Source organism: Streptomyces sp., assembly GCF_019510245.1.
Taxonomy (GTDB): Bacteria; Actinomycetota; Actinomycetes; order Streptomycetales; family Streptomycetaceae; genus Streptomyces.
In genome coordinates this window covers 1-57314 of sequence record NZ_JAEKKT010000118.1, presented here as the reverse complement: position 1 = coordinate 57314, position 57314 = coordinate 1, and the positions used below count along the sequence as shown (strand labels likewise).

General features: G+C 71.9%; 49 protein-coding genes and 1 pseudogene (1 of these 50 running past the window's edge). 23 read left to right on the top strand and 27 right to left on the bottom strand.

Annotated elements, in window-relative coordinates; all coding sequences use genetic code 11:
• The 3 genes and pseudogenes from JF597_RS09825 to glyA all read right to left on the bottom strand — a co-directional run.
• Positions 1 to 840, bottom strand: a pseudogene (locus tag JF597_RS09825) (sarcosine oxidase subunit delta family protein); it reaches 2327 nt to the left of the window's first position.
• An 18-nt stretch (positions 841 to 858) separates the two neighbouring features.
• A complete protein-coding gene (locus JF597_RS09820) occupies positions 859 to 2064 on the bottom strand; it encodes a sarcosine oxidase subunit beta family protein (RefSeq protein WP_293992000.1) in 1206 nt (401 codons plus the stop codon).
• Between the two features lie 65 nt (positions 2065 to 2129).
• On the bottom strand, positions 2130 to 3482 hold the full coding sequence (glyA, locus tag JF597_RS09815) for a serine hydroxymethyltransferase (RefSeq protein WP_293991878.1): 1353 nt from the start codon (positions 3480 to 3482) through the stop codon (positions 2130 to 2132).
• A gap of 186 nt (positions 3483 to 3668) precedes the next feature.
• Between glyA and JF597_RS09810 the strand changes: the two genes are divergently transcribed.
• From JF597_RS09810 to JF597_RS09800, 3 genes are all read left to right on the top strand, one after another.
• Positions 3669 to 4304: a GntR family transcriptional regulator gene (locus JF597_RS09810; RefSeq protein WP_293991997.1), complete on the top strand. Its 636-nt coding sequence runs from the start codon at positions 3669 to 3671 to the stop codon at positions 4302 to 4304.
• Between the two features lie 439 nt (positions 4305 to 4743).
• Positions 4744 to 8196 (top strand): DNA polymerase III subunit alpha, encoded by a 3453-nt coding sequence (gene dnaE, locus JF597_RS09805; protein WP_293991876.1) that lies wholly within the window; start codon positions 4744 to 4746, stop codon positions 8194 to 8196.
• Between the two features lie 14 nt (positions 8197 to 8210).
• On the top strand, positions 8211 to 9191 hold the full coding sequence (locus JF597_RS09800; protein ID WP_366916389.1) for an ImpB/MucB/SamB family protein: 981 nt from the start codon (positions 8211 to 8213) through the stop codon (positions 9189 to 9191).
• Between the two features lie 242 nt (positions 9192 to 9433).
• Here the strand turns inward: JF597_RS09800 and JF597_RS09795 are convergent, their stop codons facing one another.
• Complete coding sequence (locus JF597_RS09795) at positions 9434 to 9808, bottom strand: cupin domain-containing protein (RefSeq protein WP_293991873.1); 375 nt, start codon at positions 9806 to 9808, stop codon at positions 9434 to 9436.
• Between the two features lie 85 nt (positions 9809 to 9893).
• Here JF597_RS09795 and JF597_RS09790 point away from each other — a divergent pair, with 85 nt between their 5' ends.
• Together JF597_RS09790 and JF597_RS09785 are read left to right on the top strand one after the other, a co-directional pair.
• Positions 9894 to 10340, top strand: coding sequence for a MarR family winged helix-turn-helix transcriptional regulator (locus JF597_RS09790; protein ID WP_293991871.1), 447 nt, complete (start codon positions 9894 to 9896; stop codon positions 10338 to 10340).
• Positions 10341 to 10510: 170 nt separating this feature from the next.
• On the top strand, positions 10511 to 11371 hold the full coding sequence (locus tag JF597_RS09785; RefSeq protein WP_293991870.1) for an alpha/beta fold hydrolase: 861 nt from the start codon (positions 10511 to 10513) through the stop codon (positions 11369 to 11371).
• 463 nt (positions 11372 to 11834) lie between these two features.
• Here JF597_RS09785 and JF597_RS09780 read toward each other — a convergent pair whose 3' ends face one another.
• Positions 11835 to 12134 (bottom strand): hypothetical protein, encoded by a 300-nt coding sequence (locus JF597_RS09780; RefSeq protein ID WP_293991868.1) that lies wholly within the window; start codon positions 12132 to 12134, stop codon positions 11835 to 11837.
• Positions 12135 to 12343: 209 nt separating this feature from the next.
• Entirely contained in the window at positions 12344 to 13150 is an 807-nt protein-coding gene (locus tag JF597_RS09775; protein WP_293991866.1) for a helix-turn-helix transcriptional regulator, read from the bottom strand.
• 171 nt (positions 13151 to 13321) lie between these two features.
• Between JF597_RS09775 and vdcB the strand changes: the two genes are divergently transcribed.
• The 4 genes from vdcB to JF597_RS09755 all read left to right on the top strand — a co-directional run bounded on the left by vdcB (position 13322) and on the right by JF597_RS09755 (position 16843).
• Positions 13322 to 13915 carry a non-oxidative vanillic acid decarboxylases subunit B gene (vdcB, locus tag JF597_RS09770; RefSeq protein ID WP_293991863.1) on the top strand — a complete coding sequence of 198 codons (594 nt, stop codon included), beginning with the start codon at positions 13322 to 13324 and terminating at the stop codon, positions 13913 to 13915.
• A 28-nt stretch (positions 13916 to 13943) separates the two neighbouring features.
• Entirely contained in the window at positions 13944 to 15371 is a 1428-nt protein-coding gene (vdcC, locus tag JF597_RS09765; protein WP_293991860.1) for a non-oxidative vanillic acid decarboxylases subunit C, read from the top strand.
• Between the two features lie 34 nt (positions 15372 to 15405).
• A complete protein-coding gene (locus JF597_RS09760; protein WP_293991858.1) occupies positions 15406 to 15645 on the top strand; it encodes a non-oxidative hydroxyarylic acid decarboxylases subunit D in 240 nt (79 codons plus the stop codon).
• Positions 15646 to 16204: 559 nt separating this feature from the next.
• On the top strand, positions 16205 to 16843 hold the full coding sequence (locus tag JF597_RS09755) for a UbiX family flavin prenyltransferase (RefSeq protein WP_293991855.1): 639 nt from the start codon (positions 16205 to 16207) through the stop codon (positions 16841 to 16843).
• On the opposite strand, the gene JF597_RS09750 is transcribed toward JF597_RS09755, so the two are convergent.
• Positions 16819 to 17037, bottom strand: coding sequence for a helix-turn-helix domain-containing protein (locus tag JF597_RS09750; RefSeq protein WP_366916388.1), 219 nt, complete (start codon positions 17035 to 17037; stop codon positions 16819 to 16821). The genes JF597_RS09755 and JF597_RS09750 overlap by 25 nt on opposite strands.
• A gap of 218 nt (positions 17038 to 17255) precedes the next feature.
• On the opposite strand from JF597_RS09750, the gene JF597_RS09745 reads away from it, so the two are divergent.
• Positions 17256 to 17705 (top strand): GNAT family N-acetyltransferase, encoded by a 450-nt coding sequence (locus JF597_RS09745; protein WP_293991853.1) that lies wholly within the window; start codon positions 17256 to 17258, stop codon positions 17703 to 17705.
• Positions 17706 to 17723: 18 nt separating this feature from the next.
• Here the strand turns inward: JF597_RS09745 and JF597_RS09740 are convergent, their stop codons facing one another.
• Entirely contained in the window at positions 17724 to 17858 is a 135-nt protein-coding gene (locus tag JF597_RS09740; RefSeq protein WP_293991850.1) for a hypothetical protein, read from the bottom strand.
• Positions 17859 to 17998: 140 nt separating this feature from the next.
• Here JF597_RS09740 and JF597_RS09735 point away from each other — a divergent pair, with 140 nt between their 5' ends.
• Positions 17999 to 18643: a class I SAM-dependent methyltransferase gene (locus JF597_RS09735; protein WP_293991848.1), complete on the top strand. Its 645-nt coding sequence runs from the start codon at positions 17999 to 18001 to the stop codon at positions 18641 to 18643.
• 7 nt (positions 18644 to 18650) lie between these two features.
• Here the strand turns inward: JF597_RS09735 and JF597_RS09730 are convergent, their stop codons facing one another.
• Both JF597_RS09730 and JF597_RS09725 read right to left on the bottom strand, forming a co-directional pair.
• Positions 18651 to 19160: a DUF402 domain-containing protein gene (locus tag JF597_RS09730; protein WP_293991845.1), complete on the bottom strand. Its 510-nt coding sequence runs from the start codon at positions 19158 to 19160 to the stop codon at positions 18651 to 18653.
• The gene (locus tag JF597_RS09725) at positions 19141 to 20070 is read right to left on the bottom strand and encodes a GNAT family N-acetyltransferase (RefSeq protein WP_293991843.1); all 930 of its coding nucleotides are present in this window, start codon (positions 20068 to 20070) and stop codon (positions 19141 to 19143) included. Before JF597_RS09725 ends, JF597_RS09730 begins: the two co-directional genes overlap by 20 nt.
• A gap of 69 nt (positions 20071 to 20139) precedes the next feature.
• Here JF597_RS09725 and JF597_RS09720 point away from each other — a divergent pair, with 69 nt between their 5' ends.
• Positions 20140 to 20508, top strand: a complete 369-nt coding sequence (locus JF597_RS09720; protein ID WP_293991841.1) for a GntR family transcriptional regulator — start codon at positions 20140 to 20142, stop codon at positions 20506 to 20508.
• Positions 20509 to 20615: 107 nt separating this feature from the next.
• Here JF597_RS09720 and JF597_RS09715 read toward each other — a convergent pair whose 3' ends face one another.
• Together JF597_RS09715 and JF597_RS09710 are read right to left on the bottom strand one after the other, a co-directional pair.
• Positions 20616 to 21386: a DUF72 domain-containing protein gene (locus JF597_RS09715; protein WP_293991838.1), complete on the bottom strand. Its 771-nt coding sequence runs from the start codon at positions 21384 to 21386 to the stop codon at positions 20616 to 20618.
• A gap of 15 nt (positions 21387 to 21401) precedes the next feature.
• A complete protein-coding gene (locus tag JF597_RS09710) occupies positions 21402 to 22496 on the bottom strand; it encodes a DUF5925 domain-containing protein (RefSeq protein ID WP_293991836.1) in 1095 nt (364 codons plus the stop codon).
• 197 nt (positions 22497 to 22693) lie between these two features.
• Here JF597_RS09710 and JF597_RS09705 point away from each other — a divergent pair, with 197 nt between their 5' ends.
• A complete protein-coding gene (locus tag JF597_RS09705) occupies positions 22694 to 24118 on the top strand; it encodes a xylan 1,4-beta-xylosidase (protein WP_293991834.1) in 1425 nt (474 codons plus the stop codon).
• Between the two features lie 42 nt (positions 24119 to 24160).
• On the opposite strand, the gene JF597_RS09700 is transcribed toward JF597_RS09705, so the two are convergent.
• The 5 genes from JF597_RS09700 to JF597_RS09680 form a co-directional block, all read right to left on the bottom strand.
• Positions 24161 to 27967: a lipopolysaccharide biosynthesis protein gene (locus JF597_RS09700; protein WP_293991831.1), complete on the bottom strand. Its 3807-nt coding sequence runs from the start codon at positions 27965 to 27967 to the stop codon at positions 24161 to 24163.
• On the bottom strand, positions 27960 to 28760 hold the full coding sequence (locus JF597_RS09695; protein ID WP_293991828.1) for a polysaccharide deacetylase family protein: 801 nt from the start codon (positions 28758 to 28760) through the stop codon (positions 27960 to 27962). The genes JF597_RS09700 and JF597_RS09695 overlap by 8 nt, the downstream gene beginning before the upstream one ends.
• Entirely contained in the window at positions 28757 to 29776 is a 1020-nt protein-coding gene (locus JF597_RS09690) for a glycosyltransferase family 2 protein (RefSeq protein WP_293991825.1), read from the bottom strand. The genes JF597_RS09695 and JF597_RS09690 overlap by 4 nt, the downstream gene beginning before the upstream one ends.
• A complete protein-coding gene (locus tag JF597_RS09685; RefSeq protein ID WP_293991823.1) occupies positions 29773 to 30549 on the bottom strand; it encodes a glycosyltransferase family 2 protein in 777 nt (258 codons plus the stop codon). Before JF597_RS09685 ends, JF597_RS09690 begins: the two co-directional genes overlap by 4 nt.
• Before the next feature lie 469 nt (positions 30550 to 31018).
• Positions 31019 to 31462 (bottom strand): hypothetical protein, encoded by a 444-nt coding sequence (locus JF597_RS09680; RefSeq protein WP_293991821.1) that lies wholly within the window; start codon positions 31460 to 31462, stop codon positions 31019 to 31021.
• A 298-nt stretch (positions 31463 to 31760) separates the two neighbouring features.
• On the opposite strand from JF597_RS09680, the gene JF597_RS09675 reads away from it, so the two are divergent.
• Positions 31761 to 32564, top strand: coding sequence for an SGNH/GDSL hydrolase family protein (locus tag JF597_RS09675; protein ID WP_293991819.1), 804 nt, complete (start codon positions 31761 to 31763; stop codon positions 32562 to 32564).
• 10 nt (positions 32565 to 32574) lie between these two features.
• Here JF597_RS09675 and JF597_RS09670 read toward each other — a convergent pair whose 3' ends face one another.
• The 4 genes from JF597_RS09670 to JF597_RS09655 form a co-directional block, all read right to left on the bottom strand.
• Positions 32575 to 34167: a serine/threonine-protein kinase gene (locus JF597_RS09670; protein ID WP_293991818.1), complete on the bottom strand. Its 1593-nt coding sequence runs from the start codon at positions 34165 to 34167 to the stop codon at positions 32575 to 32577.
• Between the two features lie 46 nt (positions 34168 to 34213).
• A complete protein-coding gene (locus JF597_RS09665) occupies positions 34214 to 35920 on the bottom strand; it encodes a nickel transporter (protein WP_293991817.1) in 1707 nt (568 codons plus the stop codon).
• Positions 35917 to 37326 carry a tetratricopeptide repeat protein gene (locus JF597_RS09660; protein WP_293991816.1) on the bottom strand — a complete coding sequence of 470 codons (1410 nt, stop codon included), beginning with the start codon at positions 37324 to 37326 and terminating at the stop codon, positions 35917 to 35919. The genes JF597_RS09665 and JF597_RS09660 overlap by 4 nt, the downstream gene beginning before the upstream one ends.
• 176 nt (positions 37327 to 37502) lie before the next feature.
• Positions 37503 to 39026 carry a DUF4331 domain-containing protein gene (locus JF597_RS09655; protein ID WP_293991814.1) on the bottom strand — a complete coding sequence of 508 codons (1524 nt, stop codon included), beginning with the start codon at positions 39024 to 39026 and terminating at the stop codon, positions 37503 to 37505.
• A 206-nt stretch (positions 39027 to 39232) separates the two neighbouring features.
• Between JF597_RS09655 and JF597_RS09650 the strand changes: the two genes are divergently transcribed.
• The 3 genes from JF597_RS09650 (at position 39233) to JF597_RS09640 (ending at position 40982) form a co-directional block, all read left to right on the top strand.
• Entirely contained in the window at positions 39233 to 39775 is a 543-nt protein-coding gene (locus JF597_RS09650; protein WP_293991811.1) for a sigma-70 family RNA polymerase sigma factor, read from the top strand.
• Positions 39772 to 40575, top strand: a complete 804-nt coding sequence (locus tag JF597_RS09645; protein ID WP_293991809.1) for an anti-sigma factor — start codon at positions 39772 to 39774, stop codon at positions 40573 to 40575. The genes JF597_RS09650 and JF597_RS09645 overlap by 4 nt, the downstream gene beginning before the upstream one ends.
• A gap of 137 nt (positions 40576 to 40712) precedes the next feature.
• Entirely contained in the window at positions 40713 to 40982 is a 270-nt protein-coding gene (locus tag JF597_RS09640; RefSeq protein WP_293991807.1) for a hypothetical protein, read from the top strand.
• An 11-nt stretch (positions 40983 to 40993) separates the two neighbouring features.
• Here JF597_RS09640 and JF597_RS09635 read toward each other — a convergent pair whose 3' ends face one another.
• Genes JF597_RS09635 through JF597_RS09625 form a run of 3 tightly spaced genes read right to left on the bottom strand, consistent with a single transcriptional unit; the run spans position 40994 to position 43944 of the window.
• Entirely contained in the window at positions 40994 to 42202 is a 1209-nt protein-coding gene (locus tag JF597_RS09635; protein WP_293991805.1) for a CaiB/BaiF CoA-transferase family protein, read from the bottom strand.
• Positions 42203 to 42235: 33 nt separating this feature from the next.
• Complete coding sequence (locus JF597_RS09630; RefSeq protein ID WP_293991803.1) at positions 42236 to 43012, bottom strand: ABC transporter permease; 777 nt, start codon at positions 43010 to 43012, stop codon at positions 42236 to 42238.
• Positions 43009 to 43944 carry an ATP-binding cassette domain-containing protein gene (locus tag JF597_RS09625; protein ID WP_293991800.1) on the bottom strand — a complete coding sequence of 312 codons (936 nt, stop codon included), beginning with the start codon at positions 43942 to 43944 and terminating at the stop codon, positions 43009 to 43011. The genes JF597_RS09630 and JF597_RS09625 overlap by 4 nt, the downstream gene beginning before the upstream one ends.
• A 63-nt stretch (positions 43945 to 44007) precedes the next feature.
• Between JF597_RS09625 and JF597_RS09620 the strand changes: the two genes are divergently transcribed.
• Complete coding sequence (locus JF597_RS09620) at positions 44008 to 44736, top strand: TetR/AcrR family transcriptional regulator (RefSeq protein WP_293991798.1); 729 nt, start codon at positions 44008 to 44010, stop codon at positions 44734 to 44736.
• A gap of 79 nt (positions 44737 to 44815) precedes the next feature.
• Here the strand turns inward: JF597_RS09620 and JF597_RS09615 are convergent, their stop codons facing one another.
• Genes JF597_RS09615 through hmgA form a run of 3 tightly spaced genes read right to left on the bottom strand, consistent with a single transcriptional unit; the run spans position 44816 to position 48129 of the window.
• The gene (locus JF597_RS09615) at positions 44816 to 45970 is read right to left on the bottom strand and encodes a type ISP restriction/modification enzyme (RefSeq protein ID WP_293991796.1); all 1155 of its coding nucleotides are present in this window, start codon (positions 45968 to 45970) and stop codon (positions 44816 to 44818) included.
• Positions 45971 to 45982: 12 nt separating this feature from the next.
• Complete coding sequence (locus JF597_RS09610; protein WP_293991794.1) at positions 45983 to 46732, bottom strand: GntR family transcriptional regulator; 750 nt, start codon at positions 46730 to 46732, stop codon at positions 45983 to 45985.
• A gap of 26 nt (positions 46733 to 46758) precedes the next feature.
• A complete protein-coding gene (hmgA, locus tag JF597_RS09605; protein ID WP_293991792.1) occupies positions 46759 to 48129 on the bottom strand; it encodes a homogentisate 1,2-dioxygenase in 1371 nt (456 codons plus the stop codon).
• Between the two features lie 157 nt (positions 48130 to 48286).
• On the opposite strand from hmgA, the gene JF597_RS09600 reads away from it, so the two are divergent.
• The 5 genes from JF597_RS09600 to JF597_RS09580 form a co-directional block, all read left to right on the top strand.
• On the top strand, positions 48287 to 48835 hold the full coding sequence (locus tag JF597_RS09600) for a hypothetical protein (protein WP_293991789.1): 549 nt from the start codon (positions 48287 to 48289) through the stop codon (positions 48833 to 48835).
• Between the two features lie 64 nt (positions 48836 to 48899).
• Complete coding sequence (locus JF597_RS09595; protein WP_293991786.1) at positions 48900 to 49517, top strand: TetR/AcrR family transcriptional regulator; 618 nt, start codon at positions 48900 to 48902, stop codon at positions 49515 to 49517.
• 65 nt (positions 49518 to 49582) lie between these two features.
• The gene (locus tag JF597_RS09590; RefSeq protein WP_293991784.1) at positions 49583 to 50458 is read left to right on the top strand and encodes a hypothetical protein; all 876 of its coding nucleotides are present in this window, start codon (positions 49583 to 49585) and stop codon (positions 50456 to 50458) included.
• A gap of 24 nt (positions 50459 to 50482) precedes the next feature.
• Entirely contained in the window at positions 50483 to 55915 is a 5433-nt protein-coding gene (locus JF597_RS09585; RefSeq protein WP_293991782.1) for a caspase family protein, read from the top strand.
• 138 nt (positions 55916 to 56053) lie between these two features.
• Positions 56054 to 57314, top strand: a 1261-nt coding sequence (locus JF597_RS09580) for a molybdopterin-dependent oxidoreductase (protein WP_293991780.1), incomplete at its 3' end; no start/stop codon positions are given.

Genomic DNA, 57314 nt, shown 5'->3' with positions numbered 1-57314 from the left:
CGACGTCGTCGACCCACTGCGTCGCCGGCGCGCCGTCGAGGAGTTCCTGACTCCCGAGCAACGACCCGCCGGGCCGCGGGAGTTCGTCGACGAGCACCACCCGGGCGCCGGACCGGGCGGCGGCCAGCGTGGCGGCCAGGCCCGCCGGGCCCGCGCCGACCACGAGGACGTCGCAGTGGGCGTGCATGGTGTCGTAGCGGGCGGTGTCGGGCTCGCTGCTCAGCCTGCCCTGGCCGGACAGACCCCGGGCGACGAGACCGTCGTACAGCTCCACGGTGGTGGCCGTGAGCATGGGCTCGGGGAAGGGGGCCTCGATCTGGACGAGCGCGTTGGGTTCCTCGGCTCCGGCGGACAGGACGCCGCGCGGGCGGCCGTGCTTGATGCTGTCGGCCACGTGGTGCACGCCGTTGGCCAGCAGGGCGGAGGCGAGGGTGTCACCGGGATGGCCGGTGTAGGCGGTGCCGTCGAAGGTGAAGGAGAGGGCGGTGCCGCGGTCGACGTGACCGTGTCCCAGAGCGCGGAAAGGGGTGTTCATCGGCCGGCCTCCTGGCCCTTCGCGGTGCTCGTGGGGGAAGGGCGGTCGGCACCGACCTTGTAGACCGCGAGGAACTCGTGGGTGACGGTGTCGCGCACGGCGTTGAACCAGCGGCGGCAGCCGGCCGAGTGCACCCAGCGCTCGGCGAACGGGCCCTTGGGGTTGTCGCGGAAGAAGACGTATTGGGCCCACTGCTCGTCGTCGAGCGCGTAGGGGTCCTCGGGGTAGGCGACGTGCGCCTGGCCGCCGTAGTGGAACTCGACCTCCTCGCGCTCACCGCACCAGGGACAGGTGATGAGTTGCATCAGGATCTCCCAGAGGTCTCAGTGCGCGACGGCGGCGGCGCCGTGCTCGTCGACGAGGGCGCCGCTGGTGAAGCGGTCGAGGGTGAACGGCGCGTTGTAGGGGTGCGGTTCGCCGGTGGCGACGGTGTGCGCGAAGCACCAGCCGACGCCCGGGGTGGCCTTGAAACCGCCGGTGCCCCAGCCGCAGTTGAGGTAGAGGTCCGTGACGGGGGTCAGGCCGACGATGGGGGAGGCGTCCGGGGTGGTGTCGACGATGCCGGCCCAGGTGCGCAGCATGTGGGCGCGGGCGAAGACGGGGAACAGCTCCAGGGCGGCGGCCATCTGGCGCTCCAGGATGTGGAAGGCGCCGCGCTGCCCGTAGCCGTTGTAGCTGTCGATGCCGGCGCCCATGACCAGTTCGCCCTTGTGCGCCTGCGACACGTACACGTGGACGGCGTTCGACATCACCACGGTCGGGTGCACGGGCTCCAGCAGCTCGGACACCAGGGCCTGGAGGGGGTGGCTCTGCAGCGGCAGCCGCAGTCCGGCCATGGCGGCCAGTACGGAGGAGTGCCCGGCCGCCGCGAGCGCGACCTTGCCGGCGGCGATGGGGCCGCGCGTGGTCTGCACGCCGCGCACCCGGCCGTCGACGATGTCGAGGCCGGTGACCTCGCAGTCCTGGATCAGGTCGATGCCGTACGCGTCGGCCTTGCGGGCGAAGCCCCAGGCCACGTAGTCGTGCTTGGCGATGCCCGCGCGCGGCTGGTAGGTGGCGCCGAGCACCGGATAGCGCACGTCCGGCGAGATGTTCACGATGGGGCAGACCTTGGCGACCTCGTCCGGCTCCAGCCACTCGGCGTCGATGCCGTTGAGCTGGTTGGCGTAGACGCGGCGCCTGCTGTCGCGGACGTCCTGGAGGGTGTGGGCCAGGTTGAGCACGCCGCGCTGGCTGAAGAGGATCGGGTAGTCGAGGTCCTCCTCGAGGGTCTCCCAGAGCTTGAGGGAGTGCTCGTAGATGCCGGAGCTCTCGTCCCAGAGGTAGTTGGAGCGGATGATCGTGGTGTTGCGGGCCATGTTGCCGCCCGCGAGCCAGCCCTTCTCCAGCACGGCGACGTTGGTGATGCCGTGGTTCTTCGCCAGGTAGTAGGCGGTGGCGAGGCCGTGCCCGCCGCCGCCGACGACGACGACGTCGTACGACCGCTTGGGGTCGGGGTTGCGCCACAGGAAGTCGGGGTGGTCGGGCAGGTCGGCACCGGGCGCGGCGGGAGCGGTGTTCCCGGGCGTCGCGGGGGAGTCGGCGTGCGGGCGCGTCACTGAGCAGCCTCCTCGGCCACGAGTCGCGGGTCGACGGGGGATTCCGGGGAGCCGGGGTAGAGCGGGAAGCGGTCGGTCAGTGCCTGGACGCGCCGGCGCAGTTCTTCGGCGACCCGGTCGTCGAAGCCCGGCAGGAAGGCCGTGGCGACGATGTCGGCGACCTCGGTGAACTCCGCAGCGCCGAAGCCGCGGGCGGCCAGGGCGGGCGTGCCGATGCGGACACCGGAGCTGACCATCGGCGGGCGCGGGTCGAAGGGGACGGCGTTGCGGTTGACGGTGATGCCGACCCGGTGCAGCTGGTCCTCCGCCTGCCTGCCGTCGAGTTCGGAGTGGCGCAGGTCCACCAGGACCAGGTGCACGTCGGTGCCCCCGGTCAGCACGCTGACCCCGGCCGCCCTGGTGTCCTCGGCCAGCAGCCGCTCGGCCAGGATCGCCGCGCCTTCGAGGGTGCGGCGCTGCCGCTCCGCGAACTCCGGCTGGGCGGCCATCCTGAACGCCACGGCCTTCGCCGCGACGACGTGTTCGAGGGGGCCGCCCTGCTGGCCGGGGAAGACCGCCGAGTTGATCTTCTTGGCGAGTTCGGCGGTGGACAGGATCACCCCGCCGCGGGGACCGCCGAGCGTCTTGTGGGTGGTGGTGGTCACCACGTGCGCGTGCGGTACCGGGGAGGGGTGCAGGCCGGCCGCGACCAGGCCCGCGAAGTGCGCCATGTCGACCATCAGGTAGGCGCCGACCTCGTCCGCGATCCGGCGGAACTCCGCGAAGTCCAGGTGGCGGGGGTAGGCCGACCAGCCGGCCACGACCAGCTTCGGCCGGTGCTCGTGGGCGAGCTTGCGGACCTGGTCCATGTCGATGCGGTGGTCGTCCTCGCCGACCCGGTAGGCCGCCACCTTGTACAGGCGGCCGGAGAAGTTGAGCCGCATGCCGTGGGTGAGGTGGCCGCCGTGCGCCAGGTCCAGCCCGAGGATCGTGTCGCCGGGCTCCAGCAGGGCGGCCATGACGGCCGCGTTGGCCTGGGCGCCGGAGTGGGGCTGCACGTTGGCGGCCTCGGCGCCGAACAGCTCCTTGATGCGGTCGATCGCGATCTGCTCGATGGCGTCGACGTGCTCGCAGCCGCCGTAGTAGCGGCGCCCGGGGTAGCCCTCGGCGTACTTGTTGGTCAGGACCGAGCCCTGGGCCTGCATGACCGCGAGCGGTGAGCAGTTCTCGCTCGCGATCATCTCCAGCGTGCCGCGCTGCCGCGCCAGCTCGGCGTCGATCGCCGCGGCGATCTCGGGGTCGAAGTCGTCGAGCCGGGCGCTGAGAACCGCGGAACGGGCCGCTTGCTGGTCGGGTGCGTGGGCAGTCATGGGAACTCCCTGAAGACCTGGAGACCGACTGGAAGGCGACTGATATATCAACCTGCTGTTGCGATACGCTAAGAGGACGGATCGGGTCGCGTCAAGGGAGGGCTTCGCGTGACGTCGTCGACCTTCGCTGGTCAGGGCGCTGGCCAGGGCGGTGCTGAAAATGCCGCTCAGGGCGGTGCCGAAGGTATCGCTCAGGGCGGTGGAACGCTGGCCGACCAGGCCTACCGCGCCATCTCGGACCGTCTGGTGACCCTCCGGATCCGCCCCGGCGAGCCCGTCAACGACGAGCGGATCGCCACCGAACTCGGCTTCGGCCGCACCCCGGTCCGCGAGGCCCTCAAGCGCCTCGAACACGAGCGTCTGATCGTCGCCTACCCCCGGCGCGGGACCTTCGCCACCGAGGTCCAGATCGCCGACCTCGGGCACATCTCGGAGGTCCGCAGGCAGCTGGAGCCCCTCGCCGCGGGCCTGGCGGCGCAGCGGGCCGGGGAGGCCGACCGCGCCGCCCTCGACCGGCTGCTGGCCGGGCTCGCGGACGCGTCCGGCGCCGGTACGGACCTGATCCGCCTCGACATGACCCTGCACCGCGCCATCTACGCCGCGACCCGCAATCCCTACCTCGAAGACACGCTGATCCGGTACGACAACCTGGCCACCCGCATCTGGTGCCTGTTCCTCGACCGGCTGCCGGGCCTCGCGGGTCATGTCCACGAGCACGGGCCCCTGCTGCGCGCCGTCATCGAGGGCGACGCGGAGAAGGCCGTGGCTCTTGCCCGGGCGCACGTGGAAGGGTTCGAGGCGGCTGTCCGCGGCGTCATCTGAGCCGCGCGTCGCGTACGGCTGAGCTGCGACTGGCCGACCTGACCGGGCGCTGCGTGCGCACCCCGGTCACCGGAAGCTGCCGGAGGTGCCCCGGCGCCTCGACCGCGCGACACTCCTCACGTCGCTGAGGGTGCCGGGTTCGTCGCGTTCGTCGCACACCGTATTGCGTTCGTCGCACACCGTATTGCGCTGCCCGGTGCGGGCCGCTGAAGGGCGGCCGTTCGGGGCGTGTCGCGAGACGGCACCTCCCAACTCCTCTGTCCGGTCGGGGAGGTGACGGTGCGGCGCCTTTCGGTCGCCTCTCGTTTCGCCCAGAAATCATCCATGTGTTCGAACACGGGTCGCTGACCGGTGCTGATGGGGTTAGAGTAATCGAACGAGCGTACGATGAGCATATCGGGCGTATGGCCGAAAAGGGGTGGAGTGATGGAGGTGCGGCATGACGGGCTTCGCCCATCTGCACGTCGCGTCCGGTTACTCCGCCCGCTACGGCGCCTCTCACCCCGAGCAGCTCGTCGAGCGGGCGGCGGAACGGGGCATGTCCGCGCTCGCGCTCACCGACCGGGACACGGTCACCGGAACTGTTCGATTCACGCAGGCGTGTGCGAAAGCCGGGGTCCGGCCGCTCTTCGGCATCGACCTGGCGGTCCAGGCCCTTGCGCCCCCGCCGCCCGCCCAGCGCCGCCGCACCCCGGCGCGCGGCGGCGCGCACGTGGTCGAGCCGCCGCTGCGGTTCGTGCTGCTCGCCCAGGACCGGGAGGGCTGGGCCCGGCTGTGCCGGATCACGTCGGCCGCCCATGTCGGTGCCGTGTCCGGAACGCCGCCGGTGGTGCCGTGGGAGGCGCTGCGCGAGTACGGCGGCACCGGCCTGACCGTGCTGCTCGGGCCGCTCTCGGAACCGGTGCGGGCGCTGTCGGTGGGCCGGGAGGACGTCGCGATGAAGCTGCTGGCGCCCTGGCAGGAGATCTTCGGAAGGGATGTTCGATTGGAAGCCGTCGCGCAGAAACGTTCCGGCACTGGTCCTGGATCCCTGCGCCTGGCCGCCCGCACCCTCGCGCTGGCCGACCGCACCCGCACCACCGCCGTGCTCTCCAACGCCGTCCGCTACGCCGACCCCGGCCAGCACCGCCTCGCCGACGTCCTGGACGCCGCCCGACTGCTCAGGCCGATCGACCGCCGCCGCCTGGACAGCGGACAGCGCTGGCTCAGGGACGAGAAGGGGATGGGGGCCGTCGCCCGCATGATCGCCGAATGCGCCGGAACGGACGTCCGGCGGGCCCGCCGGCTGATGGCCGACACCGCGGACACCGCGACCGCGTGCACCGTGGACCCGGCGGCCGACCTCGGCCTCGGCACCCCGCACCTGCCCGAACCGGCGCTCTTCGGCGCCGAGCCCGGAGCCGGCGGCGCGGCCCGGCTGCTCCGCCTGCGCAGCGAGGCCGGTCTGGTCCGGCGCGGCCTCGACCGCGACCGGGAGGCGCTCGCCCGGCTGGACGAGGAACTCGCCGTCATCTCCCACTGGAACTACGACGCGTACTTCCTCGCCATCGGACAGGTCGTCGCCGACATCCGGGCCAAGGGCATCCGGGTCGCGGCCCGCGGCTCCGGCGCAGGTTCGCTGGTCTGCCACGCCCTGGACATCGCCACCGCCAACCCGCTCGACCACAGCCTGCTGTTCGAACGGTTCCTGAGCAGGCGCCGTGAGTCGCTGCCCGACATCGACATCGACGTGGAGTCCGCCCGCCGGCTGGAGTGCTACGACGTGATCTTCGAACGGTTCGGCAAGGAGCGGGTGGCGGTCACCGCGATGCCCGAGACCTACCGGGCGCGCAGGGCGCTCAGGGACACCGGCCTCGCCCTCGGCCTCCCGCCCGCCGACGTGGACCGGATCGCCAAGAGCTTCCCGCACCTGCGCGCCTGTGACATCACCGGCGCCCTCGCCGAACTGCCCGAACTGCGGCAGCTGGCCGCCGAGGCGCACCGGTACGGACCGCTGTGGGAGCTCGCCGAGGGCCTCGACTCCCTGGTCCACGGCATGGCCATGCACCCCTGCGGTGTGGTCATCAGCGACGCCACCCTCCTGGACCGGCTGCCGGTGCAGCCCACCCCGCAGGGCGACTACCCCATGGCCATGGCCGCGAAGGAGGAGATCGAGGCGCTGGGCAACATCAAACTCGACGTCCTGGGCGTGCGGATGCAGTCCGCGATGGCCCACGCCGTCACGGAGATCGAACGAACAACGGGTCACCGTATCGAGCTGGACGACCCGGAACAGGTGCCGCTCGACGACGTCTTCGCCTTCAAGCTCATCCAGGCCAGCCAGACCCTTGGCCTGTTCCAGCTGGAGTCGCCGGGCCAGCAGGACCTGCTGTCCCGGCTGCAGCCCCGCGACGTGCAGGACGTCATCGCCGACATCAGCCTCTTCCGTCCCGGCCCGGTCGCCGGCGGCATGCCCGAGCGGTACATCGCCGCCCGGCACGGCGGCACGCCCGACTACGCCCACCCGGACCTGGAGCCGGTGCTCGCCGACACCTACGGCGTGACCATCTGGCACGAGCAGATCATCGAGACGCTGCGGGTACTGACCGGCTGCGACCGGGCCTTCGGCGAGGTCACCCGGCGGGCGCTCGGCGACAAGGAGCAACTGCCCAGGATCAGGGACTGGTTCCACGAGCGGGCCCGTGCGCGCGGTTACAGCGCGGCCGTGCGGGAGGAGGTCTGGAAGACCGTCGAGGCCTTCGGCGCGTACGGCTTCTGCCGGGCCCACGCGGTCGCGTTCGCCGTACCGGCGCTGCAGAGCGCCTGGCTCAAGGCGCACTACCCGGCGTTCCTGCTGGCCGGTCTCCTCGAACACGACCCCGGGATGTGGCCCAAGCGGGTCCTGGTCTCCGACGCCCGCCGCCGCGGGGTTCCCGTCCTGCCGGTCGACGTCAACCACTCCCGGGTGAAGCACACCGTGGAGAAGACCGACGGGGACCGGTGGGGTGTGCGGCTCGCGCTGTCCGCGGTGCACGGCATCCGAGAGGACGAGTGTGCGCGGATCGAGGAGGGGCAGCCGTACGGATCACTGTCGGACTTCTGGCAGCGGGCCCACCCCAGCAGGCCGGTCGCCGAACGCCTCGCCGAGATCGGCGCCCTGAACTGTCTGCACGACGGCCGGCTCACCCGCCGTGACCTGCTGCTCCAGATCGCCGAGCTGCACCGGCAGTCCCGCACCCGTTCCGCGCACGAGGGGCAACTGCCCATCGATGCGGGCGCCGTCGGCGGGGCCGAGCCGAGCGGCCTGCCGGAGATGACCGGACGCGAGGCGCTGAGCGCCGAGCTGAACACCCTCGGCATCGACGTCTCCCGGCACCTGATGGAGCACCACCACCGGCTGCTGCGCGAGATCGGCGCGACCGACGCGGCGCATCTTGCCGGGCTGCGGGCCGGGCAGCAGGTCCTCGTCGCCGGTGTGCGGGCCTCGACGCAGACCCCGCCGATCGCGAGCGGCAGGCGGATCATCTTCGTCACCCTGGAGGACGGTTCCGGCCTGGTCGACCTGGCGTTCTTCGAGGACTCCCACCCGGCCTGCGCGCACACCGTGTTCCACAGCGGACTGCTCCTCGTCCGCGGCACGGTCCAGGTGCGCGGCACCCGCCGTACCGTCGTGGGCACCATGGCCTGGGACCTGGACGAGATCGCCGCGGCCCGCCGGGACAGCGGCCCCGAGGCCGCCCTCGCCCTCCTCGGCCGGAGCCGCCCGCACCCGACCCCCGCCCAGCCGCAGCGCACCCTGGCCAACGGCACCACCGGCGCCCGCCTCCACCCGTACGCCGACCTCCAGCCGGCCGGCACCCGCTCCGCCGACCTGAAGAAGTTCGGCCACCGCAGCCCCGGGAGTGCGGGATGAGCGGGATGAGCGGGATGAGCCCGCGCCGGCGGCAGATCGCCCACCTGCATCTGCACACCGTTCTGACGGAGGCTCAGTACGACGACATAATCGAACTGATGTCTGGTATTACGCCCCACGTGCAGACCGTCCCGCCCAACGCGGTGCAGCTGGACCTGACTTCGGCGCTCCGGTACTTCGACCTGTCTCCCTATGACATGGTCCAGACGGCGATGATCCGGCTGAAGCTCTTCTACGGCATCGACAGCAGCGCCGGGCTCGCGGGCAACCGCATGCTGGCGGCCATGGCTGCCGACGCGTCCGCGCCCGGGGACACCACCTGGGTCCCCGTCGAACGGGCCGCCGAATGGCTGTATCCACGCCCGGTCACCGCGCTGCCCGGGATCGGCCGCGCCACGGCCTCGACGCTCAGCAGATACGGCCTGCACACCATCGGCCAGATCACCGACCTGCCCGCAGCGACCCTGCAACGGCTCCTCGGAGCCGGCCAGGCGCGGCTGCTGGCCGAGCGTGCCCGCGGCCATGACCCCCGCCCGGTGGTCCTCGCGGAACCGGCGACCCATCTGACCGCCGATCTCGTGCTGGACCAGGACTGTCTCGATCCGGCGCAGCAGCACCGGGCGGTCCTGGGGCTCGCCGAACAGGTCGGCCTGCGCCTGCGCGGTGAGAGTCAGGTCGCCGGCCGGCTCACTCTCACGGTCCGGTACGCCGACCGCAGCTCCACCACACGTACGCGCACCCTGCCGGAACCCACCGACCACTCACCCGCCCTTGCCGCAGCAGCCCTTGGACTGCTGACCGCCCTCGGGCTGCAGCGGGCAAGAGTCCGTGCCTTCGCGATCCGCGCCGATGACCTGCTGCCCGCCGAGAGCGCCTACTGGCAGCTCTCCCTGGATCCGGGCGATGCCCGCGCCCGCGCGGCCGAAGCGGCCGCGGACCGTGCTCGCCGGCGCTTCGGGCCGGGGGCCGTACGCCCAGCCGCTCTGGCGGACTGACTGCTTGCGTCCGGGGTCAACGGCCGCTTGCGCCATGTCGAGATCCCGTCGTCCGCCCACCGGGGGACGACATGGAAGTGCAGGTGCGGGACGGACTGTTCCGATCCCTGTCCGCCGGCGTTCAGAGTGGTGACGAGGCGTCCAGGGCGGTGCGCATGGCTGCCGCCACCCTGTCACGGTCCGCCCGGAGCCGGCATCGGCCGTCGGGCCGGCGGGATGGTGCCGCTGCCGGTCCTGGTGCGTCAGTTGGCCCACGGCGGCACGATCCTGCTGCCGTCGGCCAGTTCGGCCTCCAGGCCGACGGACGTGGTGACCCAGGAGAGCGCGGTGTGGTCGGTCGGGTTCTCGACGGTGAGAGTGGCGCCGGGGTTGACGATGACGGTGTCGCCGGTCCGGACGCGGTCGGTGCGGCCGTCGACGGTGATCAGGAGCTCGCCGACGAGCAGGTGGAAGATCTCCTCCCGGTTGACGGTGTGGGCGGGCGCCCGGGTCCCGGCGGGTATCTCCCCTCGCCACGCGCACAGTTCCTTGCTGCCGGTGCGAGGGGTGGCGTAGGAGACGAAGCGGGCGCCGTGGATCTCGTGGGTGGTGGCCTCGGCGGAGCGGACGACGGGCATGGGTGCCTCCTGGTGAAGTGGTCAAGCAGCTTGTCTATATGGTCAAGCTGCTTGACCGATCCGTCAAGAGTGTTTCAATGCCCCCGTGCAGAACTCCGAGGCCATGGCCCTGTCCGCAGCCCTGCTCGCCACAGCCGGCGAGCTGACCCAGCGCATCAATGAAGGGGTCGTGGCCCGTGGTTTCGAAGGGGTCAGGCCCGCCCACGGCTTCGCCTTCGCGCGGCTCGCGCCGGACGGGGCCACCGTCACCGAACTCGCCGCGCATCTCGGCGTGACCAAGCAGGCGGCGAGCCAGCTTGTCGATGAAATCGTGCGCAAGGGGTATGCCGAGCGCCGGCCGCACCCCACGGACGCGCGGGCGCGGCTGATCGTGCTCACCGGGCGGGGGTGGGCGTGCACGCGGGCCGCGGAGGAGGCGGCCGCGGAGGCCGTGCGCGGCTGGGGGGACGTGCTGGGGGAGGAGGGAGTGCGCGTGTTGCGGGACTCCTTGGCTCGTATCGCCCCCTATGGTCCCCTCAGGCCCAGCTGGTGACATCCCGTCAGGCGAAGGGCTCGCGACCGGTTACTCGGAAGTTTTACCGACGCGTAACTTCACGCTTGCACTACTCGTCCGTAACTTGATGGATGAACAGCATCCTTCGTGATCCGGATCACAGGGCGTAAGGCCGTCGTACCTCCCTTGAGCCGCAAGGAGATCACCCGATGCTGCCCTGGAAACGAGTGTTCAGACCCCTGACCGCGCTGCTCCTCGCCGCCGCCGTCGCCACCGTTCCCGCCGCCACCGCCCACGCCTCCGGCGCCCCCAGCACCGGCTGGAACGACTATTCCTGCCGTCCCTCCGCCGCCCACCCCCGCCCCGTGATCCTGGTCCACGGCACCCTCGGCAACTCCGTCGACAACTGGCTCTCCCTCGCCCCGTACCTGGAGGACCGCGGCTACTGCGTCTTCTCCCTCGACTACGGCCAGCTGTCCGGCGTCCCCGTCTTCTACGGCCTCGGCCCCATCGACAAGTCGGCAGAGCAACTCTCCGCCTTCGTAGACAAAGTGCTCGCCGCGACCGGCGCCGCCAAGGCCGACCTCGTCGGCCACTCCCAGGGCGGCATGATGCCCCGCTACTACCTGAGGTTCCTCGGCGGCTCCGCCAAGGTGAACGCCCTCGTCGGCCTCGCCCCCGACAACCACGGCGCCACCCTCAGCGGCCTCACCAACCTGCTGCCGTACTTCCCCGGCGCCTCGGACCTGATCAACGCCACCACCCCCGGCCTCGCCGACCAGATCCCCGGCTCCGCCTTCCTCACCAAGCTCAACGCGGGCGGCGACACCGTCCCCGGAGTGCACTACACGGTCATCTCCACCAAGTACGACGAGGTGGCCACCCCCTGGCAGAGCCAGTACCTGAGCGGCTCCGACGTCCACAACGTCCTGCTCCAGGACCTCTGCTCGCTCGACCTCTCCGAGCACGTGGCGATCGGGCTCTTCGACCGGATCGCCTTCCATGAGGTGGCCAACGCGCTCGACCCCGCCCACGCCACCGCCACCACCTGTGCGTCGGCGTTCAGCTGAGCGGCAGCCCAACTGAACGCCGCCGGGGCCTGTCCGGCCTGAGCCGCCGGTCAGGCCCCGGAGCCTGAGGGATCGGCGTCAGGGCGGCCGATCAGAAAGCTAGCCCCAAGAAACCGTGGAATCGCCTGCTGGGAGCGGGCGACGGAGATCCTTATGGTCGCCTTAAGGGAGTGTTCGGACTGCGCTGAGGTAGCGAGACCCGGAAGCCCCGACTCGCCTGCGCCTGAGCGCTGCGACTGTCCGTGGCAGTCCGTGTTCGTTCGCAGCCGGACGCCTCCGTTGGCTCCCAGAATGGCTCCCGGGACTGTCGCTACGCACCTGGCCTCTGGCCGGCGGGCCCACTCCAGAGACCTGGGGGAGGAGTAGCCAATACCTTTCGATCTGGGGCGCAGCGGTGACGTCAACGCGTGCGGAGGATCGGGCGCTCGTCTTCGAAGACGCGGTTCCAAACAGCGTTGAGATCTCAGTCCTCAGCCGGCAGGTCATGTCGCGCTAGCCAGTTCGGATCGTCCACATCCTTGAGGGCCTGCTCCGACAGTCGGTCGAGCCCCGCTCCGCGTCCTCGGGCGAAGCATCCGCGAGCCTCGCACCGGGCGTGCTTCAAGGCGGCAGCCCGAGCGGCATCTTCGCTCTCGTACCGCGTCACGTTGTGCCGCTCGTACCCCTCTTGTGAATCGGCGGAGGTCTGCCCGGCCTCAAGGGCCCAGCAGCCTTCCCAGCCGTGGTACTTGTCACCGTGATCGCTCACCCAGAAGTACGCCACGCTGTGGAGTCTGACACTGGGAGAGGGGCGCATCAGAGCCTTCGCCCAGGTCTGTGACCTACTCGGCGACTAATAGGACTCCGTTGGGTCTGTCTTGATCTTGGTGTGGCCCGGCGGGGCAGGGGTTGGTGGCAGGTGGTGCAGGTGCCGGTCCAGCAGTTCAGCAGGCCCTTGAGGGCTCCGTGTGGACTTCTCCCTCGCGCTGTGCCTCACCTGAGGTCCGTGCCGCCCCGGAAGGCCCCCGGCGTCACGCCCGTGCGAAGCCGGAAGAATTTGGTGAAGTCGCTGGCGTCGACGAAGCCGAGGCGGTCGGCGACCTCCTTCGCCGCCAGGCCGCTGTGCCGCAGCAGCCGCTTGGCCTCCAACAGCACCCGATCGTCGACGTACTGCTTGGCCGTGCGGCCTGTCGCGGCGGACGCGGCCCGGGTCAGGGTGCGCGGACTGTAGCCGAGTGCCGCCGCGTAGTCCTCCACGCGCCGGGTCACCGCGTGGTCGCGCTCCACGGCCGCGTGGAAGCGGCGGAACACCTCGGACGAGGCGGCGGGCCGTGGTGCCGGGCCGCGGGCCTGCGCGAGACGCATCACCAGGACCGACAGCAGGGCGCGCAGCACCTCGGCGTGTGTCTGCAGCGGCAGCGCGGCCAGCTGTCCGTACTCGTACGTGAGATGGTCGAGGGCGCGGCGCACGGCCTCCGCGTCCGGGCCTTCGGGCGTGAGCGGCCGCTGCTCGTAGGGCGGATCCATGTGCGCCGCCGCCACGGTCGTGGGTGGCAAGAATCCGGCCTCGAACAGCACGATCACGCCGTCCGCCGCCCTCAGATCCGGGCCGAACCGCTGCACCTGCCCCGGTCGGATCCACAGCCACGATCCCGGCGGCAGTTCGTACGCGACGAAGTCCACCGCCATCGGCAGCGGCCGGTCGCGGGCGCCGATCAGCTGGTGGAAGGACGGGCGCAGCGGCGCGTACGGGTCGTTGCCGTGGCGGCGTGCCCGCTCGTACAGGGCGGCGAGCTCCATCACCTCGACCCCGGCCGGTGCGCCGACGGTCGGAGTGTAAGTCAGGTCCCTGACGTCCGCAGGCCGAGCCTGTCCGTTTTTCCCCATCGTGAGTCCCGAGCGTACCGCGCGCGCCGCCGCGTCGCCCCTTAGCGTGAAAGCACAGGTCAGCAACGTGTGAGGAGTGGTCCTGTGCGGTTGGTGGTGGGAATGACCGGGGCGACGGGCGCCCCGTTCGGTGTCCGGCTCCTGGAGAATCTGCGTGAGCTGCCGGACGTGGAGACGCATCTCGTGCTGTCCCGGTGGGCGCGCACGACGATCGAGCTGGAGACCGGCCTGTCGGTGGCGGAGGTGTCCGCGCTCGCGGACGTCACGCACCGCCCCGACGACCAGGGCGCCACCATCTCCTCCGGCTCCTTCCGCACTGACGGCATGGTGATCGTGCCGTGTTCGATGAAGACCCTCGCCGGCATCAGGACCGGCTACGCGGAGGGCTTGGTCGCGCGCGCCGCGGATGTCGTACTGAAGGAGCGGCGCAAGCTCGTCCTCGTCCCGCGGGAGACCCCGCTCAGCGAGATCCACCTGCAGAACATGCTCGAACTCGCCCGCATGGGCGTGCAGTTGGTGCCGCCCATGCCCGCCTTCTACAACCACCCGCGCACCGTCGACGACATCGTCGACCACGTGGTGGCCCGCATCCTCGACCAGTTCGAGCTGCCCGCGCCCGCCGCCAGGCGCTGGGCCGGAATGCGCGCGGCCCGCACCGCTTCCCGCGACGCCGCCTGAAATCCGACACCCCGTGAAGGAGTTCCCCATGGCATATGACGATCTGCGCAGCTTCCTGGACACCTTGGACAAGGAGGGGCAGCTGCTGCGCATCACCGACGAGGTGCTGCCCGAGCCGGATCTCGCGGCCGCCGCCAATGCGACGGGCCGCATCGGCGAGAACGCGCCCGCCCTCTACTTCGACAACGTCAAGGGCTTCACCGACGCCCGGATCGCGATGAACGTGCATGGTTCCTGGGCCAACCACGCGCTCGCGCTCGGGCTGCCGAGGAACACCCCGGTCAAGGAGCAGGTGGAGGAGTTCGCGCGTCGCTGGGACGCCTTCCCCGTCGCGCCCGAGCGCCGCGAGGACGCGCCCTGGCGCGAGAACACCCAGGAGGGCGACGCCGTCGACCTCTTTTCGGTGCTCCCCCTGTTCCGTCTCAACGACGGCGACGGCGGCTTCTACCTCGACAAGGCCGCCGTCGTCTCCCGCGACCCTGAGGATCCCGACCACTTCGGCAAGCAGAACGTCGGCACGTACCGCATCCAGGTGATCGGCACCAACCGGCTCGCCTTCCAGCCGGTCCCCATGCACGACGTCGCCCAGCACCTGCGCAAGGCCGAGGAGAAGGGCGAGGACCTGCCCATCGCCATCACCCTCGGCAACGACCCGGTGATGGCGATCGTCGCCGGGATGCCGATGGCCTACGACCAGAGCGAGTACGAGATGGCCGGCGCACTGCGCGGCGCGCCCGCCCCGATCGCCACCGCGCCGCTCACCGGCTTCGACGTGCCGTGGGGCAGTGAGGTCGTCATCGAAGGCGTCATCGAGTCGCGCAAGCGGCAGATCGAGGGCCCCTTCGGCGAGTTCACCGGCCACTACTCGGGCGGCCGCCGCATGCCCGTCATCCGCGTCGAGCGCGTCTCGTTCCGTACGAACCCGGTCTTCGAATCGCTCTACCTCGGCATGCCGTGGACCGAGTGCGACTACCTCGTCGGCCCCAACACGTGCGTGCCGCTGCTCAAGCAGCTGCGCGCCGAGTTCCCCGAGGTGCAGGCCGTCAACGCGATGTACACGCACGGTCTGATGGTGATCATCTCCACGGCCAAGCGGTACGGCGGCTTCGCCAAGGCCGTCGGCATGCGCGCCATGACCACCCCGCACGGACTCGGCTACGTGTCCCAGGTCGTCCTCGTCGACGAGGACGTGGACCCCTTCAACCTGCCGCAGGTCATGTGGGCGATGTCGGCCAAGGTCAACCCGAAGGACGACGTCGTCGTCATCCCCAACCTGTCCGTCGTGGAGCTGGCCCCGGCCGCCCAGCCCGCCGGCATCACCAGCAAGATGATCATCGATGCGACGACGCCGGTCTCGCCGGACGTCCGCGGCAACTTCTCCACGCCCGCCAAGGACCTGCCGGAGACCGCGGACTGGGCGGAACGACTGCAGCGCATGATCGCCGACCGTGCCTGAATGCCCTCCCCGATCCTCTGAAAGGACAACTCCCATGAGCAACCTGCCTGTTGAGTGCCCCCGCTGTGCCTTCGAGACGGTCGCCCGACTCGCCACCTCGCCCGTCCCCGGAGTGTGGGACGTGCTCCAGTGCGGCCGCTGCCTGTACACCTGGCGCACGATCGAGCCTGCCCGCCGTACGCGGCGCGACGCCTACCCCGAGAACTTCAAGCTGACGCCGGCCGACATCGCGAACGCGATCGAGGTGCCGGAGGTTCCGCCGCTTCTCAGGTAGCGCCGAGTGCTGCCGCACACCGCCAGGCGCGTCAACGGCTCGGTCCGCGTCACAACAGGCTGCACGCCCGAAACCTCAGGCAGACGAGCAGCCTCGGCTCGGCGGACGCCATCTGCGCCGCGGCCGGAGGACCAGCCACAAGCCTGCCAATGCTCTGAGCGGCGGCCTGGCCCGCGGCAACTGCCGCGGCGAGATGTCCGGCGTCCGTCCCTCGTGCCGGGTGGCGGCCGGAGGCCGGGTCGGTGAGGTTTCAGTCTTCTGGCGGGGAAGGACATGCGCAGCCAGCCCACTGGTCGGCTGCTTCGGATGCCGCAACCGGGCTTCTCCGAGCCCAGGGTCGGCTTGAACAGCCGGAACGTGTGCGCCAGATCAAACCTGCGCCCGCCGGTGGCGGCGGGGCAGCCCGGTCGGCAGGACAAGGTCCTCGTCGGCACACTCCGATCTCCCGATTGTTCTTTCCGACTGATTTCTCAATTTGTGATCACACAGAGTGCCTGTTGCCATGCTTCAAGCGGTCAGGGGTCGCCTGCCCGCGTCGCGCGATCGAAAGGAAGAGCGCATGACGGAGCGGCGCAACATCATCCTGGCCGTGACAGGTGCCGGGGGTACGCGGATGGCCCGGTTCGTGCTCGAGGCGCTGGTCAAGGACGAGCGGGTCGCGCAGGTGGACCTCATGATCTCTCAGGCCGGGCGTCAGTTGATCGCGCACGAGACCGGCCGGGACGCGTCGGGGCCGGCGGCTGACCTGGTGCTGGGCGCGCCGCCCACGGACAAGGTCGTCGCCTGGGATCCGGATGACCTGACCGGCGGGCCCACCTCCGGCAGCTACCCGTCCTGGGGCATGCTCGTGGTGCCCTGCGCGCTCGGGGTGGCAGGCCGTATCGCGAACGGCATGGCGAACACCCTGATCGAGCGGGCCGCCGACGTGATGCTCAAGGAACGGCGCCCCCTGGTGCTCTGCGTGCGCGAGACTCCGTTCAGCCTGATCCACCTGCGCAACCTCACCCAGGTGGCGGAAGCGGGCGGGACCGTGTACCCGATGATCCCGACCTACTACAACATCCCGCAGACGGTGGACCAGTTCTACGAGGAGTTCACCGCTCGGCTGTTGTCCTTCATCGGCCTGCCTCAGACCGACTACTACACCTACTCGGGTGTCGAGTCCCCCGCTCATCACGACCGGACGGGCCGTGGTTGACACACGGCAGCCGGAGGACGGCCGCCCGCCGGTCGGATCACCGGCCCGCGAGGTGCTCGCCGGTTTCGCGCGCGGACGCGAAAGGCGGAGGGGGTCTCGCCGGTGCACCGGCGGAAGAACTTCGTGAAGACGGTGGCGGAGGTGAATCCGAGCCGGTCGGCGACCTGCGCGGGGGCCAGGTCGGTATGGACCAGGAGGCGTTTGCCCTCACGTGATCACGGGCCGTCCGGCGCGTGACGCGGTGCTGATCGATCGAGTGGCGCGGTGTCGGCCGCCAGCGCCGTGACGCACTGGCACCGCAGCCCTCGTCCTCCCGCTCCCTATCGCACGCAGCTGGAAGACATCGCCCCGCCGTGGTGTCCGGCCTGGCTGGCGGAGTGACAGCATGCCTTCCGCCTATAGCGTTCACGCCATGGCGAACGATGAGATCCGGCCGGCCCGGCCCGCCGACGTACCGGCCGTGAAGGCCGTGACCGACATGGCGTACCACCACTACATCGCGCGGATCGGGGTGGTGCCGCAGCCCATGCAGGCGGACCACATGGCGAACGTGGCCGCGGGTCGGGTGTTCGTCGTCGGAGAGCCGGTCACCGGGCTCGTCGTCATCGAGGCCCACGACGGCCACCTGTTCCTCGACAGCATCGCCGTCCACCCCGACGCGCACGGCACGGGGGTGGGACGGCGGCTGCTGGAGTTCGTGGACGCACACGCGCGTGCGCTCGGCCTGCCCGAGGTCAGGCTGTATACGAATGCCCTGATGGAGGAGAACCAGAAGATCTACCCGAAGTACGGGTACGAAGTCGTCGAGCGGCGTGCGGACGGGCCCTACGACCGTGTCCACTACCGCAAACGGCTGGACTGAAGGCCACAGCGGCGTGCGTCAGCCGTCCGGCCACCAGGTGCGTGCGATGTCCTTGCGCACCTCGGGGCGCCCGGCGGGGCGCTCGTCGGACTCCTCGCGGATCCGGCGGCTGTCCGTCCTCTTCAGGGGCTTCTGCACGGTTGTGCGGCGCATGGCTGCCTCCTTCAGTGCCTACCGAGTTCCGCGTTGTCACGGAGGTAGACGCTTTTGGCGAGAGTTCCTCATCGATGCCGGTCTGTCAGTGGTCGCTGTCACACGGATCGAGTGTCAGTGGTAGGTGTCACTCTGGGGGCATGAGGAATGAAAGTGATCGGACGGTTGCGGCCGGTGTCGACTGGGATGCCGAGGCGGCTCGGTTCGACGAGGAGCCGGATCACGGGCTCGGCACGCCCGAGGTCCGGGCGGCCTGGGTGGCGCGGCTGCGGGCGTGGCTGCCCGAGCGCCCCGCCGACGTCCTCGACCTCGGCTGCGGCACCGGCAGCCTGGCCCTCCTCGCCGCCGAGCAGGGCCATCGCGTCACCGGGGTCGACAGCTCCCCGGCGATGCTGGAGCGGGCCCGCGCCAAGCTGGCCGGCCGTGACGCGGTGTTCCTGCCCGGCGACGCGGCGGCACCGCCGGTGGGCGAGCGGCTCTTCGACGTCCTTCTCGTACGGCATGTGCTGTGGGCGCTGCCCGACCCCGCGCGCGTGCTGCGGCACTGGCGGAGCCTGCTGCGGCCTGGGGGTACCTCCCACGCTTTCGGCAGTGGGGGAGGGCGGTTCGTGCTGGTGGAAGGGGTGTGGGGGACCGTGACCCCGGTCGGCATACCCGCCGGCCGGCTCACCGCCCTCCTCGCGCCGCTCGCCGCGGACGTGCGCGTGGAGCCACTGTCGGCGCAGTCGGTGCTGTGGGGCAAGGAGGTGGACGACGAGCGGTACGCGGTGGTGGCGACGGTGTGAGGGGGCTTCAGGACGGCAGGGCGAGCAGGGCGGCGAACTCCGGCTTGCGGGCCAGGCTCTCCAGCGTGTCCAGCGCGGCCTCGGCCGCCGCCGCGGCCTCCGGGTCCCGCTCCGCCAGCCCGCTCTCGGCGAACTCGTCCTCGTCCAGGCGCCGTACGTCCGTGCCGTCGGCGGAGCGCCACAGGTCCAGGTCGAGGTCCTCGACGACCAGTCGGCCGCCGCTGAGCGTCGCCGGGCGGGTGACGTCGCAGTACCAGCCCTTCAGCGTGCCGTCGGCGGCCCGGACCTCCTTCACCGCGTACCAGCGGTCCCGCCAGTAGAACTCGGTGAAGACATCGCCCTGTTCGAAGCGGACGAAGCCGAAGTCGCGGGGCGTGTCGCCGGCCCAGGGGGCGCGCACGGCGATCCGGATACCGTCGTCGTGCAGCAGCGCGGCGGGGTAACGGATCTTCGTACGGCCCGCCTTGACCAGCTCGACGTCCACCGTGCCGGCCGGCTCAGCCGAGTTCACGGACATACCTGACCTCCGTTGCGCAGATCTCGTACCCGAACCACTTGTTGATCGCCAGCATCGGGCCGTTGCCGCTGTCGTTGCCCGTGAACGCCTGGGTGAAGCCGGCCGCGCGGGCCCGGTGCAGCGAGTCGTTCTTGGCGAGCTTGGCCAGTCCCCGGCCGCGGAAGGCGCGGGCGGTGCCGGTCATGACGGTGCCGTACCGGGTGCCGCCGTCGGTACGGGCCGCGCTGAAGGCCGCGGGGCGGCCGTCGACCAGGACCACCGACGTCAGCTCGTGGCTGAGCAGCGGGTGCCGCCAGGTCTCGTCCAGCCAGGCCTCGTAGTCGGCGAACTCGATGTCGATGTCGCTCGGTTCGTCCCGCAGCGTCTCCGCGTCGAGGTCGAAGAGCGGGCGCGGGTCGTCGGCGAAGTCAGCGGCGGTGCGCAACTCCACGCCGGGTGGCGGAGTCCGCAGCGGGGGGAGTGAGCCGTGCGCGAGGTCGAGCCGGAGGAAGTGGGCCGAGCGGCTCGCGGTGTAGCCGCGGCGCTCGGCGAAGGCGCGGTTGGGCGGGGCGTCCAGCACCCAGGCGTACGAGGTGTTCGCGCCGGCCGCCGACAGGTGCGCCTCCGCCGTACGGACCAGGAGGGCGCCGGCGCCCCGGCCGGTGCGCTCCGGATGCACGTACACGTTGGCGAAGCCCTGGCCCGGCTCCGTGCTCTCGTGGGCGAGGCCGACCTGGGCGGTGCCGATCACCTCGCCGTCCTCCTCCGCGACCAGCTGGCGGAAGCGGGCGTCGGGGTGGGTGTGGGTGAGGTCGTGGACCAGTGACTCCGGGGTGTACAGCATGAAGGGGAGGGCGAGCTGCCGGACCCGGGCGAAGCCCTCGGCGTCGGACCGGACGTCGGGGCGCAGGTCGCGCACGATCACTGTCATGGGGCGCACGCTATGCGGGACGTGTGCCGGATGCCTCTCATTTTCCGGCGGGTACGGGAGAATCGGGCCGTGACCTTGAAGATCCACATCGATGACAGCGCGCCGCCGTACGAGCAGGTGCGGGCGCAGATCTCCGAGCAGGCGCGGGGCGGGGTGCTGCCGGTGGGGTACCGGCTGCCGACGGTGCGGGGGCTGGCCGGGTCGCTGGGCCTGGCGGTGAACACCGTGGCCAAGGCGTACCGGGCCCTGGAGACCGACGGGGTGATCGAGACGCGGGGGCGCAACGGCACGTTCGTCGCGGCGGCAGGGTCCGCGGCGGAACGCGAGGCGTCGCTGGCCGCCCAGGCCTACGCCGAGCGGGTCCGGCGACTCGGGCTGGCCGAGGAGGAGGCGCTGTCCGCGGTGCGGGATGCCCTGCGGGCGGCTTATGGGGGGTAGGGGACTTCGGGTTCGGCTGAGCAGGCTCGGCACCGCCGGATTCCACCGTCGTGGCTGAACGCCGTTGCGGCCGGATAGGGAAAGCCCTCCTGCCTGCCGCAACGGCGTCAGCCGCTCGTGCTCAGCTCCGGCGTTCTGGTCACCGTCAGCCCCGCCCGTTCCGCCGCCCTCCCGAACGCCACCGCGTCCCGCACCGCCGCTCCGCCCGGGTCGTTGTTGAAGTACGTGTAGATGTCGGCCTTCCCGGGGTACGCCGTGGCGATGCGGTCGACCCACGTCTCCAGGGAACGGCGGCCGTAGCGGGGCCAGGGCCGGGCCCGGCCCTGGTGGAAGCGGACGTAGGCCCAGTCGGTGGTGCGCCAGAGCGGGGTCATGGGGCGGGCCTGGATGTCGGCCCAGCACAGGGCCGCGCCCCGGGACTCCAGGACCTCCCGGGTCTCCCGCGTCCACCAGGAGTCGTGACGGGGTTCCACCGCCACCCTCGTACCGCGCGGGAAGCCCGACAGACAGGCGTCCAGCAGGGGCGGGTCCGCCTTGAGCGTCGGCGGGAGCTGGAGGAGGACCGGGCCCAGCCGGTCGCCGAGGCCCGCCGCGTGGGTCATCAGGCGGTCCACCGGCTCCTCGGGGTCCTTGAGGCGTTTGATGTGCGTGAGGTAGCGGCTCGCCTTGACCGCGATCACGAAGTCCGGCGGGACCCGGTCCCGCCAGGACTCGAAGTTCTCGCGGGTCGGGAGGCGGTAGAACGCGTTGTTCAGCTCGACCGTCGTGAAGTGCCGCGCGTACTCCTCCAGCCACGAGCGCATGGGCACGTCGGCCGGGTACAGGACGTTCCGCCAGTCCTTGTACTGCCAGCCCGAGGTTCCGATGAACAGGGGCACACCCCCATCAAAGCACTACAGGTACAGCCCCGCGTCCGCGCCCTCCCGCGCCCCCGGCACCGACGTCGGCGCCGTACCGCGGCGCAGTGCGTAGAGTTCCGCCAGCGTCGCCCCGTCGCGGCCCACACCCTCCTCCGCGCCGAGCCAGTTCACCGCCTCGCGGTGGGTCAGCGGGCCCACCTCGATCCGGGCCAGGCAGCGGCCGGGGCGGACGACCGCGGGGTGCAGCCGCTCCAGGTCCTCGTTGGTGGTGACGCCGACCAGGACGTTGCGGCCCTGGCCGAGCAGGCCGTCGGTGAGGTTCAGCAGCCGGGACAGCGCCTGCCCGGCCGTGTGCTTGGCCTCGCCGCGGATCAGTTCGTCGCAGTCCTCCAGCAGCAGGAGCCGCCACCGGCCCTTGCCGGCGCCGTCCTCCTCGCCGATCGCGATGTCCATCAGATAGCCGACGTCGGAGAAGAGCCGCTCCGGGTCGAGGACGCAGTCCACCTGGCACCAGTCCCGCCAGGACCGGGCGAGGGTGCGCAGCGCGGAGGTCTTGCCGGTGCCGGGCGGTCCGTGCAGGAGGAGCAGCCGGCCCGCGATGTTCTCGGGCGTCGTCTTCATCAGGTGGTCCATCGCGTCCGCGACCGGTGCCGTGTAGTTGGCGCGGACCTCGTCCCAGGTGCCCGCGGAGATCTGCCGGGTGGTGCGGTGCGGGCCGCGGCGCGGGGAGACGTACCAGAAGCCCATGGTCACGTTCTCCGGCTGCGGTTCCGGCTCGTCGGCCGCGCCGTCCGTGGCCTCGTTGAGCACCTCGGCGGCCAGCTCGGCGGTGGTGGCGGTGACGGTGACGTCGGCGCCCCGGTTCCAGCGGGAGACGAGGAGGGTCCAGCCGTCGCCCTCCGCGAGGGTCGCGCTGCGGTCGTCGTCGCGGGCCACCCGCAGCACCCGCGCCTCCTTCGGCAGCAGGGTCGCCCCGGAGCGCACCCGGTCGATGTTGGCCGCGTGCGAGTAAGGCTGCTCGCCCGTCGCGAAGCGGCCGAGGAACAGCGCGTCGACGACGTCGGACGGGGAGTCGGAGTCGTCGACGTTGAGCCGGATCGGCAGCGTCTCGTGCGGCTTGGCAGACATGCCGCCATGATCCGTCACCAAGCCCCGCAGCGCACCCGTTTTCCGCAGTGGGAGGGGAGTGTCGGGTGCGCACCGAGCTTCCGGAGTACCCCGAGGACGCCGCGCACGCAGCCCCGGGTGCTCGCGCCCCTGTTGCACGGCTGTCGATCCCCGATACCTGCCCCCGGGGTCGACTCCCGCCGTTAAAGTTGTCCTTGATGGGACGTCATGGGTGGAATTCGGGGGCTCGGCGGTGGCGGCTCACCGCCCTGCTCGGGGTGGGTGTGGCCGCGCTCGCCCTGATCGTGACACTGGTCAACACGCTTCCCGGGGGCGGCGCCGACACCGCGGGCACGACCCGCGACGGCGACAAGGTGCACGGCACCCCCGCCACCCCGCCGGGCGCCACCGGGCCGTCCGTGGGCTGGGGCTTCACCCACACCCAGTACAGCGCCGACGAGGGCAGCGCGGCCGCCACCGAGCGGGTCGAGGACCGGCTCTCCCAGGACGCCGGGATGCCGCAGGACCAGGCCGTCATGGGCTGGGGCGCCGACAACCCCGAGCCGGTGAAGGGGCGTTACGACTTCGGCGCACTGGACCGGCGCGTCGACTTCATGCGCAGGTCGGGCGGCACCCCGGTGATCACCCTGTGCTGCTCCCCGGACTGGATGAAGGGCGGCAGGGCCGGGGTGGACAACACCGACTGGAGCCAGGCCGCCCTGGAGACCGCCCCCACCCCCGACCACTACCAGGACTACGCCGACCTCGCCGCGACCGTCGCGAGACGCTATCCGGACGTACGGCACTTCGTTGTCTGGAACGAGTTCAAGGGCTTCTGGAACAACGCCAAGGGCCGCTGGGACTACGAGGGCTACACCGAGCTCTACAACCTCGTCTACAAGGCGTTGAAGGCAGTCGACAAGAACATCATGGTCGGCGGCCCCTACCTCGTCATGGACAGCTTCGACCCGCGCCAGACCGAGAACGCCTCCGCCACCCTCAAGGGCGCGTGGGGCGTCATGGACCAGCGGGTCGTCGACGCCTTCGACTACTGGAACACCCACAAGGCGGGCGCCGACTTCGTGGTCGTCGACGGGTCCAGTTACACCAACGACGACGACATGCTGCCGGACGAGTTCGCCGCCACGGAGAAACTGACCTACGTCAGCGAGTGGGTGCGCAGGCAGACGCACGACCTGCCCCTGTGGTGGGCCGAGTACTACGTCGAGCCCGCCGACGGCCAGGACCGGCGCGACGGCTGGACCGAGGACCACCGGGTCGCCGTCCAGGCCACCGGCATGATCGCCCTGGTCAGGGGCGGCGCCGACTCCGGCTTCTACTGGAACCCGGAGGACGAGAAGGGCGGTGACTGCGCCGGCTGCCTGTGGTCGACGACCGACAGCGGGAACGGCGGGCAGGCACTGCCCATGTACGACCTGGTGTCGCGGTTCGGGAAGGCGTTCCCGCCGGGGACCAGGTACGAGACGGTCTCCGTCGCCCGGGACGACCTGCCAGGCGTCCGCGTCCTCGCCAGTGACAGGACGGTCCTGGTGGTCAACACCCTCGACCGGGCGATCAGTGCGCAGGTGGACGGGAAGCGGTTCGGTATGAAGCCCTACGAGGTGAAGTGGCTCACCAGGTGAACCGGTCGCACCGGTCGTACCGGGTGAGCCACGTCGACCCCGTCACTTGATGGTCAGGAACCGCTGCGCCAACGAGGCCAGCAGCACCGCCAGCAGCGGCAGCGAGAACCAGAAGCTGCCCTGCAGCAACCGCAGTTGACGCACTCCGGGCCGGACCGCGACCCGGACCACCTCGCGCGCCGTCAGCAGCAGGATCAGCACGACGGCGGCGAGGCCGCCGATCACCGACCACGGCGTCCAGGTGATCAGCGGCCCGATCGGCCCCGGATCCGGCTTCTCCACCGCGCCCGCCGGCCGTGTGCGCAGCGCGTACATGGTGACGTCGTCGTTGACCAGGACCTTCGTCAGGTCCTGCCGGTTGTCCAGGTTCCGGACCAGCCGGCTCTCCCAGGTCGCCGGGTATCCGGCGTCCAGCCGGAGATAGGTGACCTGGCTCCTGTTGACCATCAGATACGAGTTCGGGCCGGCGTCCTTGAGCGCCTTGACCAGGCTCGACACCAGCACCGGGTCGGCCGGGGCGAGCGTCGGCACGTAGTCGACCCGCTCCATGTCCCTCGCGCCCCACGGGAGCGCCGGGGTCACGTCGTTGACGGTGTCGTTGCTCAGCCACAGCAGCCGTACCGTCGGTTTGTCGTGGGCGTAGACGTAGTCCATGGCGGCGACCTCGCCGGGCCGGACCCGCTCGAAGGGCTCGTTGCCCCAACGGGCCACCAGGAAGCCGCCCATGAGCAGCAACCCGGCCATGAGGGCGGCGACGGGGGCCAAACCGGTCTTGTCCTTCTCACGCTCCCTGGCCGTGACCCCGGTGCGCGGGAACAGGGCGAGCCCGGCCAGCAGGGCCGCGCCCGGCACGGCGAACATGAAGACACGCAGCGCCATCTCGCCGCCGTACGACTGCATGCCGAAGCCCAGGAACGGGACGAAGGTCAGGACCAGCAGGGAACGCTCGCGGTACCTGTGGAGGCGGCGGCGCCACCATCCCCAGACGGCGAACGCCATCATGCTCCCGGCCAGCAGGACCCGGACGTACAGCACCAGCTTGTGGGTGGAACTGCCGCCCTGGATACGGCCGGAGACCGAGGTGGTGACATTGCTGCCGACCCCGCCGACCCCGCCGAACAGGTCGTTGAAGTGCCCCGACCAGTACGGCTCCGCCATGAAGCCCAGCCAGACGGCCGCGACGACCCCGAACAGGACGGGCAGGCCCCGCAGTTCGGACCGGCCGACCAGCACCAGGACCGCCAGCACGCCCAGCATCACGAACGGGGTGAGCTGGTGCGCCGGGACCGTCGCCGCGTAGAGGCCGATCAGCACCATGAGCAGCACGACCTGCCCGCGGCGGTCGGCCGGCTCGACCTCGGCCTCGCCCGGACGCAACCTCGCCCAGACGACGTGCGGGGCACGGAACCAGACGAGCAGGATCGCCACGAACATCAGGTAGAGCAGGTAGGTGAAGCCCTGCGGGGAGAAGTAGTCCTGGCCGACCCAGCCGCACAGCACGAAGATCCAGATGCCGGTCCACTTCGCCCGCCAGCTCGCCCGCAGCGACCGTACGAGCAGGAACATCGGGGCCAGGTAGGCGAGCTGGATGAACGTCGGCCACCAGCGGATGACCTCGGTGAAGTCCGTGACCCCGCACGCCCGGCCGACGAACGCGGCCGCCGCGAAGAAGCCCGGCCAGCTCCAGCGGGCGTCCAGGTCCGGCACGGCCGAGCCGGTGCGGTCGATGTAGTCGATGAACCCGAGGTGCTGCCAGGCGGTCGGGAAGCGCGGCTCCGTCTCGATCACGGCGGGCAGCGCATGCAGCGACACGACCGTCGCCAGCAGGGTGACCAGGAGCAGCGCCTTGTGCTCCCGGCGCAGCCACAGCAGCGCGGCGAACACCGTGACCAGCAGCGCCGCCCCGGCCAGCGTCGGCAGCGGCAGCACCGAGACCAGCCCGAGCCCGCCCATCCGGTCGAGGTCGGCGTCGTCGAGCCGGGCCGCCGGCACCCAGTAGAGCAGCAGGGCGGCGATCAGCAGACAGCCGAGGACGACCCCCGGGCGGGTCGGCGTCAGCCGCTCCCGCAGCGAGCGCGCGGACGGGGGCGCGGACTCCTCGGGCGCCTCGGCCGGTACGTCCGGCTCGTCGGGCACGACCGCCTTCCCGAACGGTGCGTCGACCTCGGCCTCCCTCAGCAGCGAGGCCTCGGCAGGCCCGAGCGAGGCCTCCGAGTGCGGCTCTCTCTCCTCCACCGGCAGCCCCGGGTTCCGCGGCGGCCGCAGCGCCCATGTCGGCCGGTCGTCGGGCCTGACAACGGGCGTACCGGCGGGCGGAGTTCCCGGACCGGGCCGGACGTCCGGGCGCCGCTCCACATGGTCGAAGTCCACATGGATGCCGAGGGCGAGGGTGTCGGTGTCCAGCGCCCACGCCGGGCCCCGCCTGCGCGTGGCGGTGGCGGGCGGGACGTCGCGCGTCCCCAGGTCGGCGAGGTCCCCGTCCGGTGCGGTGTCCGCGGGGACCTCGGCCGGGGCGGCCCGCAGGGTCCGCCACAGCCGGGGCGCCGCGATCGTCACGATCACCGCGAGGCTGGAGATCTCGGCCACGCCCGCGCCGGTCAGCCCCATCCGGGGCAGCAGAAGCAGGGTCAGTCCGAGCACCAGCACGCACAACAGGCCCTGCAGCCAGGCCAGGCCGGCGGTACGGCTCTGCGCGCGCAGCACCGCGAAGTACGTCTCCATCACGACCCGGAGCAGCGCGCCGACCGCGAACCAGCGCAGCAGCGGGGTCGCCGCGTCCGCGTAGCCGGGGCCGAACACGCCGAGGATCCAGGGCGCCCCGAAGAACAGCAGCGCGCAGATGGGGATCATGATCCGGGCCATCCGCCGCAGCGCGGCCCGGGCGTTGCCGGCCAGCCGGGCCGGGTCGTGCGAGCCCTCGACGGTCAGGGAGGCGCCCATGTTGATGGCGAGCAGGTTGGTGGTGCCGCCGATGGTGGTGGTGATGTAGAAGTACGCGTTGTCCTCGGAGCTGACCTGCGAGGCGATGATGACCGGGACCAGGTAGACCACGGCGAGGGAGAACAGGGAGCCGGTGTAGTCGCCGGCCAGGAACCTGCCGATCTCCTTCAGCGTGGGCGGCCTTGCGTGGTCCGCGGTCGCCTTGACGTGCCGGGGCACCAGGCGCCGGAACACCAGCCAGCCCAGCGGGACGAACGAGGTGGCGATCGCGGCGACCCAGGAGACGAAGACACCGGCCACCGGGACCGCCGCCGCGAAGGCGACGAGCAGCGCCAGCTTGACGGCCGAGAACACGGTGTTGCCCACCGGCACCCAGGGCGCGTTGCGCAGCCCGGTCAGCACCCCGTCCTGGAGCGTGAGCAGGTTCCAGGCGATCACCGCCGCGACGAACCCGAGCCCGGGCAGCGGCCCGTGCAGGAAGCGGTACGACGGCCCCCAGACGCCCAGCGTCATCAGGAAGACCCCGGCCGCCAGCGCCACGACCAGCGAACTGCCCGCGTAGGTACGGAAGATGAGCTTGCCGGTCTGGCGTCCGGCGACCGGGATGAAGCGGGCCAGGGCGCCGGTCAGGGTCACCGCCGTGAGCCCGGCCAGGAGTTTCATGGCGGCGATGGCTGCGGAGCCCTGGCCGACGGCGGATTCGGAGTAGTAGCGGGCGGCGGCCAGCCAGAAGCCGAGGCCCAGGACGGCGGAGATGCCGGTGTTCAGCATCAGCGCGTAGGCGTTCCTGAACAGCGGGCTGCCGCCGGACGAGCCGCCCCGTCCGGGCAGGCGGAGACGGCGCCCCGACTTCTCGGGCGCCGGTGTCTCGGTTGTCGCGGTCTCGGTTGTGGTCGTCGTGTCAGACACGGGAACGGATGGCCTTCCGGCGGACCTGGCGGGCTCTGCGGAGAACGGCGTATCCCTTGGTGAGGGCACGGTCCCCGGCGAAGTTGCGGGCGATCGCGCGGCCTTCGAGCAGCCGGGCGAACTCCGCGGCGTCCGTGCTGCGGCGCACGGTGACGCGCTGCAGCGCGAACGGACCCTGACGGCGGCGGGCGAGACCGTTGCCGACGGCGAGCGCCTGGGCGTAGCCGGCCGCCCGCACGGCCTGCCGGACCCGGCGGCTGGAGTAGCCGTACGGGTAGGCGAACGAGGCCGGTGCGGTGCCGAGTTCGTCGGTGACGATCTCCCGGCTGGTCACCAGCTCGGTGCGCAGCCGGTCGTCGTCCAGCTGGTCGAGCTGCGGGTGGGTGTGGCTGTGCCCGCCGATCTCGCAGCCGGCGCCCGCGAGTTCGCGTACCTGGTCCCAGTCGAGCATGGCGTCCAGGCCGCCTCCGGTGTCGTAGGCCCCCCTGATCCAGCCCGTCGAGACGAAGAGCGTGGAGGCGAAACCGTGCTTGGCGAGCACGGACAGGGCGTGCCGGTGCACGCCCTCGTAGCCGTCGTCGAAGGTGATCAGGACGGGACGATCGGGGAGCGGGCCGCCCGAACGCCAGCCCGCGGCCAGGTCGGCCGTGCTGACGGGGGTGAGGCCCAGGTCGCCGATGAGCGCCATCTGCTCGGCGAACGCCTCCGGTGCCACCGACAGGGCGCGGGTGGCGTCGTTGGGCGCGGTCGCGACCGAGTGGTACATGAGGATCGGGACCGGGGCGTCTCTCATGAGCCACCCCCGTCGGCAGGGGCGGACCGGTGACCGGGTCCGTCCTCGATCCCGGCGACGGCGAAGGCCGCCCCGCCCCGGCGCGCCCGTACGCTCCCCACCACGTAGCCGCCCGCCGCCGTCAGAACCCCGGTGACGATCGCGCCTGCCCGGCCCGCGCCTCCCGGCCGGGCCAGCAGCGCGTCCCGCAGGCCACGGGCGATCCCCGCGGGCAGCACGCGCGTGGTGTACCGGCGTTCGGACTCCAGGCCCTTGCCGGCGCCCACACTGCGGGCGACCAGGGCCTTGGAGAGGCCCTCGGCGTAGGCGCGGGTGCGGAAGTACCCGAAGTGCTCACGGATTTCGGGGACCCGGTGGTGGATCACCGCGCGGTCGTCGATGAGCAGGACGGCGTCCGGGCGGGCCCGGGTGAGCCGGATGCACAGTTCCGTCTCCTCGCAGCCGAGCGGGCGCTTGTCGCCGTCACGGCCGATGCCGGTGGCGAAGCCGCCCGCCGCGTCGAAGGCCGTGCGCCGGAAAGAAGCGTTTCCGCCGAGGACGTTCCGGACCCGGACGCGGCCCGTCGGCAGCCCCCGGTAGGTGCAGCCGACGACCCAGTCGAACTCCTCCGGGAACCAGTCCGGGCGGCGGCCCGAGGCCCAGATCGGCATGGTCCGGCCGCCGACCGCCATCACCTTCGGGTCGGCGTACCCCTCGGCGAAGCGGCGCAGCCAGTCCCGCTCGGCCACGGCGTCGTCGTCGAGGAAGGCGATCACCTCGCCGTAGGAGGCGGCGATGCCCGTGTTGCGGCCTGCGGACAGGCCGCGGGGACCCGCGTTGGCGAGCACCCGCACCCCCGTGGCCTCCTTGTACTCCTTCGTGAGCCGTTCCAGGAGTGCCGGGTTGTGGTCGACGACCAGCAGGGTCTCCAGCGCCGGGTACGACTGGGCGCGCACCGAGGAGACCGCCGCGAGGATGTCCTCCCAGCGGTCCTCGGTGTACACGCAGATCACGACGGAGATGTCGGGATCGCTCAAGACGACTCTCCCTGGCCCGTGGTGAGCATCGGGGAGTGCCGCACCTGCCGGCGCAGGTCACGCCGGTTGGAGCGCTCCTTCAGGATCACCTTGAGCACGCGCAGCCCGTCGCGTACGGCTCGCAGGTTGCTGGTGCCGTGGATGCGCAGGTACTCGTAGCTCGGGATCTCCTGGACCTTCAGGCCCGCCTTGACCACCCGGATGTTGATCAGGGTCTCGATCTCGAAGCCGGTGCAGTCGAGGTCGATCTTGTCGAGGCAGTGCCGCCAGAACGCGTTGTACCCGTAGCAGAGGTCGGTGTACCGGGCGCCGAACTTGCGGTTGACGACCGTGCACAGCGCCCAGTTGCCGAGCTTGCGGATGAAGGTCATGTCGTCCGTGCCGCCGCCGTTGGCGAAGCGCGAGCCCTTGGCGAAGTCGGCGCCCGAGACCAGGGCGGAGACGTACGACACGATCTCGTGGCCGTCGGCCGAGCCGTCCGCGTCCACCATGACGATGATGTCGCCGGTGCACGCCTCGAACCCGGTGATGAGGGCATCTCCCTTGCCCTTGCCACTCTGTTCGACGACTTTCACTTCGGGCCACAACTCCCGCGCCACTTCCACGGTGTTGTCGGTGGAATTCCCGTCCACAAGGACCACTTCGTGTATCCAGCCGGGAAGTGTCTTGAAGACGTAGGGGAGATTCTCCGCCTCATTCATGGCGGGAATCACCACGCTCACCGGCGGTGTGATCGCCAGGTGGGAGGAGATCGGCCGGTATTCGGTGGCCATGAACGGATCTTGGCCCGAAGTCGGCTGACGCAGAACAGAACTCACGAGTCTTGTCCCTCTCGTCCGGTGGACCGCCCGCCCCTTGGGCGGCCCGCTTTGGTGTCCGGTTCGAAAGGGGGGTTCTGCTCATCCGAGGCACGGAAAACGGATCTCCGTACCCGCAGATGAGCTGGTAAAGCTGCCCGGTCTGCCGGCGGACGGCAGCCGGTCGCGCGGCACGACTCGGAAACGACAGTGGTCACATGAGAAACGACAGTGGTCATTGCGGTCACCGAGCACGGCACCCCCCTACCGCGCCCCGCCCCGGAACATCGCGGTCCTCGAGCCCTCCCCTGGAGCCGCTTGATGACGATCCGATGCGGGTGAGATGTATGACGGTATTGACGATTGAACCAGTATGGCAAGTCCCGGAACTGGTCCTCACGTTTTTGTGGGTCGGCCCTTACGAAACTTTGGCTGACCCCGTTCTTCAACTCGAACGGATATTCCGGGTTCGCCGGGGCATCCGTTCGAGAATGCGTTCCACCGGTCGCAGGAGTACCAGCAGAAGCAGCAGAAGACTGATTGCGGTCACGGCGACGATGCCGCCGCGCCAGGACCAGCGGTGAAAGGCGAGCATGCCCTGGGCGACAAGCATGTCCAGGGCGACGGCACCCGCCAGTGCGGTGAGTGTGCGGGCGAACGGATCCAGTCCGCGCAGTGCCGCACCGATCGCCGCGGCCGGCGCGGCGAGCAGGAAGAACAGCGCGAACGGCCCGCGCGTCGACGAGCCCGAGTCGGTGAGCGCGAGCAGCGCACCTGTCCCGGCGAGGGCCGTCGCGGCCCCCGCGAGCAGGGGCCCCAGGTCCCTCCCCGGTCCTGGCCGTGCCCGTTCGTCCGCTGTTGATGGTGGCTTGAGACGTATGGTCTGCATGGCCGACTTTGCCCCCCAAGGCGTCGGATGCCGGACTTCAATGTCGCGCAGCCGAACTGGAGGCGTCAAGCGGGTCTCCGGACATGACCGTTCCCCGGAGACACCTGATGCCTCCGGGGAACAAGTCGCTCGATTACGGGCGTTCCGGTGATCGATTGCGACACGAGCTTCAGGGGCCCCTTTTCTCCCCAGGGGCCGTCAGGTTGAGGTCCTGAACCAGTTTTGGCATGGACACTTCCCGTCAACACGCGTAGTTGGTACGACGGTTGTGGCAGAGATCCTGCTAAAGGGAGGTTCCATGAGACGTTCCCGAATTACGGCATACGTGACTTCACTCCTCCTCGCCACCGGCCTCGCCCTCACCGGGGCGGCCGCGACGGAAGCGCAGGCCGCGACCGGGGGCTACGTGGCACTCGGCGACTCGTACGCGTCCGGCGTCGGCGCAGGCAGCTACATCAGCTCGAGTGGCAGCTGCGACCGCAGCACCAACGCCTACCCCTACCTGTGGAACGCCGCCCACAGCCCGTCCTCGTTCTCGTTCCTCGCCTGCTCGGGCGCCACCACCGACGACGTGCTCTCCGGCCAGCTCGGCACGCTCAGCTCGTCCACCGGCCTGGTCTCCGTCACCATCGGCGGCAACGACGCGGGCTTCGCGGACGTCATGACGACCTGTGTGCTCAGCTCGGACAGCACCTGCCTGTCCCGCATCAGCACCGCCGAGGCGTACGTCGACTCCACCCTCCCCGGCAAGCTCGACACCGTGTACGACGCGATCCGTGCCAAGGCCCCCAACGCCAAGGTCGTCGTCCTCGGCTACCCCCGCTTCTACCTGCTGGGCACCACCTGCCTCGGTCTCTCCTCGACCAAGCGCACCGCCATCAACAACGCCGCCGACTACATCGACACCGCGATCGCCAAGCGCGCCGCCGACCACGGGTTCACCTTCGGCGACGTGCGCACCGCCTTCTCCAGCCACGAGATCTGCTCCAGCAGCTCCTGGCTGCACAGCGTCAACTGGCTGGACATCACCGAGTCCTACCACCCCACCGCGTCCGGCCAGTCCGGCGGCTACCTGCCGGTCCTGACCAGCAACGCGTCCTGAACTCTCGGCTCTAGGACGAACTCGAGGCCGAAGGCGAAGCGGAGGCCCCGTCGGTCGGGGTCTCCGTCGTCTTGGTGCAGGTGACCGAGAACGGCACCGAGTTGGACGTCGTCTCCACCGGGCTGCGCACCTCGACGGCGATCGCGTCGCTCAGCGTCCCGCTGTCGGACCAGGTCGTCACGGTCACCCCCGTCTGCCGGGTCTTCCCGCCGCCGTCCGGGAAGGACAGCGTCTTCCAGCCCTGGTCGTCGAGCTTCCCGTTCTTCAGCACCCACCGGTACTGCACGTCCTCGGGCGCGCTCCCCACGGTGAACGTCGCCGTGAACGTCGGCGCCTGCGCCGTCGACGGCGGACAGGACCCCGAATAGTCCGTCCGGGACCCGGTCACACTGACCTTCACACTCTGCTCGGGTGCCCTGCTGCTCGCGGACGCCGACGGGGACCTGGACGCCGCGCTGCTGCTCTGACTGGGCGCCGGGGAGCTGAGGTTGCTGGCCGACTGGCTCGCCCCGGCGTTGTCACCGCCGTCGCGGCCGCCGTTGTCGTGGTTGAGGAGGGCGTACGTCAGTCCGCCGAGGGCCAGGGCGACCAGCACCAGGCCGACGAGCAGCACGGTGCCCGCCCTGCGGTTGCCGTCGCGGTCGGAGGCGGGGGGCCGGGTGTCCGTCGGGGTGGACAACGGCGGCGTGGGGGAGAACGGCCGGGTCTGCCGGGCGACGAGGGTCGGGGCCTCGTACGGTGCCGGGACCGGGACGGTGACGGCCGTGCCCGGGGTGCCCCCGGCCGCGACCAGCCGCAGGTCGTGCTCGGCCTGTTCGGCGGAGATCCGCGCGGCCGGGTCCTTGCGGAGCAGACCCTCGATCACGGGCGTGAGCGCTCCGGCCCGGTACGGCGGCGGCAACTCCTCGTCGACCACGGCCCGCAGGGTGCTCAACGGGGTGTCCTGCCGGAACGGCGAGGCGCCCTCGACCGCCGCGTACAGCAGAACGCCCAGCGACCACAGGTCGGACTCGGGGCCGAACGCCCGCCCGAGCGCCCGCTCGGGGGCGAGGAACTCCGGTGAGCCGATCACCTCGCCGGTCATGGTCAGCGCCGAGCTGCCCTCGACGGTGGCGATCCCGAAGTCGGTGAGCACCACCCGGCCGTCGTTCGACAGCAGCACGTTGCCGGGCTTCACGTCCCGGTGCAGCACCCCGGCGGCGTGCGCGGCCCGCAGCGCGGACAGCACCTCGGCGCCGACGCCGGCGGCCCGCTGCGGGGACATCGGCCCCTCCGCCTCCAGCACGTCGGCGAGGGACACGCCCGGGATCAACTCCATGACGACCCAGGGCCGTCCGCCCTCCATCGCCACGTCATAGACCGTCACCACATTGCGGTTCGCGACCCGGGCCGCGGCCCAGGCCTCGCGTTCCAGCCGGGCGTACATCCGCTCGACGTCGGAGCCGGGCAGCCCGGCGGGCGCCCGCACCTCCTTGACGGCGACGTCACGGCCCAGCACCTCGTCGCGGGCCCGCCACACGGTGCCCATGCCGCCCTCGCCCAGCGGGGACAGCAGTCGGTAGCGGCCCGCGATCACTCGCTCAGGACCCGGCTCTTCGGTCACGGGTGCCCCCCCACGGCAGCTCGCGCGAATTCATCACAAACGTAACTCAGAGAAGTGCGGATGCGGCCCCCTTGAGCACCAGTCCGGCGCCCAGGGCCACGACCACGAGTGCCGAGACGAGCGGAATGGTCCTGCGGACCAGCGCCGCCATGGGGTGGGTGGTCCAGCGAGGGCGTTTGTCCATCACCCGAGTCATTCCCGTACCCAGCTTGACGACGGCGAACCCGGCGGCGGTCAGCGTCAGGGCGAGACCGATGCCGTAGGCGACCACCAGGAGCAGCCCGAACCAGGCCTGGCCGAGGGCGGCGGCGCCGACGAGCACGACCACGGCGGAGGGGCTCGGGACGAGGCCGCCGGCGAAACCGAGGAGGAGGGTGCCGCGGAGGGTGGGGGCCGTGGAGTGGGTGTGGGTGAACCCGCCGTGACTGTGCGGCATGTCGGTGTGGGCGTCATCGGGGGCTGCGCCCGCGGGCCCCCCTTCGGCCTGAACGGCCTCGTCCTCGAACGCCGGACGGGCTGAAGAATGTGGCTGGGCGCCGTGGTCATGGCCATGAGCGTGGTCGTGGTCATGAGGGTGGTCGTGCGTGTGGCCGTGGTCGTGCGTGGGGCCGTGGTCGTGTGTGTGGGCGCGGGCGTGCTCGGGTGCCCCCACCAGGGCAAGCTCACGCTTTCCGGTTGCCGCGTGCTCGTGATGGTGGTGATGGTGGCCGTGGGCGTGTACCTGCTCGTGGGTCCGGTTCCGCCAGGCCCTGCGGGTCAGGTTCGCGCCCGCCGCCAGGACCATGAGGCCGCTCGCGATGCCCAGCCAGGCGATCACCGAGGGTGTGGCCGCCGAGCCCGCCGTCACCAGGATGCCGAGGGCGACCACGCCGAGGGTGTGGGTGACCGTGACCGACGCGGCCAGCGGGAGGACGTCCCGGAGGCGGGCGCGGCCGCCGCGGGCCGCTGCCGTCGCCGCCATCAGGGTCTTGCCGTGCCCCGGTGCGAGGGCGTGCATCGCGCCGAGGCCGATCGAGATGAGGAGCGCGAGCACCGCGAAGCCGACGGTGAGGTGGTTGCGGGCGACCAGGTCGGTCAGGGCCTGGGTCCAGCGGTCGATGCCCCGGGGCAGGATCTCGGCGCCCGGGGTGTCCTGCCGTTCCTGCGCGAGGGCGGGGCCGCCGGGCCGCACGTGGATGGCGGCGGTGGTGATGTCGGCCGGGGAGGAGAGCAGGTCCTTGGGGTAGCTGGTGAGTTCGTGGGAGACGGACGTCTTCGGTACGTCCGTCCTCGTCAGGGTCATCCGGTCGCCGCGCGCCGTGATCTCCCGCCAGCCGGGCCCGGTGTCGGCGCCCGCGCTGTGGAAGGTGAGGGCGGCGGTCGTGCCCTTCGGAAGGGGCGCCGTGAAGCGGCACTCCACGCGGAGCGTGTTCAGCCCCGCCTGGCCCGGGCGGAGTTCGGCGTGGCTGGTCCGCACGGTCAGCGGGGTGGTACGGCCGTCGACGGTGAGCCTGCTGCCGTCGGCCGCCGTCGTGCAGCGCTGCTCGGCCCACTTCGCCGTGCCCAGCCGCTTCAGGTCGGGCTTGGCCTGGGTCGCCGGGATCTCGGCGAGGTCCTCGACGTGGTCGACGCGGAGCTGCCCGGGGGCGGCGACGAGACCGTCGTACTTGTTGACGGTGAAGTTGCCGAGCGGGTGGGCGCTCGCGGCCGCGGCGGGGAGGAGGGCCAGGGCGCAGGCCGTGCTGAAGAGGGCGGCGATCCGGCGGAGGTTCACTTCGTGGCCTCCAGCGCCTTGCGAGCCGCACGGGCGCCCAGCGGGGAGAAGCCCGGGTTGAGCTCGAGGGCCTTGGTGAGGGCGGCCCGGCCGGCCGCCTTCTCGCCGTCGGCCAGCTCGATCATGCCCTGGTGGTAGAGGAAGGAGGCGTTGCGGTAGCCGGTGGCGGTGGCCCGGCGGGCGTACGGCAGCGCTTCCTCGTCCTTGCCGTTGACGTGCAGCGCCCAGGCCAGCGCGTCCGCCGTGTGCACGGTGTGGCGGCGGGCCCACTCGGCGCGGGCGGCCTTCAGGGCCTCGGCCTTGTTGCCGTGGTCGGCGGCGGCGAGGGCGGTGTCGAGGTCGGCGTTGACGCCGTTGGCGCGGGCGAGCGCGATCCACGCCTCGACCAGCGCGTACTGGTCCTCGGCCTTCTGCTTGTCGCCCTTGGCGTTCCGGTCCTCGTACAACTCGCCGAGCTCGACGAGGGGCTGGGGGAGCGGGTAGCGGGAGACGACCAGTTCCATGCCCTTGATGGCGTCGGCCCGGTCGCCGGTCGCCGCCTGGGCACGGGCCCGGCCCTCCAGCGCGGGGAGGTAGTTCTCGTCGGCGGTCAGGGCGCGCGCGTAGTAGTCCAGCGCGCTCTGGTAGTCGCCCTGGTTCCAGGCGAGCAGGCCGAGCTGGGCGGCCACGTAGGAGATGTCGCCCTTCGAGGTCGCCGTGGACAGGGCCTGCTCCAGCACCCGGCGGGCGCCCTGCACGTCACCGCGCAGCTCCCGTACGTACGCGTACCGCGTGAACACCGGGACGCCCGGCTTGCGCCGGTCCGCCAGGTCGGCCGCCTTGCTCGCCTCGTCGTAGCGCCCGAGTTCGACCAGGGCGTCGATCCGGGAGGACAGGGCGTTCGCGTTGTACGGGTTCTGCTTCAGCGCCTGGTCCGCGTAGGTGAGCGCCGGCGCGAACTCGTGCCGGGCGGCGGCGAGCGCGGCCTCGGCGGCCAGTGCCTGGTCGTTGTCCGGGGTGATCCGGAGAGCGCGCTTGAGGGCCTTCTCGGCCTGCGGGTAGCGGGACGGGTCGCCCTTGGTGCGGGCCTGTTCGACGTAGGCGAGGCCGAGGGTGGCCCAGCTGTCGGAGTCCTTCGGCTGGGTACGGAGATGGGCCTGGAGGGAGGCGATCGTGGTGTCGAGGTCCCCGCTCGCCAGCAGCGCCGGGTCCACCGCGCTCGACGTGGCCACCGGCGCCGTGCCGCCGTCCCGCGAGGACCCGAAGGCGATCGCGCCGCCGGTCAGTGCGATCGCCATCAGCAGCGCCGAACCGGCGAGTTGGGCCCGCCGCCAGTTCCGCCCCGCGGCGGCGAACCGGCGCAGGGCGGTGACGCGCTCGTCGTCCTTCGTCTCGGCGGGCTGCTTGTCGTTCGTACCGGGGGCCATGCCCTCTCCTAGTAACTGTTCGCGCGGGGCGGCGCGGCCCGCGCCGTGGGGGATTGGGTGGGTGCGGGCCGCGCCAGTAGATGGGGGACGCCTCGAGCGCCCCGGAGGGGGGCGGGGAACTGCGCGACCGGCCACGCCGACCCGCAGTCACCCGACCGCCCTTGCCGGAACGGCGACTAGTACGGCCGCCGCATCCGCCGCCGCCACCAGCCGAACCCGGTGCCGATCAGCAGCACGCCCGCCGCGCCCGCGGCCGCCGAACCGGCGATCAGCGTCGTGTTGTTGTCGCCCGACCCCGTCAGGGCGTCGCCCAGCGCGCTCTTCGTGCTGCTGCCGGCCGCCTTGGCGATCTTGCCGCGCGAGCCGGCCGTCGGCTCGGCCACGTACGGGAAGTACTTCTCGAAGCTCTTGTCGTTCTTGTCGACGGCGTCGCCCAGGTCGTTCTTGGAACCGACCAGTTCGCCCTCCATGACCTGGAGCGCCTCGTCGATCACGTCGTCGGTGAGCCGACGTCCGTTCGGGAAGCCCGCGTTGTCACCGTCCAGGACACCGAGCCGCTTGGGCTTGGCGGTGGGCTTGATGGACGTGTTGAGGCGGAGCATCTCCGAGGGCTTCGCCTGCGGCTGCAGGGTGTTGAGGCCCTTGACGCCCGTCAGGAAGACGCTGACGAGGTCGTTGCGGGGCTCCGAGGGCGCCTTGATGTGGTAGATCGCCTCGATGAGCTTCGGCAGTTCCGGGTTGGTGACGTTCTTCAGGAACTGCGCGTCGTCCTTGGGCTGGGACGCGTTGAACTTGTCCTTGTCCTTCTGCGGGTTGACGACCTCGTTGACCAGCGGGTTGCCGAGGCGGGAGACCTGCGCGTAGTAGCCCTGCGCGTTCCTGCGCTGGGTCGTCGCGTAGATGCCGACGGTCGGACGCGACGCCGACTGCCGGATCAGGGAGTTCGGCACCTGGAGGGCGATCGTGTTGACGTTGTAGCCCTTGAGGGTGTCGTTGCCGACCTCGCTGAGGTTGCCGCCGTACAACAGGTCGAAGACGCGCAGGTCGGCGAAGAACGGGTCGTCGGCCTGGCCGGCGAAGGTCGCGCCGCCGTTCGAGGTCTTGTAGATGGCCTGCGAGCGCAGCTTCGCGTAGTCGGGCATCGACGCCTTGCCGACGTCCGACGGAGCCGCCGGGACGTTGTCGGCGATCCGTGTCTTGTACTGCTGCCTGCCGTTTTTGAGCTTGATCAGGTCGAGGTCGTACGACTGCGTGACGTTCAGGTCGGCGTCGTTCAGGCTGTCGACCACGCCCGTGTTGTAGAGGAACGTGTTCCTGTCCTTGATCTTGGTGTTGAAGGTGTAACGGAAGATCAGGTCGTCCTTCGCGTCACCGTTGTTGTCGATGTGGATGTCGTACTGGGCGTCGTCGGCGAACTGGTAGAAGTTCGGGCCGCCGGCCGGCTCCTCGAAGGGGATGTAGTCCGACACGATCGTGGTGGTGTCGGGCTTGTCCGGGCTGACGAACGCGTACAGGTCGGTGTTGTCGTACTGCGGGGTGCCCGAGATGAGCGGGGCCTCCCGGTGGGAGGAGGCGGAGGCCACCCCCGGTTCCAGCGCGGCGACGCTGGCGGCTGTGATCCCGCCGGTGGCCAGTGCCCCACAGATGAGGGTGACGAGGCCCTTGCGCCCCGCACCGCTCCTGGAGATTTGAGGTGTCATGCCGTCCGTCCCTCGGTCCCAACTTGCTTGACGGACGGGTATACGGAGCAGGAGGGCCGTTTGGATTGGTCGGAAGAAAAAAATCTTTTCTTCCTGCTCGACCCGCGTTTTTGCCTCCCGCATACGTACTTCTGCCGGAGGTGCGTCAGTTGCGAATGCCTGGTGTGGGAGGACGGGCCGGGTGCGGCCACAGAAGGGGGAACGGGGTGGACGCGGACGAACTGCTGGTGCTCGTGGCCGGCGGCGACCAGAAGGCGTTCGAGGACCTCTACGGACTGGTGTCCGGGCCGGTGTTCGGTCTCGTGCGCCGCGTGGTCCGCGACCCCGCCCAGTCCGAGGAGGTGGCCCAGGAGGTGCTCCTCGAACTCTGGCGCTCCGCCGCCAAATTCGACCCCGGCCGGGGCAGCGCCCTCTCCTGGATCCTCACCCTCGCCCACCGCCGCGCCGTCGACCGGGTGCGCAGCGCCCGCGCGGCCGGCGAACGCGAACAGCGCGAGGCGCTGCGGGCCGGCGAACCCGCCTTCGACCAGGTCGCCGAGACGGTGGAAGCAGGTCTGGAGCGCGAGTGGGTACGCCGCTGCCTGGACCGGCTCACCGCCCTGCAGCGCCAGTCCGTCACCCTCGCCTACTACGACGGCTACACGTACCGTGAGGTCGCCGAGCGGCTCAAGCTGCCGCTGGGCACGGTCAAGACACGGATGCGCGACGGACTCACCCGGCTGCGCGACTGCCTGGGAGGTGTGGCGTGAGCCTGGTCGGCCGCCTGCTGCACCGCGAGGACCTGCATTCGCTGGCCGCGCCCTACGCCCTGGACGCCCTGGAGCCCGGCGAGCGGCGCCGCTTCGAGAAGCACCTGAAGGACTGCGACAGGTGTGCCGAGGAGGTCCGGGCGCTGACCGAGGACGCGGTACGGCTCGCCTTCTCGGCGGCGGCCCCGCCGCCCCTGGCGATGCGCGACCGGGTGCTGGCCGCCGTCCGCGCCACCCCGCAGGAGCCGGCCCCCGGCCGGGAGCGCGTGCCCAACCTGCCGCCGCACGTCTGGGGCGCACAGCCCCCGCCGCCGCGCCGCCGCCCGCGCCCCCTGTTCGTGCCGTTCGCCACCGCCACCGCGGCCGCCGCGCTGGTCGTCGCCTCGCTGTTCGCTGTGCAGGCCGACCGGACGCAGAACCGGCTCGACGCCGAGCGGGCCCAGTCGAGTGAGATCGCCCACGTTCTCGCCGCGACCGACGCCCGTGCGACCAGCTACAAGGATGCCCAGGGCCGAAGTATCGGAGCGGTGGCCTCCGTGTCGGAGGGGCAGGCCGTCGTCACGCTCAGCGGATACGGCACCCCGTCCAACGGCCGCGTGCACCAGCTCTGGCTCATGCGCCCCCGGGCGCAACCGCGCTCCCTCGGGCTCTTCAGTGCCGACACGCCCCTGGTCGCCACCGGTCTGAGCAGATCGTCGACGTCACTCGCGGTGACCGTCGAGCCCGCCGGCGGGTCGGCGCAGCCCACCAGCCAGCCAGTTGTCCAACTCGCCCTGAAATCGGTTGGATTCGGAGAGTAGTCGAAGCGTAGTTCAAGAGGGGTCGTCAACACCCTTGCGGGGAAGGTGAATCCTGTGACCGTGATACACGAGTGCCCCGTCGGGGCGATAGGGTTACCCTGCCCGGGCCGGGTGGACTCGTACGGGTGGGGAGTGACATGGATCAGATAACACGCAGCAGGGCGAGGGTTCCTGCGATCACCTGCGGGAGCGGTGCGACCAGTTCGCGCCTCGACCGCCATCTGTCGGTGCTGGCGGGACCCGCCATACCGCAGCAGCAGGCGGTCGAGGCGACGTCGCTGATGCGTGAGCTGACCGCACGTGAGCCCGCGCAACGCAGTGACCGGGGCGCGCGGGTCAGCCGCGTCTCCCTCTTCGCGCCACTGCGTCGCCTGCGCCGTTCGCTGTTCGGCGGCAACAGGCACTGACCGCCTGACCGTCAGGCCCGCGCCCAGGCCGCCACACCGTCCCGGCGCAGCGCTGCGATCTCCGCGTCCGTCATCCCCACGGCACGCAGCAGCGCCTCGGTGTGCTGTCCGAGCGCGGGCACATCCCCCATCCGCGCCTCGTCCCCGCCCGGCAGCGTGATGGGCGGCAGCAACGCACGCAGCGGCCCGACCGGCGACCCCACTTCCCGCCACCGCTCCCGGGCCGCCAGTTGCGGATGGCCGGCCAGCTCGGGCAGATCCCGCAGCCGCGCGCACGCGATGCCCGCGGCCTCCAGCCGTGCCACCGCCTCGTCGGCGTCGACCGTCCGGAGGGCCGCCCCGACCAGTTCGTCGGTCCGCGCGCGGTTCGCCACCCGCGCCGCGTTCGTCGCGAACGCCGGATCCGCACCCAACTCCGTTTGCCCGATCACCTGTTCGGCCAGCCGACGCCACTCCCGGTCGTTCTGCACCGACAGCAGCACCCGCCCGCCGTCCGCGGTCGGGTAGGCGTCGTACGGCGCGATCACCGCGTGCGCCAGACCGGTGCGCTCGGGCGGCGTCCCGCCGTGCATCGTGTGATGCAGCGGATGCCCCAGCCACTCGGCCAGCGCCTCCAGCATCGACACCTCCACGGGCCCGCCCCGCCCGGTCGTCCCGCGCCGCACCAGCGCCGCGAGGACGCCCGAGAAGGCGTACATGGCCGCCGCGATGTCCGCCGCCGGGATCCCCGCCTTCACGGGCTGCTCCGGCGTCCCGGTGACCGACACCAGGCCCGCCTCGCACTGCACGAGCATGTCGTACGCGCGTTTGCCGGCGTACGGCCCCGACGCCCCGTAACCGGAGATGTCCACGGCGACCAGCCGGGGGTGCGCGGCGCACAGCGTGGCCGCGTCGAGCCCGAGCCGGGACGCGGCACCGTGGGCCAGGTTCTGCACGAAGACGTCCGCGTCCGCGACCAGCCGCCGTACGACGTCCAGGCCGCGCGGGTCCTTCAGATCCAGCGCGATGGACTCCTTGCCCCGGTTGCACCACACGAAGTGCGAGGCGAGACCGCGGGCGGCGGTGTCGTAGCCGCGGGCGAAGTCCCCGCCGTCCGTGCGCTCGACCTTGATGACCCGGGCGCCGAGATCGGCGAGCTGCCGGGTGGCGAACGGGGCGGCGACGGCCTGCTCGACGGCGACGACGGTGATGCCCTCCAGGGGCAGCGGGAGACGGTCCATGCGCTGGATCATGTCCGGTGACCGGCGGGTTTGTCAGCCGCGCCCGTACCGGCGGACGGCGAGGGGCAGGCAGACGGCGACGAGGACCAGGCTCCAGGCGAGCGACCCTGCGACGGGGTGCGCCACCGGCCAGGCCGCGCCGTCGGGTACGGGAGCGTTGCCGAAGAGGTCGCGGAGGGCGGTCGTCACCGCGCTGATCGGGTTCCATTCGGCGAGCGTGCGCAGCCAGCCCGGAAGGTTCCCGGTGGGAATGTAGGCGTTGGACAGCAGCGGCAGCACGAAGGTGGACGCGCCGAGCTGGCCGGCCGCCTCCTCGCTGCGGGTGAGCAGCCCGAGCCAGATGCCGACGGTCGTGCACGCGAACCGGAACAGGAGCAGCAGGCCCACCGCGCCGGCCGCCGCGGCCGCCGATCCCTCGACGCGCCAGCCCACGGCGAGCCCCACCAGGAGCAGGGGCACGGTACCCGCCGTGGTGACGACGAGGTCGGCCACCGCCTGCCCGAGCGGTACGGCGGCCCGGCTCACCGGCATGGACCTGAAGCGGTCCGTCACCCCTCGGTGGGTGTCCTGGGCGGCCTGGAACATCCCGGTCATCACCCCGCCCGCCGCGGTCGCGACCAGCAGTCCCGGGACGAGGAAGGAGCGGTACTCGGGGCCCGGCATCGCCAGCGCGCTGCCGAAGACGTAGCCGAAGAACAGCAGCATGTTGACCGGCATCAGCTGGGTGAGGACCGCGAGGCCGGGGCTGTTGCGGACCCGGCGCAGCTGCCGGCCCGTCATCGCGGCACCGTCGTACACGAGCGCACTCATGCGGGGCTTCCCGTCAGTCGGAGGAAAACGTCGTCGAGGCTCGGTGGACTGAGGCTGGCGTCGAGCAACAGGACACCCGCCGCGTCGAGTTCGCGCACCAGGCGGGGGAGGGTGAGGGTGGGGTCCGTGGTGACGGCGCCCACGGTGTGCCGGTCGTGGTCGAACTGCGGCTCCCTGCCGGTGAGCCGGTCGAGAACCGCGGCCGCCTTCGGCAGCGTGTCCCGGTCGGCGACCACTGCCTGCGCGTACCAGCCGATGAGCGCCTTCAGTTCGGCGGGAGAGCCGGTCCGGGCCACCCGGCCCCGGTCGATCAGCGCGATGTCGTCTGCGAGTTGGTCGGCCTCCTCCAGGTACTGCGTGGTGAGCAGCACCGTCGTGCCCTCGGCGGTCAGCTCGCGCACCGCTTCCCAGATGCCGTTGCGGCCGGCCGGGTCGAGGCCGGTGGTGGGCTCGTCGAGGAAGAGCACGGTCGGACGGCGGACCAGGCTCGCGGCGAGGTCGAGGCGGCGGCGCATACCGCCGGAATAGGTGGCTGCCTTGCGGTCGGCCGCCTCGGTGAGGCCGAAGCGGCCGAGGAGTTCGGCCGCCCGGTCGTCCGGTCTCCGCACCCGCAGCAGCCGGGCGAAGAGGCGCAGGTTCTCGCGGCCGGTGAGATCGCCGTCGACCGAGGCGTACTGGCCGGTGACGCCGATGCTGCGGCGCACGGCCGCCGGGTCCCGGACCACGTCGTGCCCCGCGATGCGGGCGGAGCCCGCGTCGGGCCGGAGGAGGGTGGCCAGCAGCCGTACGGCCGTGCTCTTCCCGGCCCCGTTCGGCCCGAGCAGTCCGCAGACCGTGCCCTCCCGGACGGCCAGATCGAGACGGTGCAGCGCTGACACCGCGCCGAAGCGCTTCTCCAGGCCTTCACTAAGTACAGCGTACGTAGTAGTCATGAGGCGACCATAGCGCACTACGTACGGTGTACGTAACTAGCATGGTGGGCGAGGTGATGATCGATGGCAGTCCGAGGGGCCGAACCCGGAGTGATCTGGGCCCGCCCGGAGCGCGCCGGGCGGGGGCCGAAGCCGACGTTCACCCGTGCCGACATCGCCGCCGCCGCGGTGCGCATCGCCGACGCGGAGGGGATGGACGCCGTGTCGATGCGGCACGTGGCGGCCGGGGTGGGGTGCGGGACGATGTCCCTGTACAACCACGTCCCCCGCAAGGAGGACCTGTACGAGCTGATGTTTGACGCGGTCAGCTCGGAGCACGAGCTCTGGGAGCCGACGGGGGACTGGCGGGCCGACATGATGCGGGTCGCCGAGCAGACGCGGGACCTGATGCGCCGGCATCCCTGGGTGCCGCGTCTGATGTCACCGGTCTACGGGTTCAGCCCGCACGCCCTGCGCTATCTGGAGCACTGTCTGGCCTGCCTGGATCCGCTGGACGTGTCGTACGGCACCAAGTTCGAGCTGATCGCCATGGTGAACGGTGTGGTCACGACCTATGTGCGCAACGAGATCGACACGGCCGAACGGGTGCGGAACCTGCCGTGGTCGGAGGAGCGGGAGAACGCGGTGCGCATCGCCTATCTCGGAGCGCAGATCGCCTCGGGGGCCTATCCGCGGATGGCGGCGGCGTTCGCGAGGGAATCGGGGGATTCGGGGGAATCGGCGCCGGTTGACATGGAGGGGGTTTTCCGGCGGGCGGTGGAGAGGGTGTTGGGTGGGTTCGCGACGTCCTAGCCTGCGGGTCGGTGGGGGCTTGGCGCGCAGTTCCTCCCCCAGCCTTCGGCCGGGGGCACCCCCGGCGCCCCTGAGTAACTCACAGCAGTGTTAGTTGACCCGCAGGGCCTTCTTCGGTGTGTTCCAGGATCGATGCCGGTTTGCGGGCCGTCTCCGGAGGCGGGAGCACGCCCGCCGCCGTCAGGTCCGTCGCGGTGATCCGGGCCTTGATGTCCAGCCCCGCCTGCTGGGACCGTACGTCCGCCAGCAGGGCCAGGACCGTGATCAGTTCCAGCAGTTCCGACGTCCATGACTGGGACCAGCCCGGAGGGTTGACGGCCGCCAGGGTTCCCCGTTGCGCCGTCTCCGTCGTCCGTGCCGTGAACCACGCCTCCAGGACCCGTACCTCGCCCGTCCTGAAGTCCCATGCCTCCGGCGGTACCGGGGAGATGCGCCCCTCGTCGAGGTGGAGGGCTTCCTCCTCGGTGTCGTAGAGGATCGTGAGGGGGCGCGCGGGAAGCGGGGCGCGGACGTACGGGCGGCGGCCGCCCGGGAGTCTGGGGCGGTCGCCGTCGCGGCGCAGCAGCCACAGGGCCCGGTGGCCGAGTTCCACGCCCTGTGCCCAGAGTCCGGGGTCGTCGGTGAGCGGGACGGTGCGGTCCGGGCGGATCGCGGTCAGGGCCCAGGCGAGGACGTCCGGCGGGGCGACGGCCCGGCCCAGCCGGTCGGCCAGGTGTTCCGGCAGTCCCGGCGCCAGGTTCGGCTCCGCGCCGCCCGGGCGGCGGTACAGCGGGCGGATACGGCCCGCGCGCAGGGTGGGGAGGAGGGAGGTCGCGAGCAGGGGCATGCCCTCCGCCGACTCCACCGCGAAGACCTGGTGGCCGTCCGCCACCCGCCACAGCTCCGGCCGGGCCGCGTCGATCAGGCGGTGGTCCGGGATCAGCCACTGTTCGTCGAACGGGGCGGTCAGGACGCGGACCGGAGCCGGGCAGGGGCCCGACGCGTCGGCGAGTGGTTCGGTGCCGCTGGGCTGGCCGGGGAGCTGGGCGACCGCGGAGTGGACGGTCCGGGCGCGTGTCGGCTCGAACAACGTCTCCCGGTCGGGGCCCTCGGCCTTGAGGAGGGCGTCCCAGCGGCTCTTCAGGGTCGCCGGGTCGGGGGCCGTCGGCCACCCCCGGCCCAGCCGCAGTGGTGCGACGGACCACGGCATGAGGTCCGCCAGCAGCGGAGCGTCGTCGTGCGTCACGCCCGGCATCGTACGACGACTTCAGGTGGCGTCGAGCGTGACCGTGAAGGAGAAGCGGTCGCCGCGGTAGTGGATGACCGCCAGGTCCAGGACCCGGCCGGCGGTGTCGTAGGTGACACCCGTGTAGTGCAGGATCGGGCTGAGGAGCGGGACTTGGAGCAGCCGGGCGGTCTCCGGGTCGGCCAGCCGGGCCGCCACCGTGTCCGTGATGCGGCCGATGTCCGCGCCGACCACGTCCCGGAGCACCTTGGTCATCGGCTGCCGGACCAGGTCCTCCGGGTCGATGCGCTCGGCCAGTTCGGGGCGGACGTGGTTGCGGGCGTGGTTGGTGGGCTCGCCGGTCTGCTCGTCGCTGCGGAGGCGGTGGTAGGCCGCCACCTCGGCGAGGTCCGGGAAGTACTCGGTGAGTTCGCCGGTGACGGGCACCGTGCCGTGCTCCAGCAGCTCCGCCGTCATCCCCGACTGCTGGGCCACGATCGCGTCCACCGAGCCGAGCAGCCGTACCGGGGTGCCGCGCCGGGCGTCCGGCTCGATGAAGGTGCCCCGGCGGCGGTGCCGGCTGATCAGGCCCTCGTCCTCCAGCTCCTTCAGCGCCTGCCGCATGGTCAGCACGCTGACGCCGTAGTGCTCCGCGAGCCGTTCCTCGGTGGGCAGCCGCAGCGGGTCCCGGGGCGAGCGGCCGAGTATCGAGGCACGCAGCGACTGCGACACCTGGTACCAGAGCGGCAGCTTGCGGTTGAGGACGATCGAGTCCGGGGCGAAGGAGGTCACGGGCCATCCGTACCGGTGGGGGATCTTCAGTGCAAGGGGCGGAAGTGCCGTTCCAGGCCCTGCCACACGTCGTCGTAGCGCTGCTGGAGGTGCCCGGCGGTCGCCGCCTGCGGGGTGAGCGTCACCGGCCAGCGGGTCTCGAACATGAAGGCCAGGCCGTCGTCCACCTTCTGGGGCTTCAGCTCGGCGGCGCTCGCCCGGTCGAACGTCTCCCGGTCCGGCCCGTGCGCCGACATCATGTTGTGCAGCGACCCGCCGCCCGGCACGAAGCCCCCCTTCCCGGCGGTCTTCGCGTCGTAGGCGCCCTCGATGAGCCCCATGTACTCGCTCATCACGTTCCGGTGGAAGTACGGCGGCCGGAAGGTGTTCTCGCCCACCAGCCAGCGCGGCGCGAAGACCACGAAGTCGACACCCGCCAGCCCCGGAGTGTCGGACGGGGACGTCAGCACCGTGAAGATCGACGGATCGGGGTGGTCGTAGGAGATGCTCCCGATCACATTGAAACGGCGCAGGTCGTAGGCGTACGGCACATGTGTGCCGTGCCAGGCGACCACGTCCAGTGGGGAGTGGTCATATGTGGCGGTCCACAGGTTGCCGCAGAACTTGTTGACCACCTCCACCGGGCCCTCGACGTCCTCGTAGGCGGCGACGGGGGCCCGGAAATCCCGCGCACCGGCGAGCCCGTTGGCGCCGATCGGGCCGAGGTCGGGGAGGCGGAAGGGCGAGCCGTAGTTCTCGCACACATAACCCCGGGCCGTGGCATCCAGCAGCTCCACACGGAAGCGGACCCCCCGGGGGATCAGCGCCACATGTCCCGGCTCCACATGCAGCAGGCCGAACTCCGTCCGCAGCAGCAGTCCGCCGCGTTCCGGGACGATCAGCAGCTCGCCGTCCGCGTCGGAGAAGATCCGCTCCATGGAGGCGTCGGCGTGGTAGAGGTGCACGGCCATGCCGGCGCGCTGGGTCGCGTCGCCGTTGCCGCCCAGGGTCCACAGCCCGGCGAGGAAGTCCGTGCCCGGCGAGGGCTGCGGGAGGGGGTCCCAGCGCAGCCGGTTCGGGTCCGGCGCGGTGTCCGTGAAGGGAGCGGTGCGCAGCCCGCCGTTGCCGGCGGCGCGGGTGAAGGCCGGGTGGGCGGCCGAGGGGCGGATCCGGTACAGCCAGGAGCGGCGGTTGTGGGCCCGAGGCTCGGTGAAGGCCGTACCGCTGAGCTGCTCGGCGTAGAGGCCGAGGGGGGTGCGCTGCGGGGAGTTGCGGCCCTCGGGCAGGGCGCCTGGCACCGCCTCCGAGGAGTGCTCGTTGCCGAACCCGGAGAGGTACGCCAGCCCTTCGGCGGTCTTCCGCGCCTCCTCGCGCGCTCGCTCGAACGCGCTCGCGCGGGAGGTACCCCCATCGCTCATGATCGCTCCCTGAACCTGCGTGGCATCGATTCCTATGCATCACCGTAGGATTGCGCGGAGGCGGGTGCAAGGGGGGCCGGGATCATCCCGGCGGCGGATGGCGAGAACCCGACTTCAGGGGGATCCGGTCCGCGGCGTGCTGTTCTACGCTCCGGGCATGTCGTGGACGCGTGGACTGCCGGGTGCGCTCGCGGTCTGCGTGCTGCTGCTGGTCGCGGCGGCGGGGTGCGGGAGCGGGAAGGCGCACGGGCAGCGGGCGACGGCGTCGCCCTCGCCGGCGGGCAAGATCCTCGCCGACACGGACGAGAACGGACGCCATTACCGCGAACTGGACAAGAAGCAGGCGCCCGAGGTGGGCACGGTGGTCACCCCGGACGCGTCCGGCGGCTGGGACGTACGGCTCGACGTGCACCGCTTCCGGTTCTCCCGGGCGGGCACCGCGGCGAAGGCGGTCGCCGGCCGGGGGCTCGCGTACCTCTTCGTGGACGGCGGCCTGGTGACGCGGCTGCGCACCCCTGACTACCACCTGGCCGCCGGCCTCGTCCCGCACGGCACCCACCACATCACCGCCCGGCTCTACGCCGACGACGGCACGGTCTGGGCCGTGCACGGCAAGCCGGTGGAGAGCACGGCGGACGTCACGGCCTCCGGTGCGGAGACGACGAAACCCACCGCTACCGGTACGACCGGGGCGGCCACCGGATGAGTGCATGGGCCATCCGTCCACGTACTGGGGGGCGAGGTTCACCCGATCCCGGCGGAAAGGCATCATGAAGCCCGTGCCCCCAGCGACATCGCTTCGCAAAGCGCCCGTACAGCGCCGCAGCGCCGAACGGCTGACCCGGATCCTCGACGCCTGTGCCGACCTCCTCGACGAGGTCGGCTACGACGAACTGAGCACCCGGGCCGTCGCGGTGCGCGCCGGGGTGCCCATCGGCTCGGTCTACCGCTTCTTCGGCAACAAGCGGCAGATGGCCGACGCCCTCGCCCAGCGCAACCTGGAGCGCTTCACCGAGCGGGTCACCGAACGGCTGAAGGAGGCACCGAAGGGCAACTGGCGGACGGCCATGGACGCGGTGCTCGACGAGTACCTGGCCATGAAACGCACCGCCCCCGGCTTCTCCCTCGTCGACTTCGGCAACCAGATCCCGGTCGGTGCCCGCCACTCCGAACCCAACCGCAGAGTCGCCGACCGGCTGACCGACCTCCTCTCCGGCTACCTGGGCCGCACCCCCGACGAGGCCCTGCGCCGCATCTTCCTGGTGGCCGTGGAAACCGCCGACACACTGGTCCACCTGTCCTTCCGGGTGGACCCGGAGGGCGACGAGGAGATCATCAGGGAGATGCGGGAGCTGCTGCGGGCGTATCTGGGCCGGGTGCTCGACTGAACAGGTCCCGGAGGAAGTCCCGTTGCTAGTCTGAGTGCACGCTGGGGTCGCGCACGGGGGGACGTATGGCTCGGGTGGTGTGCATCCACGGAATCGGCCGGCAGCACACGGGGGAGCGGGAGTTGCGCGGGGCATGGCACCCCGCTCTGTGCGACGGCCTGATCCGTGCCGGAGCCGTGACCGACCTCGCTGCGGACGACGTGCGGTGCGTCTTCTACGGCGACCTGTTCCGGCCGCCCGGACGCACCCTCGCACTCACCGACCCGCCCCTCGACGCCTCCGACGTCGCGGACGGCTTCGAGACCGACCTCCTGCTGGCATGGTGGGCGGAGGCGGCCCGGACGGACGGCACGGTACTGCCGCCCGACGCCCGTACCCTGGCGCGCACCCCCCAGGCCGTGCAGCGGGCCCTGAACGCCCTCAGCCGCTCCCGCTTCTTCGCGGGCGTCGCCCTGCGCGGACTCGTGCTCGACCTCAGGCAGGTGCGCGGGTACCTGTGCGATCCGGCGCTGCGGGACGCCGTCCAGCAGCGGGTCGCCGACGCGGTGACCGAGCGCACCCGGGTCGTGGTGGGCCACTCGCTCGGCAGCGTCGTCGCCTACGAGGCGCTGTGCGCCCGTCCGGACTGGCCGGTGCGCGCCCTGCTGACGCTGGGTTCGCCGCTGGGTGTGCGCAACCTGGTCTTCGACCGGTTGCGCACCGGCCCCGCCGGATCGCCCGGCGACTGGCCGGGCGCCGTACGGCAGTGGACCAATCTCGCGGACGCCGGGGACGTCGTCGCCCTGGTGAAGGACCTGCGGCCGCTGTTCGGCGAGCGGGTCAGGTGTCAGGTGGTCCACAACGGGGCACGGGCCCATGACGCGACGCGGTATCTCAGCACGGCGGAGGCCGGACGCGCGGTGGAGGAGGGGTGCCGGGAGACGGGGGAGGCCGGGGTATGAGCGACAGACGCCGGTGGGTGGGCCATGGACGCGGCACCGCGCCCCGCTGAGGCGACGGACGGCCCGGTACCGGGCACCTCGCGCCGCTTCCTCATCGCCGCCGCCGTCACCTCCGTCGCCGCGCACCCCGAGGCGGAGCGCGCGGAACTCGCCGACGACGTACGCCGGATCGAGGAACTCTTCCTCGGGCCGCTCGGCTACCGCCGGGGCACGGATCTCGCCCTCGACCCGACCCGCCGCCAACTCCAGGACGCACTGCGGGCGTTCGCCACCGCCCCGGACCGGAGCCCGGAGGACTACGTGGTCCTCTATCTCGCCACGCACGGGGTCACCGCCGAGCACAGCGGACGCCATTACCTGCTGCTGCACGACAGCGACGCCCGGGATCTGCGCGGCACCGCCCTGCCCACCGAGGACCTGGTCGCCCAGCTCTGGGAGGACACCCCCGTCGAGCGGCTCCTGGTGCTGATCGACGCCTGCTACTCCGAGGAGGGGGCCGACCGGGCGCTGCGTGGTGCGCTGGAGGCCCGCCGCTTCCGGGAGCCGGTCACCGAGCACGGCACCACCGGCCTGGTCCTCGTCTCGTCCTCGCGCCGCAAGGAGGAGGCGTACACCGGGGCCCTGTCGGCGGCCTTCGACCGGGCCGTGCGCCGCACGGCCACCGCCGGGCACGCGCCCGCGCACATCAGTCTCGAACACGTCATGGCGGCCATCCGCAGCGACCCCGAGGTCCCCGCCGCCCAGCGGCCCGTCTGGTCCCTCACCCACGCCACCGGGGACATCCCGGCCTTCCTCCCCAACCCCCGGCACGTACCCGGCTCCGCCGGGCTCAAGCTGGAGGAGATCGACCGCATCGTCGACCTCGGCGCCCGCGAACGCGGCGCCCGCGACCAGGACATGCGGGAGTTCTTCGTACCCCGCGCCCGCGGCACCGACGTGCCCACCGAGGACGTCTGGGACTTCACCGGCCGCCATGCGGCGCTGGGCGACATCACCACCTGGCTCGACCCGCGCCGGGTCGGCGAACGCCTGTGCGTGGTCACCGGGGACCCCGGGTCCGGGAAGTCCTCGCTGCTGGGCATGGTGGCCGTCCTCACCGACGACCACCGGCACGAGTCCGTACCCCGCACCGGGCTGCCCGCGCTGCTGCCCCGCCCCGGCGACGTGGACGTCCGGATCAACGCGAGCCATCTCTCCACCCGCCAGCTCCTGGACGCCCTGTCGGCGGCCGCGGGCTGCGCCGCCGACTCCCTGGGGGCGCTCACCGCGCACCTCCAGACCAGGACCCGCCCGCTCGTCGTCCTCGTCGACTCGCTGGACGAGGCGCTGGCCCCGCACGAGGCCGTCGACGAGTTGTTCCTCCCGCTCACCGACCCCGAACGCCGGCTCCAGCTGCGCCTGTTGATCGGAGCCCGCCCACACGTCGCCGCCCGCCTGGCCGCCGCCGGCCCGCGCATCGACCTCGACTCCGAGCGGTACGGCGACCCGGACGCCGTCCGCGCCTACACCCGCAAGCTGCTGTGCGCCGACGGCTCGGTCCTCAAGGCCGCCGTACCCCGGCTGGTGGACGAGATCGCGGAGGCGGTCGCGGAGGCCGCCGGCCGGTCCTTCCTGGTCGCCCGGATCACCGCCCGCACCATCGCCCGCGAACCCCGGCCGCCGGACCCGCACGACCGGCGCTGGCGTGACGGCCTTCCCCGGCTGCCCGGCGAGGCGATGGAACGCGACCTGGTGCAGCGCCTCGGCCCGTCGGCCGCCCGGGCCCGGGACCTCCTCCTCCCGCTCGCCTACGCCCAGGGCGCCGGCCTGCCCTGGGCCGGCATCTGGCCCCGGCTGGCCTCGGCGCTCACCGGCACGCAGTACAGCGACGAGCACATCGTCTGGCTGCGGCAGGCGGCGGGGTCGTACGTGGTGGAGAGCGTCGAGAGCGGAGGGTCGGTCTACCGGGTCTACCACCGCGCGCTCATCGAGTATCTGCGCGAGGGCCGGGACGCGGCGGCGATCCAGCGCACGGTGACCGAGGTGCTGCGGGACATCCGGCACCCCTATGTCCGGCGGTACCTGGCCCTGCACGCCGGCGCGGGCGGGGTCCTCGACCCCCTGGTCCAGGACGCGGCCTTCGTACTGGGCGCCGAGCCGGGCCCGCTGCTCGCCGCCCTGCCCGGCCTCCGCACCCGGGAGGGCCGTCGCGCCGGGCAGGCGATACGCGACCTGGAGGAGCGGCTGCGGGACCGGGCGGGCGCCGGCGCGGACCCGCGGATCAGGGCGGAACTGCGGCTGGCGGCGGTGTGCCGCAGGGCGCAGCCCTTGGCGGACTCCTGCGACGCCGGGGAGGGCGAGCTGCCGTGGCGGGCACGCTGGGCGGCGTGGAACCCGCACGAAGGCAACCGGCGGTACGCGGGGATGATGTACGGGGTCGGGAACGGGGTGGTGGTGCCCGAGCGGTACGGTGCCCGGTTCCTGGACCTGTCGCCCTGGGACGGTGCGATGTGGTGCGACCTGGACAGTGGCACCTGGCAGGCGGTGCACCCCCAGCGGGGCGACCCGTACGCGTGGACGATCACGGCGACACCCCAGGTGGACGGCGCGGCGGCCGGCCTGACCTGGACCACACGCCTGGCGATCGAGGACGAGAAGATCGTCACGAGGAACTACGCGCGGCTGCTCCACCTGTGGGGCGCCTTCGGACGGCAGACCTGGCTGCTTCCGCCCGGCCCGGCGGACACGGAATCCGAACGGCGCGTTCCGGAGCCGCCGTCGGAGGTGGCCGTACTCGCGGGGGCCGACGGGCGGGCCGGCGTGGCGGCGCTGCGGCTCGACGGTGGGCTGCTCGTCTACCGGCTCGGCGCCACCCGCGCCCACCCTCCGCTGACGCGCACACAACGCCGGGCGCTGTGGGACTTCCAGATCAGCAGCTGGGAGGAGCGTGCGGAGGAACTGTCGGCCGAGTTCCTCCTCGCCCTCACGCCCGAGGGCCCGGGCACCCGGATCACCGCGTGCGCCGCGCCCGGGGGACTGCCGGACCTGACGCTGCTGCTGGGGTACGAGGACGGGCGGGTGGTGCCGTTCGACGCGGAGAGCAGCACATCGGGCGTCGAGGTGAACACCGGGCACGAGGGGCCGGTCACCCGGATCGAGTGGGTGGCCGGCCATCCGCAGGGCAGCCTCTTCGTCACCGCGGGCGACGACCACACGGTCCGGCTGTCCGCCGTCGCCACCCGCGGGCCGCTGCGGACCCTGTTGCGGAGCGCCTTCGCCGTCGCGTCCTTCGCGGTGCACCGGGTCGGCCGGCAGTGGATCGTCGCCGTGGTCACGGCCGACGGCCAGCTGCACCGGATCGACCTGGACAGCGGCCGTCCGATCGGTCTGCCCCTGCGGGTCGACGCCGGCACCGCGAGCCGGGTGGCCGCTTTCGACTTCGGACCCACCGCCTGTGTCTCCGTGCAGGGGAACAACAGCGGTCTCCAACTCTATGACCTGGTGTCCGGGGAACGGGTGGGCGGTCAGGTCCGCAGACACGCCGCCGCGGCCGTCTGCGCGGCGGGTAGCACGGTCTGCGCGGGGGGCTCCGACGGGGTGGTACGGCTCTGGCCCTCCGTCCACGCCGCCGACTCGGTGCAGATCAACGCGCACGAAGGCTCGTTGCTGGCGGCCGGCGAGATCCGCGGACCGGGCGGCGCGCCCGCGCTGCTCACGGTCGGTGCGGACGCCCGGATCCGCTGCTGGGACCTGGACCGGCCGCACGAGCTGTGGCGCCGCCGGGTCCTCGACCCGGGCCCCTGGGAGGTCCCGCTCATCGGCTGCGCCACCGTCGGACACACGGCGGACGGCCGGTCCTACGTGGTCACCGCAGAGCACGGTGGCCGGGTCGCGGTCCTCGTGCTGCGGGGCGGACTCCCGGTGGCCGAGCAGGAGTTCACCCTTCCCGAGATCGTCACCGCCGTCACGGCCGGCCGGGTCCGGGACCGGGACGTGGTGGTCGTCGGCACCGGATCCGGCAGGATGTTCTGCTGGGACGTGGGTGCGGGACGGATGTACGCGTCGGGGCCGGCCCCGGACGAGCCGGTGTGGCTCACGGCGCTCGCCCTCGCCCCCGACGGCACGGGGCGGCTCGCGGCCGGCGCGTTCGACGGATCCGTTCGGGAGTGGTCGCTGCCGGGGTACCGGCCGCTCGGACCGGCCCGTTCCGCACACCGGGGCACGGTCCTCGCCCTGGCCCACGCCGGCGGCCGGCTCTTCGGCTGCGGCACGGACTCCCGGCTGGTGTGCCTGGACGACGGCTGGGAGCGGCGGATGCCGCAGCCCGTCGGCTCTCTGCACGCCACCCGCGACGGCCTGCTCTGCGGTGACGAGCAGGGACAGGTCTGGCAGGTGCGGGAGAGCGCCGAGGGCCGGCGTGTGGTGGAACTGCTGGACGCCGTACGGCCCGTGTCGGCGGTGGCGGCGGTGGCGCTGGACGGGGGTCTGACGGTCGTCGCGGGCAGCGCCGACGGGTCGCTCCAGGTACGGGACGGCGAGACCGGGGCGTTGCTGCGGCGGCTGCGCCCGGTCAGCGGCGGCGGGGTGGAGCAACTCGCCACCGTCGCCTGGCGGTCGCCCGGCCGGGCGGTCCGCCCGCTGCTGTTCGCCCGGGGCACCGACGGCCTGCTGGAATACTGGGACTTCGGAACCCGCGGAGCCATCGCCTCCGCGGGACGGCCCCTGGTCACGCCGGTACCGCACCAGCGCCGGGAACGGGTGCGGCTGGCCGCGCTCCCGGACGGCCCGGATGCCCAGGCGCTGCTCTCGCTGGCGGTCTGGGACGCGCGGCCCAATCCGCTGCTCTACGGCACCGCCCCCGACCTCCATGTCGCCGTCCACGACATCGCCCACGGACCCCGGTACGACCAACCGTGTTCGGCCGAGGCGGAGGAGACCGAGGTCGGCGCGGTGCGGGCGGTGCGCTGCGCGGGCCGGCTGCTGGTCCTGGTCCACGTCGCCGGGGTGGGCGTCCGGGTGCTGGACACGTCGACCCGCCGCTGGGCGGTTCTGCACGGGCTGGACATGGCCGAGGCGTTCACCCTGACGGGGCCGGGCGGCGACGAACTCCTGCTGACCGGCGGGCACCACACCCGCATCATCACGTGGGAGTCCCTGCTGCCCCGTTTCACCGGTCCCGGCGAGCGCCCGCCCCCGCAACGTCCCGCCACGGGCGCACGTCGCCTCTACCGCCGCCGGCCCTCGCCGCCGCCCGTGGCCCACGAGCACGTCACACGAGTGGACGTCGACCACGCCGCCCTCCTGCCGGACGGCGGATGCTACGCCGTGGCGAGCAGGGACGCGGTCGTCGTCATGGGCACCCGCACCGGCACCGTCCACCGGGAACTGGACCTTCCCTCCCCGTGCACCGCCCTCACCGCCGGCCCCCGGGGCGAACTCGTCGTCGGCACCCGCAACGGAATCATCCTCTTCGACTGAAGCGCCTCCCGCCGGGTGCCGGCACCTCACCCCGGCCGCCTGCGCGCGGGCTTCCCACCTCACCTCGGCCGGGGACTCCCCACGCGACATACCGATCGGTATGCTCGGGGCGAGTTCCGTGACCTCCAGGAGGCCCCCATGCCCCGCACCGCCCTCCGCATCTGCCCCCTGTGCGAGGCCACCTGCGGCCTGACCCTCAGCATCGAGGGCACCCGCGTCACCGGAGCCCGCGGTGACCGCGAGGATGTCTTCAGCAAGGGGTTCATCTGCCCGAAGGGCGCCTCCTTCGGCGCCGTCGACGGCGACCCCGACCGGCTGCGCACCCCCCTCGTCCGCAGGGACGGCGAGCTGCGCGAGGCCACCTGGGCGGAGGCCTTCGACGCGGTCGCCGCCGGCATCCGTGGCGTCGTCGAGCGGTACGGCCCGCACTCCGTCGGGGTCGTCCTCGGCAACCCCAACGTCCACACCGTGGCCGGCGGCCTCTACCCGCAGGTCCTGGTCGGCGCCCTCGGCACCCGCAGCGTCTTCACCGCGTCCACGGTGGACCAGATGCCCAAGCACGTCTCCAGCGGGCTGCTCTTCGGCGACGCCAACGCCATACCGGTGCCCGACCTCGACCGCACCGACCACCTCCTCCTCATCGGCGCCAACCCCCTGGAGTCCAACGGGAGTCTGTGCACCGCCCCGGACTTCCCCGGCAAGCTCAAGGCGCTCAAGGCCCGCGGCGGCACCCTCACCGTCATCGACCCGCGCCGCACCCGCACCGCGAAGCTCGCCGACCGGCGCCTCGCCATCCGGCCGGGCGCCGACGCCCTGTTGCTCGCCGCGATGGCCCAGGTCCTCTTCGAGGAGGGCCTGGTGGACCTCGGGCACCTCGCCCCGCACGTCGAGGGGCTCGACGAACTCCGCGCCGAGCTCGGGGACTTCACCCCGGACGCGGTCGCCGAGGCCTGTGACGTCGACGCCGGGACCATCCGCGTCCTCGCCCGCGAACTCGCCGCCGCGCCGACGGCCGCCGTGTACGGCCGGATCGGCAGCTGCACCGTGCCGCACGGCACCCTCGCCAGCTGGCTCGTCGACGTCCTCAACATCCTCACCGGCAACCTCGACCGGCCCGGCGGCGCGCTCTTCCCGCAGGCCGCCACCGACCGGACCCCGCGACCGGCCGGTCCCGGCCGGGGCTTCGCGCTCGGGCGCTGGCACTCCCGGGTCAGCCGGCACCCCGAGGCGAAGGGCGAGTTGCCGCTCTCCGCGCTCGCCGAGGAGATCGACACCGCGACGGCACAGGGCGAGCCCATCCGGGCGCTGATCGCCGTCGCCACCAACCCCGTCCTCTCCGCCCCGGACGGCGACCGCCTCGACAAGGCCCTGGACTCCCTCGACTTCATGGTCAGCGTCG

Coding starts and splice junctions, on each gene's coding strand:
- glyA (WP_293991878.1), bottom strand. CDS start 3,482: ATGACTGCCCACGCACCCGACCAGCAAGCGGCCCGTTCCGCGGTTCTC.
- dnaE (WP_293991876.1), top strand. CDS start 4,744: ATGACGGGCTTCGCCCATCTGCACGTCGCGTCCGGTTACTCCGCCCGC.
- JF597_RS09800 (WP_366916389.1), top strand. CDS start 8,211: ATGAGCCCGCGCCGGCGGCAGATCGCCCACCTGCATCTGCACACCGTT.
- JF597_RS09795 (WP_293991873.1), bottom strand. CDS start 9,808: ATGCCCGTCGTCCGCTCCGCCGAGGCCACCACCCACGAGATCCACGGC.
- JF597_RS09785 (WP_293991870.1), top strand. CDS start 10,511: ATGCTGCCCTGGAAACGAGTGTTCAGACCCCTGACCGCGCTGCTCCTC.
- JF597_RS09775 (WP_293991866.1), bottom strand. CDS start 13,150: ATGGAGCTCGCCGCCCTGTACGAGCGGGCACGCCGCCACGGCAACGAC.
- vdcC (WP_293991860.1), top strand. CDS start 13,944: ATGGCATATGACGATCTGCGCAGCTTCCTGGACACCTTGGACAAGGAG.
- JF597_RS09760 (WP_293991858.1), top strand. CDS start 15,406: ATGAGCAACCTGCCTGTTGAGTGCCCCCGCTGTGCCTTCGAGACGGTC.
- JF597_RS09755 (WP_293991855.1), top strand. CDS start 16,205: ATGACGGAGCGGCGCAACATCATCCTGGCCGTGACAGGTGCCGGGGGT.
- JF597_RS09745 (WP_293991853.1), top strand. CDS start 17,256: ATGGCGAACGATGAGATCCGGCCGGCCCGGCCCGCCGACGTACCGGCC.
- JF597_RS09740 (WP_293991850.1), bottom strand. CDS start 17,858: ATGCGCCGCACAACCGTGCAGAAGCCCCTGAAGAGGACGGACAGCCGC.
- JF597_RS09735 (WP_293991848.1), top strand. CDS start 17,999: ATGAGGAATGAAAGTGATCGGACGGTTGCGGCCGGTGTCGACTGGGAT.
- JF597_RS09730 (WP_293991845.1), bottom strand. CDS start 19,160: ATGTCCGTGAACTCGGCTGAGCCGGCCGGCACGGTGGACGTCGAGCTG.
- JF597_RS09725 (WP_293991843.1), bottom strand. CDS start 20,070: ATGACAGTGATCGTGCGCGACCTGCGCCCCGACGTCCGGTCCGACGCC.
- JF597_RS09710 (WP_293991836.1), bottom strand. CDS start 22,496: ATGTCTGCCAAGCCGCACGAGACGCTGCCGATCCGGCTCAACGTCGAC.
- JF597_RS09705 (WP_293991834.1), top strand. CDS start 22,694: ATGGGACGTCATGGGTGGAATTCGGGGGCTCGGCGGTGGCGGCTCACC.
- JF597_RS09695 (WP_293991828.1), bottom strand. CDS start 28,760: ATGAGAGACGCCCCGGTCCCGATCCTCATGTACCACTCGGTCGCGACC.
- JF597_RS09685 (WP_293991823.1), bottom strand. CDS start 30,549: ATGGCCACCGAATACCGGCCGATCTCCTCCCACCTGGCGATCACACCG.
- JF597_RS09680 (WP_293991821.1), bottom strand. CDS start 31,462: ATGCAGACCATACGTCTCAAGCCACCATCAACAGCGGACGAACGGGCA.
- JF597_RS09675 (WP_293991819.1), top strand. CDS start 31,761: ATGAGACGTTCCCGAATTACGGCATACGTGACTTCACTCCTCCTCGCC.
- JF597_RS09660 (WP_293991816.1), bottom strand. CDS start 37,326: ATGGCCCCCGGTACGAACGACAAGCAGCCCGCCGAGACGAAGGACGAC.
- JF597_RS09655 (WP_293991814.1), bottom strand. CDS start 39,026: ATGACACCTCAAATCTCCAGGAGCGGTGCGGGGCGCAAGGGCCTCGTC.
- JF597_RS09640 (WP_293991807.1), top strand. CDS start 40,713: ATGGATCAGATAACACGCAGCAGGGCGAGGGTTCCTGCGATCACCTGC.
- JF597_RS09635 (WP_293991805.1), bottom strand. CDS start 42,202: ATGGACCGTCTCCCGCTGCCCCTGGAGGGCATCACCGTCGTCGCCGTC.
- JF597_RS09630 (WP_293991803.1), bottom strand. CDS start 43,012: ATGAGTGCGCTCGTGTACGACGGTGCCGCGATGACGGGCCGGCAGCTG.
- JF597_RS09625 (WP_293991800.1), bottom strand. CDS start 43,944: ATGACTACTACGTACGCTGTACTTAGTGAAGGCCTGGAGAAGCGCTTC.
- JF597_RS09620 (WP_293991798.1), top strand. CDS start 44,008: ATGGCAGTCCGAGGGGCCGAACCCGGAGTGATCTGGGCCCGCCCGGAG.
- JF597_RS09615 (WP_293991796.1), bottom strand. CDS start 45,970: ATGCCGGGCGTGACGCACGACGACGCTCCGCTGCTGGCGGACCTCATG.
- hmgA (WP_293991792.1), bottom strand. CDS start 48,129: ATGAGCGATGGGGGTACCTCCCGCGCGAGCGCGTTCGAGCGAGCGCGC.
- JF597_RS09600 (WP_293991789.1), top strand. CDS start 48,287: ATGTCGTGGACGCGTGGACTGCCGGGTGCGCTCGCGGTCTGCGTGCTG.
- JF597_RS09595 (WP_293991786.1), top strand. CDS start 48,900: ATGAAGCCCGTGCCCCCAGCGACATCGCTTCGCAAAGCGCCCGTACAG.
- JF597_RS09590 (WP_293991784.1), top strand. CDS start 49,583: ATGGCTCGGGTGGTGTGCATCCACGGAATCGGCCGGCAGCACACGGGG.
- JF597_RS09585 (WP_293991782.1), top strand. CDS start 50,483: ATGGACGCGGCACCGCGCCCCGCTGAGGCGACGGACGGCCCGGTACCG.